This window comes from Thalassospira sp. CH_XMU1458 (assembly GCF_037027205.1).
In the GTDB taxonomy this organism is placed as follows: Bacteria; Pseudomonadota; Alphaproteobacteria; order Rhodospirillales; family Thalassospiraceae; genus Thalassospira; species Thalassospira tepidiphila.
Genome location: NZ_JAYMDW010000003.1, coordinates 518863 through 576533 on the forward strand (window position 1 = coordinate 518863; position 57671 = coordinate 576533).

The following is a 57671-nucleotide window of genomic DNA, read 5'->3' on the forward strand; positions in this document are numbered from 1 at the left end:
TTCCCGGGCCGATCAAAATACCAGATCGTGATCGAGACGATGGAGGTCGCGGGCGAAGGCGCCCTTTTAAAGCTTCTGGAAGAACGCAAAAAGAAACTCGCCGCCGAAGGGCTTTTTGATCCCGAACGCAAAAAGCCGATCCCGTTCCTGCCCGATGTCATTGGCATTGTCACATCACCCACGGGTGCCGTGATCCGCGATATCATGCATCGCCTGCGTGATCGTTTCCCGCGCCGGGTTTTGTTGTGGCCAGTACTCGTGCAGGGGCAGGGGGCGGCTGATCAGGTGGCCGAAGCCGTGCGCGGTTTTAACGATCTTTTGCCCTATGGCCAGATCCCGCGCCCGGATGTGCTGATTGTGGCGCGCGGTGGTGGATCGCTTGAAGATCTTTGGTCGTTTAACGAGGAAGTCGTCGCCCGCGCGGTGGCCGAGTCTGATATTCCGGTAATTTCGGCCGTCGGCCATGAAACCGATACCACCCTGATCGATTTTGTTTCGGACCTGCGTGCACCGACGCCCACCGGGGCGGCGGAAAAGGCTGTGCCGGTCCGCGTCGAACTGATTGGTCAGGTCGAGGAAGATGGCCTGCGTCTGGCGCAAGCCGTGCGGCGTTTGGGCGTTGAAAAGAAAACGGCGCTTGAAAGTCTGGCCCGTGGTTTGGGCGATCCCAAACGCATGCTTGAGGAACGCAGCCAGACCCTTGATAACTGGACTGATCGTTTGCCGCGCGCAGCCGTCAATGTCACGCAACAAGCCCGCGCACGATTGAACGAGGCCAGTGCCCGATTGGTCAGCCCGCGTGAACAGCTTTCGGAAAAGCGCGGGCGTCTGGAAAATGCGGCATTGCGTTTGGATGGCGCGATGAAATCCGCCCTTCAGATGCAGCAATCGCGCCTTGATCGTGCGGTGGCTGGCCTTCGGCCCAGTGACGCCAAACGCGACATTGCCCGTGCCGACAAACAGATCATTGATCTTGGCACGCGTTTGCAGGGGGCGGTTCGCAATACGCTGACCCGCGAGGCAGAGGGACTTGCCCGCTATGACAGGCTTTTGGAAAGTTATTCCTATCGCAATGTGCTGAAACGCGGGTTTGCCGTTGTCCGTGACGGGGGCGGCAACCTTATTGGTAAGTCGTCCGATCTTGTCACAGGTCAGACCTATGATCTTGAGATGGGCGATGGCATTACCCCGGTGACGGCGGGCGAAGGTGTTGCGACGTCAACGCCAACGAAGGGCAGGGATGATAGCGCTACCATCGCAGATCAAAACGCCGCCATATCCGCGCCTGAAAAATCCGCCAAACCCAAACCGGCGAAGAAGAAAAATCCAAGCCCCAAAGACGACGACAGACAAGGGAGCCTTCTGTAATGCGTATGACCATCTCCGGCATGCTGGCCGCAGCGGGCCTTTTGGCGGTTAGTCTTTCTGCACAGGCGGCCGAGCCGACCTATCAGGGGCAGTTTGTTCAGGGCGGGATTGTGTTCGGGCAGACAGATGCCGGGTCCCAAGTGCTGCTGGATGATGAGGCGATTGATACCATCGCGCCCGATGGCCGGTTTGTTCTGGGGTTCCCGCGCGATTACGAAGGCCCGGCACGGGTCAGCATCCGGCATGCCGATGGCAGTGTCGAGGCGTTCAGTTACGAGATCGGTGATCGCGAATTTAATGTTCAACGGATTGACGGACTGGCACCCAAAATGGTGACGCCCGATCCGGACGTCATCAGCCGCATTCAGGATGACTCACGCCAGGCCCGCGAAGCACGCACCGAACGGTTTACCGAGAACTTCCTTGAAAACGGTTTTATCTGGCCCGCCGTTGGTCCGATCAGCGGGGTGTACGGATCACAACGCATTCTGAATGGGGAACCGCGCGCACCGCATTGGGGCGTTGATATTGCCCTTCCGACCGGAAGCCCGGTTGTTGCCCCGGCGGATGGCATTGTGACGCTGGCGCATCCCGATATGTATTTTTCCGGTGCGACACTGTTTATCGATCATGGGCTTGGCGTGGTGTCGGCGTTTTTGCATCTGTCAGAAATTGATGTGCAGGTCGGAGACGTCGTCAAACAGGGCGATTTGATCGGTAAAATCGGTGAATCAGGTCGTGCGACCGGGCCGCATCTGGATTGGCGGGTCAATGTCGGGGCGGCACGGATTGATGCCCAGTTGCTGGTGCCGCCAATGGAAGAAGCACAAAAGACCGCAAACGCCAGTCAGTAACGGGAAACACAAGCCATGAAAACACACGGGGCTGTTGCCGCAGGACATGCCGTTACCGCAGATGCGGCGGCCCGTGTGCTTGACGAGGGTGGCAACGCCTTTGACGCGGTGATTGCCGCGATGTGGGCGGCCTGTGTGGCGGAGCCGGTTCTGGCATCGCTTGGCGGCGGTGGTTTTGTGATGGCCAGGCCAGCCGGGCAAACGCCACGGCTGTATGATTTCTTTGTCGAAACCCCGCTTGAAAAACGATCGCGTGAAAACCTTGAATTTGAAAGCCGCCTTGCGACCTTTGCCGGTGGCGTAACCCAGGAATTCCATGGTGGTTATGGTTCGGTGGCGACACCGGGCGTGGTGGCAGGGCTTTTTGCCGTCCATGACGATCTTGCCAAACTGCCGATGGCAAAACTGGCGGAGCCAGCAATCCGTGCCGCGCTCGATGGCGTCGAACTTGATGCCTTTCAACGCTATGTCATGGGGATTGTCGAGCCACTTTTGGGCTTTTGTGCCGAAAGTCGGAAGGTGTTTGGCAAGGCTGGCAAAACCGGTGCCGATGAGTTTGAGTTGCTTGATGCCGGTGTGCTTCATCGGCAACCCGATCTGGCAGACAGCATCCACTATCTTGTCGAGAACGGGGCAGAGGGATTTTATCAAGGTGACCTTGGTGCCGCCCTTGTGCGGGGATGTGCCGAGCATGGTGGCTATCTCACAGAACAGGATCTGGCGGGCTATCGGGTGCTTCTGCGTGATCCACTTTTGGTCTCCGGACGCAAGGGGCGGTTTGTCCTGAACCCGCCACCGGCATCGGGTGGGGTTCTGGTCGGTTTTGGCCTTAAGCTTGCGAGGGAAATGGCATTGGGCGCCTTTGGCTCGGAACGTCATCTCGAAGCGGTATCGCGGATCATTCATGCCACCGGTTTGGCACGCGGCGAATATGGTGCACGCCCGGCAATCCTGGCTGATGAGCTTTGTGAGCGTTATCGTCTGATGATTGGCGAACGCCCGCTTAGCCAGAATGGCACCACCCATATTTCGGTGGTTGATCAGCATGGCAATCTTGCCGCGGCGACGATTTCAAACGGCTCCACATCGGGGCGGGTGGTGCCGGGCACCGGGATCATGATGAACAACATGCTGGGCGAAGCCGATCTGTCACCGGATGGTTTCCATAACTGGCCGTGTGGTGTTCGTATGACATCGATGATGACCCCGTCGCTTTATCTTGGGCAGGACGGGGAGTCGGTTGCGCTGGGCTCTGGCGGGTCAAACCGGATCCGGTCGACCATGCTCCAGGTGTTGCTTAATATCGATGCGTTTGACATGACCCTGCACGGGGCGATTTCGGCCCCGCGCATGCATGTTGAAGATGAACTGTTATCGGTCGAGCCCGGATTTGATGACGCCTTGCTTGATGGGCTCAGCCTTGGCAATCAACAGCGTTGGGATTGCGAGGACATGTTCTTTGGCGGCGTGCACGCGGCCAAGGTCAATCAGGCGGGCGATATGCTTTCGGCGACCGGGGATGGGCGACGCAATGGTCATCAGATCATCGTTTGAACGGCCCCATAGTGCTGAGGGCCTTATCTGAACCGCTGAATAACGGCGAAGATCAGTGAAAAGATCGCGATCAGAATGATGGCAACCGTTGCGATCAGAAGCGCCTGTTTGGTGCGCAGTTCATAGGCCTGCTTGCGTTCGACAAAGACAATCACATCACGGCGCAACTGGTCCATTTCCGGCGCGACATCAAGACTGTTGAGGTAAAGCCTTGCACCTGCGCGTGCCAGAAGGTCATTGGTTTTGTTCATCTCGCGGGTGAACAGGGCAAACCGTTCTTCGGTATCGGCCAGATCATCAAGAAGGTTTTTATCATCCTTCCCGGCAGAGGCGATTGTGATGGTTGTTCGCGTCAGATGGCGCGCATCTTCTTCGATACATTGCGACAATGATTTTCGGGGTTGATCAGAGGTGCATTCGACTTGCCGACTGCCGAACTCTTCAAGGGCACGCTTCAGATGTTCCTTAAGCTGCTGATCAAGCTCGGAAATTCGCAACCGGATATCACGTGCTGTTTCACGAATGGTCGTGTCGTCCTGATCAAGCGCCATTGTCGGCCAGACGACAAAGATCGACCCGGCCAGAATAAGACAGAAAATGATCAGCAAGCGGCGCAAAAAGGCGGGCTCCGAAGACGCGTTCGACAGCGGACGAAATGCCAGTCTGCGCCAACAGGGTTCCTATTCGGTTAATGCCCGATCAAAACGCCAGTCGGATTTACTTCGGCCAGCGGCGATGCAGCCAAAGCCATTGTTCGGGACGTTCGCGGATCCAGTGTTCCATGGTGGCGTTCACATCGGTCATGATTGCCAGAATGTCGGCGCGGCGATCACCGGTTTTGGTGACTTCAAGTGGCGGATAGAACGTGACGCGGAAATGCGCACCATTGAGACGTTCTGAGCGAACAGGAATGATTGGTGCATCGTATTTAAGGGCAAACTGTGCCAGTGCCGGGGCTGTCATCGCATCCCGGCCAAAGAACGGCACGGCGATACCATCGGTCATCTTTTGATCGACCAGCATGCAGGCATGACCGCCATCTTTCAGATAGCGTGTGAGCTTGCGTGCACCTTCCGGGCCTTTTTTGACCAGTTTCCCCTTAAAGGTTTTGCGCGCCCGCATGAACAGGCCTTCTACCCACGGATTATCCGGTGCGCGATAGACACTCATCATGTCCATATCAAGCACCTCGGCGATGCACATGGTCGCTTCCCAGTTGCCGATGTGACCGGAAAAGAACAGGCCGGGCTTGTCATCGGTCTTGGTGGCGAGGCCATTTTCAATGCCAACGATTTCAATGCGGGGTCCACCCGGGCGCATTTTATGCAGATGGGGAATTTCGGCAGCCGAACGGCCAAGATTGTCCCACATTCCAACAATGATCTGCTCAATCTCATCGGGGGATTTTGCCGGGAACGCCGCAACCAGATTGTTGCGTGCCTTTTTCGTCTGACCAACTTTGGGACCCAGGGTACGCATAAGCCAACCGCCAACCGCCGATGCCATGTCCACGGGCATCAGCGCAAACATCCAGTAGACCAGATACGCCCCGAAACCCTGAAGCGGGTGGGAGATGTATTTCTGGCGCATTTTGTAAAGTTGGCTGTTCTTATCCATCGGCAAGTACTGATGTCACAATCTTTGCGAGCTGATCTGGTGTCTCGAACACCAGACGAATGTCGAGACTGCTTATGCCGTCCCGGTCCGTTAATGGCAAGCGCATCAGATCTTTTTGCGTGGTGACAAGCCTGGCATCAAGCTTTTCTGCCTCGGCACGCAGATCGCCAAGCTCTTGCGCCGTAAAGGGGTGGTGATCTGAAAAATCACGTGTCTGGATGATTTGCGCGCCAGCCTTCCGGAGGCTGTCATAGAACTTCGACGGTTGGCCAATCCCGGCAAAGGCCAGAACACGGGATTGATTGAAATCACCCGCGTTGATCGCCTCAATTGATGCGCGCAACACCGGAACGGAAGCCGGAAGGCGCGTGATAAAGTCGGGTGTCTTGTCGCCGATCAGAATGATGGCGCGCACTTTTTCGAGCCCGCTGATCAGCGGTTCGCGCATGGGGCCTGCGGGCATGACGCGGCCATTGCCAATGCCATAGTTGCTGTCGATCACAGCAAAGCTGCAATCCTTGATCAGGGTTGGATTTTGCAATCCGTCATCAAGAATGATCGCATTGGCACCGGCATCAACCGCCATTTCGGCGCCAAGCGCACGGTTGCGTGAAATCCAAGCCGGGCCATGCTGGGCGAGCAAAAGCGGTTCATCGCCGACTTTGTCGGCCGTATCAACGCCCGGATTGACCCGGTGCGGACCTTCAAGGGATCCACCATAGCCGCGGCTAACGAAATGCGGCGTGCGGCCAAGGCTTGTCAGAAGATTGTAAAGTGCGACAGCCGTTGGGGTTTTCCCGGCCCCCCCGACGGTGAAGTTGCCGACGCAGAAAACCGGGCAGCCGGGATGGCGCGGCGTGGTTGTCAGTTTGCGAAAGCAGGTGCCCGCCCGCCAAGCTGCGGACAGCGGGCTCAGAAGTTTGGGAATGACCCCGTCATGCTGCCAGAATTCCGGATCACGCATCGCGGGCCTCCCTGATGCCCTTTTGCGCTAACAACGGGCGCAAGGCATCAAGCGTTCGACCGAGCACTTCGGCCTTGGAGTTTGCGTAATCAAGTGCGGCTTTGGCGATTTTCCCTGTGGAGTCAGGATCGCGAAGCAGGGCGGCGACCTGTCGTGCGAGGTCATCCGCATCGGTCACCGGGCGGCAGGCGCCGTTTGCCAGCATTTCGGTGCTGATGGCGGCAAAGTTGCTCATATCCGGGCCGTGCAAAATAGCGCAGTTCAATCGTGCAGGTTCCAGCGGGTTCTGTCCGCCACCAGCACACAGGGTTTTGCCCATAAAGACGATTGGCGCGATGCGGTAAAACAGGCCAAGTTCACCCATGGTATCGGCAAGATAAACATCGGTACCCGGTGTGATGTCGTGGCCAAGGCTTCTGCGCGATACCTGCAGGCCCTGTGCGACCAGATCGGATTCAATATCGTCGGCCCGATCCGGGTGGCGCGGCACGATGATGGTCAGCACGCCGCTATGGTCGCGGGCGAGTTTTTTGTGCACGTCGCCGGCAATATGTTCTTCGCCCTTAAACGTGCTTGAGGCGAGCCAGACCGGACGATTACCAATCTGTTCCTGAAGCTTGGCCAGATCAGTTTCATCGGCGGGCAGTGGCGGGGCAGCAAATTTAAGATTGCCAACAGCCTGGACGGATGTCGCACCGAGGCTTTCAAATCGCGTGGTTTCGTCGCGGCTTTGGGTCAGGATCAGATCAAACGCAGAAATAACCGGCCGGATAAAAGACGGATAGCGTGAGTAACCCTTAAAGCTTTTTTCCGAAATGCGCCCATTGAGCAATGCAAGGCTGACACCGGCTTTCTTGGCCTTGGTCAGAAGGTTTGGCCAGAAGTCGCTTTCAAGCCAAAGCGCGACATCAGGTTTCCAGTGATGCAGGAAACGCGCGACACAAACCTGACGGTCAATCGGGACAAACTGGTGAATGACGCCCTTGGGCAGGCGGGCATGCATCATGGTCGCCGATGTGACCGTGCCGGTTGTCACCAGAATGGATGCCGACGGATAAAGACGACGGATTTCATCAATCACCGGCAAAGCCGACAGGGATTCCCCCACACTGGCCCCGTGGATCCACACCAGATGTCCTTTGGGACGGGCCGCACCCGGATGACCAAAGCGTTCCCCAATGCGCCCTGCGTCTTCCTTGCCGCGGTTTTTACGACGGTTCAGATAAAGGTTTAGCGCCGGACCAAGCAGGCGGGTTGCCGCGCGATAGGCGTAAAACAGGCTCATGACCCGGTTTCCCCCGACGCGATGGCAGATCGCTTTTGTTTGGGCAGTTCATCGGGGGCAGCAGGCGGGATCACCGCAAGACCAAGTTCACGATCAGTTTCCTGGGTGAGCCTGGTCAGGGCGTTTTCAAGCTCGATCCGTTTGGCTTCCATGCCTTCGTCATCAAGCTTGCGGTCGACAAAAATCGGATCGCCCCAGTGAAAAACACCGCGTGAAAAGGGCAGGGGCAAAATGAACCGATCCCAGCTTTGAATGACCTTGCGATTGGAAGCCGAATAGGTCAGCGGGAAAATCGGCACACCGGCCATACGGGCGGCCTGAATGATCCCGTCTGATGCCCGCATGCGGGGGCCGCGCGGGCCGTCGGGGGTCATGCCGACAACTTCGCCGGCTTTCAGCGCCTTTAGAATCTGGCGCAGGGCCGCGGCACCGCCTTTGCCCTTGCCGGTCGACCCGGCGATGGTCTTGATATCAAAGCGCGCAATCGTCCGAGAAATGATTTCCCCGTCACGATGCGATGAGATCAGCATGTTAAACGGGCGGTCCCCACCGACAGATCGCCAAGTATAGGGCATCATCAAAAGGCGTTGATGCCAGAAGGCAACGATAAACGGTTTGCCTTCCGTCAGGTAGTGGGCCGGATGGTCTCCACCTTTGGTGCGCCAGCGTCCTGTGGCACGCATCAGGCGCACATAAAACGCCGCCAGCCAGCACAGTGTGCTGCGCATTGTATCGCTTTTTATGATCCGTTTATGCCACTGCACGCCCGATATTCCCGAAGTTGTCCGGATCAGTTTCCGTTTTCTTCCGAGAATTGCAAGTTATAGAGGTGCGCATAAGCCCCTCCCAGTGCTAGCAATTCTTCGTGTTTGCCCTGTTCGGTCACGCGACCATTGCTAACCACGCAAATCTTGTCGGCATCAATGATGGTCGACAGACGGTGCGCAATTACAAGGGTCGTCCGGCCTTTCATCAGTTCGGCCAAAGCCCCCTGAATATGGCGTTCGGATTCCGTATCAAGGGCCGAGGTTGCTTCATCAAGCAACAGGATCGGCGCGTTTTTCAGCATGGCGCGCGCAATCGCAATGCGCTGGCGCTGGCCACCCGACAGCTTCACACCATGTTCGCCGACAATCGTGTCATAGCCATGTTGAAGCTGTCCGATAAAGTCGTGGGCGGCAGCCTGACGTGCGGCCTGTTCGATCTCGGCATCCGATGCGCCGGCGCGGCCATAGGCGATATTGGCCCGAACCGTATCGTCAAACAGGGTGATTTCCTGACTGACAAGCGCGGTCGCCTTGCGCAGGCTTTCAAGCGTCACATTGCGGATATCCTGACCATCAATGGTGATGGCACCCTGATCAATGTCATAGAAACGCGGGATCAGGTTTAGGATGGTCGATTTACCCGCACCCGACGGGCCGACAAGGGCCACGGTTTCACCTGCCTTGATATCAAGATCAATCTCACGCAGTGCCGTGATTTCAGGGGTATAGGCAAAGGCAACGTTTTTGAAGTTGATGTTGCCGCCCGAAACCGCGAGCTCCTTGGCATCCGGTGCGTCCTTGATTTCCGGTTCAATATCGAGAACCGTAAAGACGCGCTGGGATGCGGCAAGGCCTTGCTGCAAGGTGATGTTGATATTGGCCAGACGTTTGACCGGCTCATAGGCCAGAAGCAAGGCGGTGATAAAGGCAAAGAAGCTTCCGGGGTCACTTGCCCCGTCGATCACGCGGTTGCCGCCATAAATGATGATCGCGGTGATTGCTGCACCACCAAGTGTTTCCATGATGGGGGAAGAACGCGCGCTAACCGTCGATGCCTTGAAGCTCAGTTTGAAGACGGTTTCAACCAGCTTGCCCATGCGCGAACATTCATAGGGCTCCATGCCATATGCCTTCACGTGGCGAATGCCCTGGAAGGTTTGTTCAAGCAAGGTGGCGAATTCGCCAATCTGTTGCTGGGTGTTGGCAGACACCTTGCGCATGCGTTTACCCAGTCGCGCAATCGGATAGATCGCAGCGGGAAATACGGTAAAGGCGATGATTGCAAGCAACCAGTCCTTGTAGAACATCACGCCGACAAGGACGGCCGCGGTCAGAAGGTCTTTGCCAAAACCGGTCAGCGAGTTTGAAACTGCTGCGCGCATCGCCGTAATGTCGTTGGTAAAGCGCGTGATCAGCTTGCCGGTATTCGTGCTGTGGAAAAAGCCGATATCAAGGCGAATGACGTGCTCATACAGGCTGTTTTGCAGATCGGCCAGAATACGCCCGCCGACATAGCTCATCAAAACCGTCTGCCCATAGTTGGCAAAGCCTTTGAGGGCAAAGGATCCAAGAACCGCTGCCCCGACGGGCACCAGCATGTTTTCCTTCTTGTTGATGAACACATCATTGATGATCGGATCCATCAAAAGCGCGTAAAGGCCAGTCGCCCCGGCCATCAGAGCCATGCACAGAAGCGCAAGCAGTATTTTGCCAAGATAGGGGGCAACCGCATCTCGCACGATACGCTTGACCAGCGGCCAGGTACCCCAGTGTTCTGCAGTATGATCCAACGAATTCTTTGGCAATGATTTGATCCCGGCCTTCTTCGCCATTTCCAGATTGTATCGAATTGATACTATCGTTATGGATACGGCATCATAAAAGTAAAATACTCGCGCTGTTGCTAGCACGCTCGGACAAGGGCGGCAAGCTGCTGAGACGCTTTAACGGACACAAAAATGGTCTGCATAACAGCAGATTGCCAACTGCGACATATAAGACAAATAAATGAACGAGCAACTCCACGCACTTGTCGAACGCACCGTGGCCCAGGGTGTCGGTGCACGGGTTTTCCCGCTGCGCTGGGATAACCGGCGCATTTGGGTCAAACAGGCAGTTCCGGCCAAACACAAAGTCTGGCACAGCGTTCAGCGCTTTGCGGCCAACATTACCGGCATTCCATTGTTGCGCCCGACCGTATCGCCCGGTGGGCAAAAGGGCCTTGAAAGCGAGGCCGCGACGTTGCGCAAGCTTACATCCCTCGGTGTGTTGGTCCCGGATCTGATTGACGTCGGTGAAAACTGGATTGCCATCGGTGATAATGGCCGCATCCTTAAAACCTGCATCGAAGATGATGTCGACAAGGGCAATGATGATGCCATCCGTCGTCACGTTGTCGACGCCGGTGCGGCCCTGGCAAGATTGCACCGCGAAGGGGTTGCGCACGGTGCGCCGTTGCTTCGCAACATGACACTGCGCGACGATCATCAGATCGGCTTTATCGATTTCGAAGAAGATCCGAACGCCCGCATGCCGGTGATTGATGCCCAGGCGCGCGACATCTTGCTGTTTGTTTTTTCCATCCAGCGTGAATTTAAAAAACGCCCGGAATTGCTGCGTGCCGGATGGCAGGCCTATGTTGAGGCCGCTGGTGCAACCGCACCGCAATTGGTGCCGCTGCGTAAGGTGATCAGGCTTTTGCGCCCGGTCTATCTGATGCTGCGCCCGTTCCGTCGCTGGCTGGGCACGGATGCGCTCAACGGTCTTTGGGCATATCGCACCTTGCGCAAAAGCCTTTATCGCTGATCAGGCGTGTAACCTATTGGGCAGGTTGCCCAACAGGTGCCTTGCCTGCCGCGGTTTCAGGCGCGTGATCCGGTTCAGTGATTTTTGATTTTGCTGCGCTGGTATTTGCCGCGTCATCCAGTGAAATACGGGTTGCCTCAACACCATCAAACCCACCGGAAAACGGTGCCAGATTGTGCAGGAACTGGTTGGCGGAATTGCGCCAGCTATATTGTTCGGCCAAGGCGCGGGCATCTTCACTTTTAAGTTCCAAGGCGGCCAATGCGGCCTCGCGCAAATCAGCATCAATGGCGCCGGCCTTGGTGCCACGCACGATATCGGCCGGTCCCTGAACCGGGAAGACGGCAACCGGGGTGCCCGATGCCAGGGCTTCAAGGATCACAAGGCCAAAAGTATCGGTCTTGCTGGGGAAGACGAAGACGTCGGCGGCGGCAAAGGCCGTTGCCAGTTCTTCACCGATTTTTTTGCCGAGAAACTGCGCGTTGGGATATTTGCCCTTGAGCTCATTTAGCTGCGGGCCATCGCCGACAACGAATTTCGTGCCGGGCAGATCAAGATCAAGGAAATGGCCGATATTCTTTTCCACCGCAACCCGACCGACAAACAGCCAGTGCGGTTTTGGGAAATCGCCAAAACTGGCGTCTGGTCGGGGGCGGAACAGGTCCAGATCGACACCGCGTGACCAGATTTGCAGGTTGTTAAAGCCCCAGTCGGACAGTTCCTGACGCAGGGTTTCGGTCGCGACCATGACGGATTGCGATTTGCCGTGGAAATGCTTCATGCCGCGATAAAGGATCGAAAGCGGCAAGCGCCAGCGGGCATGAATATATTCCGGGAAACGCGTGTGATAGGCGGTCGAAAACGGGATGCCTTTTTTCAGGCAGTAGGTCCGTGCGGCCTGTCCCAGCGGGCCTTCGGTGGAAATGTGGATGGCGACGGGATGAAGGGCTTCGATCATCTTGGCCATTTTGCGTTTGGCAAAAAGCGCCAGCCGGATTTCCGGGTAGGTCGGGCAGGGGATGGTTTTAAACTGATCGGGCGAGATGACATGAACGTCATGTCCCATCTCGCCCAACTCGCCCCGTACGGTTTCAAGGGTACGGACAACACCGTTGACCTGCGGATACCAGGCATCGGTTACGATCAGTATTTTCATGCAGTCTTTCCAATCGGTGCATCATTGCCCTTTTTCGAAGAGCCCGATGCAGAGTTGCCCGCTTCATGGGCGATACGAAACATGGAAATCAATTTGCCAAGGCCAAGCGACGGGGCGCTTGCCGCATCGTGACCGGGGCTTGAATGGCTCATCGCCATCTGGCGCATTTCGGCCCAGTGCAGCAGTTCAAGCTTGCCTTCCTTGTCTTCGACAAGGGCAGTACAGCTTTCAACCCAGTCACCATCATTGCAATAGAGCACATCGCCGATCTTGCGTTTTTCGGCGTGATGGATATGGCCGCAGACCACGCCATCCACCTTGCGTTTGGCGGCTTCGTGGGCGACGGCATTTTCAAAGTTGCAGATGAACTGAACCGCGTTCTTCACCCGGTTCTTAAGATAGGCCGAAAGCGACCAGTATCCGTAACCAAGGCGGCGTCGAACGCCGTTGAAATAGCGGTTGAGTGTAATGGCGAGGTTGTAGGCGGTGTCACCCAGATAGGCCAGCCACTTGGCGTATTTGACGACGCCGTCAAATTCGTCGCCATGGATGACCAAAAGGCGCTTGCCATCGGCGGTGACGTGGATATCGTTCAATTTAACATCGACATGGCCAAAAGTCATATCGACAAACTCGCGGGCGAATTCATCATGGTTCCCGGGGACGAAGATGACTTTGGCGCCATTCTTTGCCTTTTCCATGATTGTCGTGATCACGGCATGATGACTTTCCGGCCAGTACCAGCTTTTCTTGAGGCGCCAGCCGTCAATAATGTCACCCACCAGATAATAGGTGTCTGCCGTCACTTCATTGAGGAAATCCAATAGAAGGTCTGCCTGACATCCACGTGTCCCCAGATGGACGTCTGAAATCCAGACCGTGCGGTAATGCGGTTGCAGCGTCATCGCTGTCATTGCCGCTCCTCCGTATCCTGCCAAAAGGATGGCTGGAATTCGACAGTTTGTCTTGCCGAATACTGTTCCCAACCAGTATCGGTTTAAAACAAATCGTTCGATTATATAACCCGTTCACAGAAATTTCGCAGTTCTGTAAAGCAACTGTTACATGTTTTATTTCATATGGTAGGTGGTGTGAAAAATTTATTTCATTTTTATTTCGGAAGTGGGTCCAAATGACCGATGCGGATGTGACTGTCATCTTCAATCCACGGGCCGGTGGCAATAAACAGCGGTTTTTATCCCAGATATTGCAACATGCCGGCATCAAGGTGGAGTTGTTGCAAACCACCCATCCCGGTCACGCCCGCGAACTGGCCCGCAAGGTCCGTGCCCATCAACGTTTGTTTGTTGCCGGCGGCGACGGGTCGCTTAACGAGGCATTAAACGGATTGCTTGATGCCCAGATTGACGGGCACGAGGTCCCGCCACTTGGCATCATCCCGCTTGGAACGGCCAATGTGCTTGCGGTCGAGGTCGGGCTTGAAATCCGCGCACGCGCGATTGCCGACTATATCAATAACCCCGGCATGGTCTGGGTGCGTCCGGGACTGGTTAATGGCCGGGCGTTCTTTTTGATGGTCGGCATGGGGGCCGATGCCGATACGGTCGCCAATGTTTCGCTTCGCCTCAAACGCCTGATTGGTAAGGGGGCCTATGTTTTGGAAGGCCTTCGCAACATCTTTTTCCCGCGTCATCGTGATTTTGAAGTCAGTATTGGCCGGGAAAATTATCGAGTGTCGGGTGTGGTTGTAACCCATGCGCAACATTACGGCGGGGCATTTGTCATATCGCCCGATGCCAGCCTGACGGCCAATAGCCTTGATGTTGTGCTGATGCCGGGCAACGGGATCGGGGCCTTGTCGCGTTATGGTCTGGCACTGACACTTAATCGGTTGCATGCCCAAAGTGACGTTTCGGTGGTCCGGGCGGAGCGCATCACGATCACCAGTCATTGCGGACCAGCCCCGCTTCAGATTGACGGCGAAAGTGCCGGGAAACTGCCGTGTGAAATCAGCTTGTCCCCCTATCCTGTGCGATTGATGGTGCCGCCGGCCTATGCCGCATTGTCTTCAATGACCGATCACCCGTCACCTGATCTGCTTCGGATCGCTGCGGATTAAAAGAAATCGCTTCCAAACTTCATTCCTCTGGCTGTCGGGTTGTCTTGGTCAAACGCCTGGATTTCTGCGCTTTATTACGCATCTGTGATGGAATGCTAGTGGGTTCTTGAAGTTGAACTTCTTTTTTCCAATTTAATTATAAGGGGATAAGTGCGTGCCCCCTCTCCGTTTGAGGATATTGGGCACCGAGACAATTCCGCTAGATCGCATCGGTGAGCGTAGATGGTTGTCTTCGCCTTACAAGGAGTTTGACGATGGTTTCGGGGTCCTCTGCTTTGGTTCTCAACTCAGGTGTGTTGGCTGACATGCAGATAAAAACAAAAATTCTGGCTGGTTTTGCCGTGGTACTGGCAATTCTCATTTCGGCACTTGCCTTTGCGTATTTCACCTTTGTTGCTGTTTCACATGATGTGGATGAATATGCCCATTATGTCGAAGAAGCCGCGCTGATCAGCGAGATTGAGACGCAGTTCCTGCGCTTTAACAGTCACGCGCGTGAATTTGCCAATACGGCTGATCCGGCAGATGCCGAAGCCGTGTTTACCTATGCCAAGCAGCTTGAGCTGATGCTTAAAGACGCGCAGTCGCAATTCATGGTCGAAGAACATCGCAATCGCATTGAACACATCGCCGAAGAGCTTGATGCCTATCTGGCAAGCTTCGCCTCGGCCAAAAACCTGAGCGACGAATACCATTCCCTGATCCTGGATCGCCTTGAACCCGACGGGATCAAGATCGTTGCCGATCTCGACAAGCTTGTTGCCCATGCGCAGAACACCGGCGATCTTGAACTCCTCAAACGTTCAGTCGCGGCACGTGAACATGCGCTTCTGGCAAGGTTGTATGCCAATATCCTGATTGGCCGTCAGGATGACAGCTTTGGCGCGAAGTCCGCCGATGAATTTGCCAAGCTTGAGACCGCACTGGGCAGCATTGGTGATCAACCATTGCCTGGCGAACTTTCCAGTGTTCTGAAGGAAGCCAAGGAACTGTTTGCCGATTATCGTCAGGTCTTTGACAAGGTGCGTGCCGACGAACTGGAAATTGTCGCAACAGTCCACGGGACCATGCGCGAAGCATCCGAGGGCATTATTGCCGATGCCGAGGCCCTGAAACAGGAACTCGCGGTGGCAGAGCACAACATCTTTGAAAAGGTCGTCGCCGAAATCATTCTGGCAGAAAAGGAAATCCTGATCGCATCGATTGGCGGTGCCGTTCTTGGGATGGTTCTGGCCTGGGTCATGGGGGATCGCTTATCGCGTCCGATCACTGCGATTACGACCATCATGCGCAGGCTGGCCAATCATGATCTGGGTGTCGAAATTCCCGGACAGACCCGCAAGGACGAAATCGGCCAGATGGCACAGGCGGTTCAGGTGTTTAAAACCAATGCCATTCGCAATGACGAACTCGAAGCCGAAGCCCGCGCGCAGGAAGAACGATCCAAAGAAGAGCAGCGGCGGTTCATGAACCAGACGGCGGACAGCTTTACGACAAGTGTCGGGACCATTATCGAAGCGGTTGCTGCCGCGGCCGTCGAGTTGCAGGCAACGGCCACTGGCATGTCCCAGATCGCAAATTCGGCGTCAGAGCAAACGACGGCTGTTGCATCGGCCAGTGAAGAGGCAAGTGGCAATGTGGATTCCGTTGCTTCGGCCACTGAGGAGCTCAACAGTTCGATTGAGGAGATCAATCGTCAGGTTGTCTTTTCAAATGAAATCGCCAAGAAGGCGGTTGATCAGGCCCGCGAAACCATGCGCGGTATCAAGGAACTGGTCGAGGCATCCAACAATATCGATCATGTTCTTAAACTGATTACCGATATTTCCGACCAGACCAATATGCTTGCGCTCAATGCAACGATTGAAGCTTCGCGGGCAGGTGATGCGGGCAAGGGATTTGCGGTTGTCGCCAATGAAGTCAAAACCCTTTCGGCGCAAACGGCCAAGGCAACAGAAGAAATCCGCGCCCAGGTCGACAGTGTTCAAAGCCGCACCGGCTTTGCCGCCAACCAGATCGAACTGATAAGCCAAACGATCAGCGAAATGGAAGGCATTGTTGCGACCATTTCCTCGGCGGTGGAGGAACAATCTGCGGCAACCCGTGAAATCGCCTTTAACATAGAACAGGCCGCGACCGGGACAACGGTTGTCAGTTCCAACATTGTTACGGTTTCACAGGCTGTAAACGATGCAGGCACAGCATCAAGCGACGTTTTAACCGCGGTCAGCACTTTGTCCGAAAACTTTGCCACCCTGAAAGGTGCGACGGACAATTTCGTCAATGCCATCCGGTCGGCCTAGACGCACCGGATTTTCAGATACACAAACGCAAAACGCCCGGCCAAAATGGACCGGGCGTTCTTTTTTAATTGGGCAACAGCGAAGGTCGGTTACTGCCCGGCCAGCGTCATGCCGTCAATGCGAAGGGTCGGGGCATTGGTGCCGTATTTGAATGTCAGGTCATTGGCCGGGACAACGGTCTTGAACATGTCTTTGAGGTTGCCCGCCACCGTGATTTCGGACACCGGATAGGCCAGTTCGCCATTTTCAATCCAATACCCCGACGCCCCGCGCGAATAATCGCCCGTCACACCATTCACGCTGCTGCCGATCATCTCGGTGATGTAAAGGCCCGACTTGATGTCCTTGATCATGTCTTCGGGCGAAATGGTGCCCGGTTCCATATAAAGGTTGGTGGTCGACGGCCCAGGCAGGCTTCCGGCCCCGCGCGATGCGTTGCCGGTTGATTTCAGGCCAAGCTGACGGGCCGAACGCAGATCCATGATCCAGGTTTTCAGGACACCGTTTTCGATCAGATGGCGTTTCTGGTTTGCCACACCTTCTGCGTCAAACGGTTTGGACCGCAGGCCGCGTTTGCGATGCGGATCATCAATGATGTTGATATGCGGCGCGAAGATTTCGTTGCCCATGGCATCAAGCAGGAAGCTGGTGCCACGTGCAATGCCGGAACCATTAATCGCCGATGACAGGTGCCCAACGATAGAGGCGGAAACGCGCGGATCAAGGATGACCGGCACCTGCGCGCTTTTGACCTTGCGCGGGTTCAGACGACGCAGGGTTTTCTCGGCGGCCTTCTTGCCGATATCGACCGGATCGCGCAGATCGGTGGAAAACACTGCGCTGTCATAATCATAATCGCGTTCCATGCCTGTGCCGGTGCCCGCCAATACGGAAACCGAGATATGGCTGCCGGACCCGGCATAAGAATTGGCAAAGCCGTTGGTCGCGGCAAGCGTGATCTGATGGCGGCCCCAACCGGCTTCTGATCCTTCGGAATTGGTGATGCCGTCGACCGAACGCGCGGCCTCTTCGCAGGCACTGGCCCATTCGATCAGTTTGTCCTGATCAACTTCGCCCGGCTCGCACAGTTCAAGTGCTTCGACATTGAAGGTTTCGGCAAGTTCACTTGGGTCGGCAATGCCGCAATAGGGATCTTCCGGGGCATTTTTGGCCATCGCAACCGCACGTTCGACCAGCTCGGCAAGGGCCGCGTCGCTGGTATCAGATGACGATACAACTGCCTGTTGCTTGCCAATCAGAACCCGCAGGCCCAGATCAGCCCCCTCGGAACGTTCAAGCTTTTCCATCTTGCCCAGACGTTGGGCAACCGAAAGCGATGTGCCTTCGACATAAACGGCATCGGCATCGTCTGCACCGGCCTTTTTTGCCTGTGCCAAAAGGTCATTGATGCGATCAAGTGTCATGTCGGTCTTGGGCATGGAGGCTCCCTTGTATCGGAATGTGTTTCTTACGTTATAGGGGGCACGAACGTTTTCGCATAGACCCGAAACAAAAAGCTGGTTTTGGTCTAAAATTCCTGCCTTGTTTCAGAGGTGGCAGGACGAGGGCCGAATGGCAAGGCCCGGTCAATGACAGATTTCAAACGGCTTTCTGTTATAGTCAGACAAACAAGTGCTACTGGCGCCAGATAAACGGGAACGCGATGAACAAGCAGAAAATTCTTTCCGGGCTTAGTGTGGCTTGCCTGATCGGATTGGTCAGCCCTGCATTCGCAGATGACAGCAAGACTGTGATGAAAGGCTGGGATGAAAATGGTGTATGGGAGCTGAATGCGAATGGCGAAACCGATCCGGTTTCAAGCGCACAGTTTTATTACGAAATGCGCTGGCAGGGCGGGAAATATGCCCGAAATTATCGTCATCAGATGCTGACCGGTGATTTTACCTGTGACGGCGTGCTCGATCGCATCGCCGGTTGGGTTGACCTTGATAACCCTGACGGTCCGTTTTTCGCACTGTTGTTTGTGACCAACCATGGTGCCAAAAATCACAGTGAAATCCGTTATATTCCGTTCAAACAGTCCGAGCAGTTTGCGCTCTGTGTCTTTGATGAAACGGCACCACCGGTGCTGAGCTGGCAGGAAAACAGCACTGAATACATGGCCGAAGTTATGGGGGATGCGGATATGTGCAATTTCGCCATCCGCGTTGATGATTTCATGTGTGATGCGCCGCAGTTTTTCTATTCCGAGAAGCCGGATGAAAATGGCGATCACTGGATGTTCTTCAGAAATTGAGCTTCGCTTCGTTTGCTGATAAAGTATGCGCATAAATATGCACATGGAACTTGCGTAAATGACCGCAGATGTCAAAGCCAAGCAGCGCAAGCCGACAAATGTCAGTCTTGATGCTGAATTGTTGCAAGAGGCCAAAAAACTCGGGATCAACATTTCGCGCTCGGCTGAGTCGGGTTTGCGCGATGCGATTTCGATGAAACGGGCTGAACTCTGGAAAGAGCAAAACAAGGCAGCCCTTGAAGCCAGCAACAGCTATGTCGCGAAGAACGGCATACCATTGGCCAAACATCGGAAATTCTGATGGCCAAGGGGGATATTTGCCGTTTCGAGGATGGCTATGTCGTCGATGTGCAGTCGGATCTGCTTTCTGATTTGCAGACACGGGTCGTCGTGCCCCTGAAACCAATCGCCGAATATACCATGCCCGCCGACCGGCTTAATCCCGTCATCCAGATTAATGGCGACGAATGGGTTTTGTTGCCGCAGTTTATCGCGACAGTTGGGCTGGCGGAAATTGGTGAGAAAGTTGGTGAGTTCGAAGATAGTTTCGGCCTCACCAACGCTCTCGACATGGTCTTTCACGGCTTTTAGCGATCAGTCCCGCCAAATCTTCTTGCCCGTTCCGGGCAGGCCATAGCGTTCCCATTTCTGATCGACACGGTCGATTATGTCATCATCCATATAGATCTTTTCGCCCCATTCGCGGTTGGTTTCGCCGGGCAGCTTGTTGGTGGCATCAAGGCCAAGCTTGCCACCAAGACCCGAAACCGGGGACGCGAAATCAAGGTAATCAATCGGGGTGTCGGTGACGGTTGTGATATCACGCACCGGGTCCATCCGGGTCGAGATCGCCCACATGACATCTTTCCAGTCGCGGACATCAATATCGTCATCCACGACAATGACGAATTTGGTGTACATGAACTGCCGCAGGAACGACCAGACGCCCATCATCACGCGCTTGGCATGACCGGCATAGGCCTTCTTCATCGAGACAACCGCGATGCGATAGCTGCATCCCTCTGGCGGCAACCAGAAATCTACGATTTCCGGGAATTGCTGCTGCAAAAGCGGCACGAAGACGTCATTCAATGCTTCGCCCAGAACCGATGGTTCATCTGGCGGACGGCCGGTGAAGGTCGACAGATAAATCGGCTTTTTGCGCATGGTGATGGCGGTCACGGTAAAGACCGGGAAATCTTCGACCGAGTTATAATAACCGGTGTGATCGCCATACGGCCCCTCGGGCGCATATTCATCAAGCGATACGTAACCTTCAAGAATGATCTCGGCCGTGGCCGGGACCTTGAGCGGGACGGTTTTGCAATCGACCAGTTCAACCTTTTCACCGCGCAGAAGGCCAGCAAACTGATATTCCGACAGGGTATCGGGGACCGGGGTGACAGCCGCAAGGATCGTACCAGGATCTGCGCCCAGAACGATGGCGGCTGGCAGCGGTTCACGCTTTTCCTGTTTCCAGCGCGCATGATGCTGTGCGCCACCGCGATGTTTCAGCCAGCGCATGATGGTTTTGTTTTTACCCAACACCTGCATGCGATAGATGCCAAGGTTAAACACATCGCGCTTGTCACCGCCCTTGGCGCCAGCACTTGGCCCCTGGGTCACGACCAGCGGCCAGGTGATCAGCGGGCCGGGTTCGCCGGGCCAGCAGGATTGCACCGGAATTTTCGAAAGATCGATATCATCGCCCTGAAGGACCACTTCCTGACACGGGGCTTTCGAAACCGTTTTGGGTTTCATCGCCATCACGGTCTTGGCAAGCGGCAGCAGCGAAAAAGCTTCGCGGATGCTGGCCGGTGGTTCGGGCTGTTTCAGGAACGCCAGCGTTTCGCCGACTTCGCGCAGTTCTTCGGGTTTGCGGTTCATGCCCGCCGCCACACGGTCCACGGTGCCAAACAGGTTGACCAGAACCGGCATGTCGTATTTTTTGCCGTCATCACCGACAACATTTTCAAACAGAACAGCCGGGCCACCTTCGGCGAGAAGGCGGGTCTGGATTTCCGTCATTTCAAGATTGGGGGAGACCGGTTCAGTGACACGGACAAGACGGCCGGTTTTTTCCAGCGCATCCATGAAGTCACGAAGGGATTGATAGGGCATGGCACCTGTCATCTGCAAAGCTTTGAAACCTGATTGTCTTCATACGCCGCGGAGCGAAACGGGACAACCTTGCTGTTGTCAAATACGTCATTTGTAACCGCATCGATCCATCCCTACATGATCTGACAATGCTGCGTTGCACGGCGATGCATAATTTTGCGGTTTTGGTCAGCGCATCATTTGGTTATACATGGGCAAGGAAAAGAGTCGCGTGACCCACAGCACGCGACCTGGCAACTCACCAAAAGCATGAAGGACGCACAGATGGCCAAGTACTGGGTTATCGGGGGCACCTATCAGGATACCGGTTTTGATGCGCCAATTGGCGAAGAAACCAAAGTTGGTCCGTTTGGCAGCTTCGAAGACGCCGAAAAGGAATGGTCGAAAATGGCCTGGCAGTCGGTTGATGACGCGAATTCGCGGTATCGGATCGAACGCCTTGAAGAATACTGGGTTGTCGGTGGCGAATATGAAAGCACCGATTTCGAAACCCCGGTTGGCGGTGAAGAAGAACGTCATGGCCCGTATGCCACGTTTGGCGATGCCGAAAAAGCATGGTCGAAACTGGCATGGCAGCATGTTGATGACTGCAACTATCGCTATCGCGTCGTCGAAGGCTAAGCCGGACGACGAATATGTTTTCGATATCTGATGCGCATATGATCACGGATCCCGTGTTGCGCGACCAGATCGAACAGCATCCACGCGCGCAGGACCTCCTGCGCGCGTTTTTGTATCCCTATCCTGCGCCGGATCATGATTTTCTGTTTCGCGGTGGTGACGTGGTTGCGATGGAGCCATCAGACGTTGTGGTCGCGACAAAGGGCAGGACGCCGGTTCTGGCCGTTGGGTCCAATCGTGCGCCGGTACAACTGACCCGAAAATTCACCCATCAAAACCTTTCAGATGAAATTCCGGTGACCCATGGCTGGCTGGCGCATCATGATATTGTCTATTCAACGCACATAACCGGATACGGCGCGGTTCCGGCAACCCTGGCGTCCTCACCGGGCACGCGCGTGCGTGTTTCGATAACCTGGCTCACCCCGACACAACTTGCACATATGCATGTCACGGAATCGGTGCCAGCCCATTACAGCTATGTTCAATTTCCGGGTCGCGATCTTGATCTCGATTGCGGGGTCACTTCCGATCACATCGGCATGTACCAATCTGCACGCGGACATGTTTTTGATCAGGGATCGGTGTTTGCCTTGTCTGCGATTGAGGCCAGAGATCGCCGGTTCACATCCCTTGACCAATGGGAAATGATGGCACTTTTCGCCAAGCGTGCCGGCCAGGTCTTTAGCCCCGCATTCGTCCTGCGTGTCATTGATGATCCGGCATTTCGCCGTCTTGTTGTTGAACAGGATTAATCGCGGTCCGGCAAAAGCTGCCAGATACGGGTGAATTTGGTGTCGGTATCTTCGACCGCGACATCGACAGGTACGTCATAGGTTTCAAGTTCATCAATGTTATGCGTCGGCGCATAGGTTCGGCCCGGGTCGGCCAGGATGACCTTGGTGCCAAGGCGGGCCTCGGCCATCAGCCACTGCAAAACGGCATTGGCCATGTCTTGCTGATAGCAGACGTCGCCGGCAAAGATCACATCCCAGCGCTTTTGCAGGGCCGATGTGCCAACCAGATTTTCGGTCGTCGTCGGGATTTCAACACCATTGTGCTTGGCATTCAGCCTAGTGGCGGTGATCGCCACCGGGTCGATGTCATTGGCAAGGATTTCTGCGGCATCAGAACGGACGCAGGCAATCGCCTGCATGCCACCACCACAGGCAAAATCAAGCACCCGCTTGCCGCGCACCAGTTCCGGGTGATCAAGGATATAGCGCGTGATTGCCTGCCCACCTGGCCAGGCAAAGGCCCAATAAGGTGGCGGGATATCAAGCACACCCAGAATATCCTCTGTCGCCTGCCAAAGCGGGGTGATGTGGGTCGCAAGATACATCTCGATTTCCGGCGCCAAAGGCACGCGGGCAGGTACGGTGAATGTTTCGATCAGATCGGCAAATTGCGGATCGTCGACATCGGGCACCAGTGCATCGGCGAAGACATTTTCGCTCATTGGCGGTTTACCTTGAAAAGGGGTATCGGGTTATGCGTTCGCAATCAGATGCGAAAGCACGATGGCAGCAAGTACCAGTAATCCGTAATCGCGGTTGGATTTAAACCGCTTCAGACAATTGGCCGCATCATCAAGCTTGACGGTGGCAACCTGCCAGCCAAGGTGAATGCCCGCCAACCCCAGCAAGACAAAATAGGACCAGTGCAAACCAGCCAGCATGCCCGAAACGCCCAGCAAAAGCGTGGTCATGGTATAGAACCCCTTGGCCCATTTCGGCGTCGCATCGCCCAAACGCAGTGCGAGGGATTTCAGGCCGATCTTTGCATCATCATCCTTGTCCTGATGGGCATAGATGGTGTCATAGCCAAGCGTCCAGAAAAAGCCCGCCGCATACATGGCAATGGCGGCTGGCTCCACCGTGCCGGTCACAGCCGCCCACCCGACCAGCGCGCCCCAGTTAAAGGCAAGGCCAAGGCAGGCCTGCGGCCAATAGGTGATCCGCTTCATGAAAGGATAGGTGATGATGATCGGGATCGAACAGATGCCGACAATGATCGCCTCGATGCGAAATTGCACCAGAATGCCAAGTCCCAGCAACATCATGAAGCCAAGGAACAGCAAAGCCTGCCATACCTTGACCTGACCGCTGGGAAGCGGGCGGGTGGTGGTGCGTTCGACCTTGCCATCAAAATTGCGGTCGGCCAGATCATTGATCACGCAACCGGCCCCGCGCATGATCACGGCCCCCACCCCGAACAGGGCCATCATGATGACGATCTGTTTGGTGGTGACGGCATCGGTTAACCCGCCTGCCATGGCGGTGGACCACCAGCAGGGCAAAAGCAAAAGCCATGTGCCAATCGGACGATCAAGGCGCAGAAGTTTCAGATAGGGCCGCACAGCTTCGGGCATGAAACGATCGATCCAGCCATCCTGTGGCATATCGTTCTTGCTGGTCTGTATTGGCTGGTTGACCTGTGTCATAATTGGCCTATCTGATAAAAAACCATTTCAAGATGCCGTAAAACGGCTTTGGGGACCTTTATGACTGCTGATGCCACGCGCGCCCGCCAACGCCTTTTCGTTCGGGATCCTATCACGGCTGATAGTGAAATCGAACTTGCTCCCGAACAGTCTCATTACCTCGAACATGTCATGCGCCTCAAGCCCGGAACGCCGGTAAAAATTTTTAATGGCCTTGACGGGGAGTGGCTGGGCACGATCAGCGAACTTCGCAAAAAGAAGGGCAGCGTCACCGCGGAACGCCAATTACGTGCGCAGGGCAATGAAGTTGGTCCGACTCTTGTTTTTGCACCGATCAAAAAGCAACGGCTTGATTTCCTGATTGAAAAGGCGGTTGAGTTGGGCGTTCAAAGTTTGCAACCGGTCATCACCCAACATGGCATCACCGACAAGGTCCGCCTTGATCGTTTGCAGGCACAGGTTGTTGAGGCGGCCGAACAGTGTGAACGCCTGACTGTGCCTGAGGTTTGCGAACCTGTGCGTCTTTTGGACTGGGTCGCAAATCTACCGGAAAATCACCATCTGCTATTTTGTGATGAAACAGGATCGGGGTCACCAATTGGTGAAGTGCTAAGTCAGCTATTGGCAAAGGGCGCTGGCTCGTTTATCGACAATACCAATGTTGTTAACCATGCAATCGTGATTGGACCCGAGGGCGGCTTTAGCGCCGACGAACTTGAACGTATCCGCAAACAGCCTTTTGCAACGCCTGTAAGCCTCGGTCCGCGTATTCTGCGTGCCGAAACGGCCGCAATTGCAGCTTTGACCGTATTTCAGGATCGTATCGGCGATTGGTCGCACCGACCCGTTGCGAGAGATTAGGGGAAGCCCTTATGACTGTCAGCGCCTCCACTGGTGACAGCCCGGTAATTGAAAGCCGGCGCCAGCTTGTCGAATGGTTTGAGTCCGGCTGTACGCCAAAAAAAGACTGGGCCATCGGCACCGAACACGAAAAATTCGCCTTCACCCGCGATGATCTTCGCCCCATCCCCTATGAAGGGGAACGCGGGGTCAAAATGCTGCTTAATGCCTTGGCCGAACATTATGACTGGGAACCGATCATTGAGAACGGCAATGTCATTGCACTGACCAAGGACAAATGTTCCGTCTCGCTCGAGCCGGGCGGGCAGATCGAACTTTCCGGTGCGCCGCTTAAAAACATTCACCAGACCTGTGGTGAAGTGCACACCCACCTGCACGAAGTCCGCGAGATTTGCGACGGGCTTGGCATTGATATGCTTGGTGTCGGCCATAATCCGAAATGGAAACGTGAAGACATCCCGTGGATGCCCAAGGGCCGCTACGAGATCATGAAAAATTACATGCCCAAGGTCGGAAACCTTGGTCTGGACATGATGCTTCGGACCTCGACCATTCAGGTCAATCTGGATTTCAGTTCCGAAGCCGACATGGTCAAGAAATTCAGAACCTCTTTGGCACTTCAGCCGGTGGCAACCGCCCTGTTTGCGGCGTCGCCGTTTGTTGATGGCAAGCCAAGCGGCTTCTTGTCGGCACGATCAAACGTCTGGACCGATACCGATCCGGATCGTTGTGGCATGTTGCCGTTCGTGTTCGACGACGGTTTTGGCTTTGAACGCTATGTCGACTACATGCTTGATGTGCCAATGTATTTCGTCTATCGCGACGGCAAATACATTGATGCAGCAGGCAAGTCGTTCCGTGATTTCATGGATGGCAAACTTGATGTTTTGCCGGGCGAACGCCCGACCATGAATGACTGGTCTGATCATATGACCACGGCCTTCCCGGAAGTGCGTCTTAAGAAGTTCCTTGAAATGCGCGGTGCTGATGGTGGCCCGTGGAAACGCATCTGTGCGCTGCCGGCCCTTTGGGTTGGTTTGCTGTATGATGACGCCGCCCTTGATGCCGCATGGGATCTGGTCAAGGGCCTGTCGGTTGCCGAACGTGAAGCGCTTCGCAACGATGTTCCGCGCACCGCCCTTGCCACCCCGTTCAAAAACGGCACGGTTCAGGATCTGTCGAAAGACGTTCTGGCGATTTCCCGTCAGGGTCTTAAGAACCGTGGTCGCATGGATGGCTATGGCGATGATGAAAGCCACTTCCTTGACAGCCTTGATGACGTTGCGCAAAGCGGCCGTACCCTGGCTGAGGAATTCCTTGATAAGTACGAAACCGAATGGAACGGCTCGGTCGATCCGTTGTTCAAGGAATACGCCTACTAAGGCCAACGAATACGCAATAAAAAAGGGCAGTGAAATCGCTGCCCTTTTTTGATGTTTGCAGGTTGCTCTTTTTGAGGGTTACTGCGCAGCCCGATCAAGCCGGGTTTGGGCGGCAAACCATTTTTCGATGGCATCGACCTGATCAGGCTGCATCCCGAGGCCAAGTTTGGTTCGGCGCCACAGAACATCATCTGCGCGACACGCCCATTCACTGGCCATCAGGTAGTGGAGTTCTGCCTCGTAAAGGTTTGGCGCGACTTCCGGGCCCAAATCGCCAAGCGACGTCGCCGTGCCAACGATCTTGCTGATTGCCGTACCGTAGCATCGCACCAGCCGATACAGCAATCCGCTTGGCAACCAGTCATAGGTTGCCTTGGTCTTGGCAAGGAACGCATCGAAATCGCCGCCGGGCATGTCGCCACCGGGCAGAACCGAGTTGGCCGTCCAGTCTTTGGCATCGTTGCCCAGAACCGGGGCCAGTTTCTGCATCGCATGTTCGGCAAGCTTGCGATAAGTGGTGATCTTGCCGCCATAGATCGACAGGATCGGGGCGGAGCTTCCGGTGTCGCCGGTATCAAGATCAAACACGTAGTCGCGGGTTACCGCCGACGCATTGTCGTTCTTGTCGTCATAAAGCGGTCGCACACCGGAATAGTCCCAAACCACGTCCTTGCGGGTAAGCGGTTTGGCGAGGTAGCCATTCACCAGATCCAGCAGATAGTCGATTTCCTGATCGCTGATTTTGACCTGTGCCGGGTCGCCATAATAGGCAACATCGGTGGTGCCGATCAGGGTGTAGTCCTGCTGATAGGGGATGGCAAAGGCAATGCGCCCGTCGCCATTCTGGAAGATATAGCAATGATCATGGTCATGAATGCGCGGAACCACAATGTGGCTGCCCTTTACCAGTCGAAGACCGGCGGCCTTTTTGCCAAGCCCGGCATTTTCAACCATCTCGGTGACCCACGGCCCTGCGGCATTGACCACCGCTTTCGCTTGAACCGATTGCCGGGAACCATCGGGCCCGATCAACTCGGCATTCCAGTGATCGTGATGACGCACCAGTGAGGCACATCTGGTACGCGTTCGGATATCAGCCCCACGTGCCTGTGCGTCCTGTGCATTGAGGACCACAAGCCTGGCATCATCCACCCAGCAATCGGAATAAGAAAAACCGCCGGCGTAATCAGATTTCAACGGTTGGCCTTCTGGCGTGCCGTTAAACGAAACGGCACGTGATCCGGGCAGGCGTTTGCGTTTTGCCAGATGGTCATAAAGAAACAATCCGGCACGCAGCATCCATTTCGGACGCAAGCCCCTGTGATGGGGCAAAACGAATGTCAAAGGCCAGATGATATGTGGGGCAGCAGCCAACAGAACTTCGCGTTCCTGAAGTGCTTCGCGCACCAGACGGAACTCGTAATGTTCAAGATATCGAAGACCGCCATGGATGAGTTTGGTCGAGGAAGAAGAGGTGGCCGAGGCAAGGTCGCGCTGTTCGACCAAAAGAACAGAAAGCCCGCGACCGGCGGCATCACGGGCAATACCAGCCCCGTTGATGCCGCCGCCAACGACCAGAAGGTCGTAAGTTCCGGTCACGTTAGATCACCTTTTTACGCAGGTAAGCTGAAATGGCTTCGCCAATAATGACCAGACCAATGATTGCCAGAAGGATCGTGGCAACCGTTTGCCATGCAAAGGTATCAATCGCCCCCTGAAGGATGATGCCGATCCCGCCAGCACCGACCAGACCCAGAACCGTACTTTCACGCAGGTTGATGTCCCAGCGCAGGATGGATACGGCAAAGAAGGTCGGCATGACTTGCGGAATGACGCCATAGACCAGAATCTTGAAGCGCGATGCACCAACAGATTCCAGTGCCTCGATCGGGGCACGGTCGATTTCCTCGATCGCTTCGCCCAGCAATTTGCCAAGGAAGCCAAGCGACCGGAAAATGATCGCCAGAATACCGGCCAAGACACCCGGTCCGAACACAGCCACAAACAGCAGCGCCCAGATGATGGTGTTGACCGAACGCGACGACACCAGAATGAACCGGCCAAGCCAAAGCGTGAAACGGTTCGGCGTCGTGTTCTGGGCTGCGATCAACGCAATCGGCAGGGACAGGAACACGGCAAAGAAGGTCGCAATGGTTGCGATATTGACGGTTTCCAGAAGCGTCCAGCCGATTTCCTGCCAGCCTTCAAGCGATGGCGGGAACATGCGGGCAAACAGATCGCCCATCTGTTCCGGGGCATCCCAAAGCCACGGCCAGATGATGTTGATGGTCGATAAGGACCAGACGACAGCCAGTGCGACCAGCGCGGTCAGGCCATAACGCCGCCAGCGTTCCTTGGTGGTATAGCGGGACCATTCGCGGTTGGCGATTGCTTCCGGTCCGGTAGGTTGGGTGGTGGCTACCATAGGTTCCTCCTGATCCGGCCGCTGATGGCCTCGCTGACAAGGATCACACCGATGATGCAAAGGGTAATCGCCAGCGCAAAGTCGTAGTCATAACGCCCGAAGGCATTAAGAAGGGTCGATCCGATACCGCCCGCACCAACGATGCCAACAATGGCAGAGGCGCGCAGGTTGCTATCAAGCTGATAGATCGAAAGACCGATCTGACGGGGCATGATTTGCGGGATCACGGCATACAGAAGAGTGACAAATGTCGCCCCGCCAGCAGCACGGATCGCCTCGACCTGACCCCAGTCAGTTTCCTCGATCCGTTCGGCCAGCATTTTGGCAACGAAACCGATGGAATAGACCGTAAGCGTCAGAATGCCCGCCAGCGGGCCAAAGCCGACAGCTTTGACAAACAGGATGGCGACAATGACCGGGTGGAAGGAACGGGCAACGATGATCACGCCACGCCCGATGGTGTAAAGCCATTTCGGGGCGATGTTTGACGCCGATGCAAAGGCAATCGGAACGCTGAGTGCCAGCCCCAGCAGGGTCGAGACAATGGCAATCTTGATGCTTTCCATAAAGCCGTCAAACAGCAACTCGCCACGGATGAAGCTTGGCGGGAAGGCGCCCTTGAAGATGCGGATCGCACGCGGGACACCGTCCTGGATGCGCTCCCAGTCGAATGGCAGGGTTGTGATGGCCCACCAGACATAGGCAACAACAGCAATCAGAAGTCCCCAGCGCAACATCGGGTTGGCAATAAAGGGGGGCTTCTTCCATGTGCGGCCCGTTTTTTGAACGGTGCTGCTCATCGTGCGGCGACCTCACGCAGGTGGGTGCTGCTTTCGGCGTCGCCGCGTTCTTCGGCGGGCACACCGGCATAGATATCGTCCATGGCGTCATTGGTCAGGTCGACCGGCTCGCCATCGAAAATAATGCGACCAAAGCGCATGCCAACGATCCGCTGGGTATATTCCTTGGCTTCATTGACGTTATGGATGTTGATCAGAACCGGCAGGTGCAGCTCGGATGCGAGCGCGCGCAGCAGTTCCATGATCTGACGCGATGTTTTCGGATCAAGCGATGCGGTCGGTTCATCGGCCAACAGGATTTCAGGTTCCTGCATCAGGGCGCGGACCACACCGACACGCTGGCGTTCACCGCCGGAAAGTTCATCGGCACGTTTGTCGGCATAATGGGCGATCCCGACGCGTTCCATCAGATGAAAGGCGCGATCAATGTCTTCCTGCGGGTATTTGCGGGCTACCGCACGCCATGCCGGAAGATAGCCCAGACGACCGGACTGGACGTTTTCCATCACTGTCAAACGGTCGATCAGGTTGAAGCCCTGAAACACCATGCCGATGCGGCGGCGTGCCAGACGCAGCGCCTTGCCTTCAAGCTTGGTCAGTTCCGTGCCATTGAGTTCGATGGAGCCCGAAGACGGTTCGACAAGGCGGTTGATACAACGCAGCAGGGTACTTTTGCCCGCACCTGATGCGCCAATGATGGAAACAACACTTTCGCCCGGCACTTCAAGGTTCAGGTTCTTCAACACTGCCTTTTCTTCGCCATAGCGTTTTACAAGTTCTTTGATACGCAGCATTGCGTTACCCCGAATGAAATGGGTGGCACAGGGCCTGCCAAGGCAGGCCCTGCAAAGTTCGGATCGATTGGAAAATCAGGAATTACTTCAGGTTGTCCGGGGTGTATTTCACACCGTTGGCAGCCTGAATTTCGCGGATAACCGCCCAGTCTTCCTGATAGGTGATCGGCAGGAACTTCGACACACCCTTGAATTCTTCACCAAGGGCGGTGCCCTTCATGTCAAAGGTAAAGAAGGCTTCCTTGATCTTTTCGACCAGTTCCGGCTTCAAGTTGTAGGCATAGTTGAACGAAGTGGTCGGGAAAGGCTTGCTTTCATAGATGATTTTGACTTCGTTCGGATCATAGAGATCGCGCTGGGCCATACGTTCGACAACTTCGGACGCGACCGGGGCGGCATCATAGTCACCGGCGACAACGCCCAGGATCGACTGGTCATGCGAACCGGAATAGACAACTTCGTAATCCTGTTCCGGAACGATGCCCTGACCCGGAAGCAGTGCACGCGGTGCAAGGTTGCCCGAGTTCGAGGTCGGCGAGGTATGTGCAACGCGTTTGCCCTTAAGATCAGCCGGGGTATCAATGCCGCTGTCTACACGGGTGTAGAGCTGAAGCGTGTAACCAAAGCGACCATCATCCGCACCCATCAGGGCAAACGGAACCGCACCGGCAAGGTTGACGGCAAACGGGGTCGGGCCGGTCGAGAAGCCGGCAACGTGCAGGCGGCCTGAACGCATGGCTTCGACTTCTGCCGAGTTCGACTGAACGGCAAAGAAGTGAACGTCCTTGCCAGTTACTTCTTCAAGATGCTGCAGGAATGGGTCCCAGATATCGGCATAAACGGCCGGGTCTTCGACCGGGGTATATGCAAAGACAAGGGTGTCCGGATCGACCTGCTGGTCTGCGGGCGGGGCATCGGCAACAAGGTCGCCGTCCATGTCGCAATACATCGGGTCAAGATCGCCGCGTGCGATGCAGTCATCTGCCGCCGCGGCCGGGGTGGATGCCATGCCGACCATGCCGATTGCGGCAAGGAGGGTGGTGAGCTTTAAACTGTCGGTTTTTTTCGGAATTGAAAACACTGTTTTCGAACCTTTCTTCCCTGTGAATGACGGCTTTCCGCCGTTTTTGAATGTGGTTTTGTTGTTTTTATTGTTGCTTTAATCAACATTATGAATTTGAAAAAGTTGGAAAATCAACACAAAACTGTAACAAAAGGTTTCGCTCAGGATTGCTAAGATGCCTGCTATTGGCACAAAACCGGCCATAATTGAGGGGGATGTGGCTTTGCGTTTGGGAAAAAAAGAGCGGCAGCGTCGTATTTTACAAGAGTTACAGGTTCACCCTCATGTGAGAGTTGCCACACTTGCAGAGCGATTCGATGTTGCAACCGAAACCATCCGTCGTGATCTTGATGCGCTGAGCCGTGATGGATTGATCAAACGCGAGTTCGGTGGCGCATCGGCCCGGCCCATGGGCCATCAGCCCGATCTGGCAGAACGCCAGTTATCGGCGGTGGCCGGGTTTGAACGGATTGGCATGCTGGCGGCCGACATGGTGCGGTCCGGCGATGTGGCAATGATTGATGCCGGCTCAACCGTGGCCCAGATTGCGCCGTTTCTGGCGGCCCGCACAACAAAACTGCCACGCACGTTTCTAACCAATTGCTATGCGGTGGTGCATGGCATGGCCGAACTTGCCGATCATGATGATGTTTTGATGTGTCCGGGCCAGTTTGATCGTCGTGAAAACGCGGTCTATGGCAACGATACCGTCGAATATCTGCGCCGTTTCCATGCCAATATTGCCTTTATCGGGGCATCGGGCATTTCGCGGCAGGGCTTTAGTGACGTTAACCGCCGGGCGGTGGCCGTTAAACGGGCAATGATGGAACGATCAGACGAAACCTGGCTGATGGTTGATCATACGAAGTTTGATCAACGTTATCTGGAAAATGTCGCCCCGCTTGAAGCGCTTACCGGCATCATCACGGATCGCAGACCCGAACCGGAATTCGCGTCCCAGCTTGAACGGGCGGGAATACGGCTTTTGGCATGGTGTGATGAAAAACATGGTCCGGCCTGAACCGACAAACAGATCGGTCAAACTACAATTTGGTCACGGTTGAGTTTGCGTTCGTCCTGATTCCAAACCATATTTCCCGGCACAGCGCGTTATTGTGTTGAATGCCGGGTTCCCGCCCCGGTCAGTTTGTTTCTGACACGGAGGATTATGATCGTGACCAATCCAGTGACCACCCGTACCGAACAGGACACCATGGGCGAAATTGATGTGCCTTCTGATCGGTATTGGGGGGCGCAAACCCAGCGATCCAGACAGAATTTCCGCATTGGCGGTGAACGCATGCCAGATGCCCTGATCAAGGCGTTCGGGGTTCAAAAACTGGCGGCTGCGCGCGCCAATGCCGCCCTTGATAACCTTGATCCGGAACTGGCCAAGGCGATTGAGGCCGCCGCATCCGAAGTGGCCGAAGGCAAGCTTTTGGATCACTTCCCGCTGGTTGTCTGGCAGACCGGATCGGGTACCCAGACCAACATGAACACCAATGAAGTCATCGCCAACCGGGCGTGCGAGATTTTGGGCAAGCCGATGGGCAAGCGCGAACCGGTCCACCCCAATGACCACGTCAATCGCGGCCAGTCATCGAATGACAGCTTCCCGGCGGCCATGCATATCGCCGCCGTGGTCGAGATCGAGGAAAAGCTGAAACCCGCCCTTAAACACCTGCGCACGACCCTTGACGCCAAGGTCGATGCATTTGGCGATATCGTCAAAATCGGTCGCACCCACATGCAGGACGCGGTGCCCCTGACCCTGGGGCAGGAATTTTCCGGCTATGCCGCGCAAATCGCACTCGGCCTTGATCGAATTGACGATGCGCTTAAACGTCTGCGTAAACTGGCACAGGGGGGCACCGCCCTTGGTACGGGGCTGAATGCGCCGGATGGCTTTGACGTTGAATTTGCCAAACAGGTGTCAAAAATCACCGGGCTTGAGTTTAGAACGGCGGAAAACAAGTTCGAAGCACTGGCCGCCCATGATGCCTGTGTTGAGATGTCGGGTGTCATGAATGTGCTGGCGACGTCGCTGATGAAAATCGGCAACGATATTCGTCTGCTTGGGTCCGGGCCGCGTTGTGGTTTTGGTGAGCTTGTCCTGCCCGCCAATGAACCCGGATCCTCGATCATGCCTGGCAAGGTCAATCCGACCCAGGCCGAGGCATTGACCATGGTCTGCGCGCAGGTGATGGGCAATCATGTTGCGGTCACGGTGGGTGGTTCGAACGGTCATCTGGACCTTAACGTGTTCAAGCCGGTGATTATTTATAACCTGCTGCAATCGATCCGCTTGATTGCCGATGCATCGGTCAGCTTTGCTGATAACTGCATTGCCGGGCTTGAGGCCGATCAGGAAAAGATCGCGCACTATGTCGAACAAAGCCTGATGCTGGTGACCGCCTTGGCACCGCATATTGGCTATGACAATGCGGCGGCCGTGGCCAAGAAGGCCCACAAGGAACGCAGCAGCCTGAAGGAAGCCTGCATCGCGCTTGGTTTCCTTGATGGCGATCGCTTTGATGAGCTGGTTCAGGCCCGCGACATGATCTGATGTGATGTTTTAAAGCATCGAAAAGCAAGGCCGGGCATCGCACCCGGCCTTATGTTTCCGCATGATGAAAAGTATGAAGACGACTGGACAAAACAGACCCCCTGCAATGATCAATGTCATTGCAGGTGTGGTTTAAATCGGGCATATCCAACCCATGATAACGTGCAAACGCCATAACCGCCGTTCGGGCGGAATTTCCCTGCGCCGTGTCGTTCAGACATGGCTGGTGGCGTTTGTTGTCTTGTTTGCGGGTGTCACCCAGTCCGGGCTGGTCCCAGCATTTCTCAGCGGGCAGGCCACCGGCATTGCGACTGCATCCGCGGCGGAAATCGCACCGGGTGGTGATTACGTTCTGATTTGCACCCCGGCTGGCATCAAGCTTGTATCTGCTGATACGCTTGAAGGTGTCGTGGCATCAAATGCGTCCGGTCAAACCGACGAAATGCCGGCCCATGCGTTTTGCCCGCTTTGTGCAAACCATCACGGGGCGATGGCGGCAATTGATTTGCCCTATGTCGCGCCGGTGCCGGTCATTCATGATGTCAGCTATGCCAAGGCGATTGCCTTTGTCGCGGTCAATGACATCCCGCGCGGTCGCCATTCCCGGGCACCCCCGGTTTCCATCTGATTTCAAAGACTGATCAAAACACGATTACTGAAATCGCAGACCTGCGGATGCAGGCTGCTAATTGGATGGAATATCATGAAAAAGCTTTTTGCAATTGTTGCGACCGTGGCGTCGCTGTTTATCGTTACCAACGCCTTTGCCGCCGATATCGAAGTCAAGGATGCCTGGGCCAAGGCATCCAAGGGCATGGTGCGCAATGGTGCGGCCTTCTTTGATGTTGTGAATACCGGGGCTGCCGACCGCATTGTTAGCGTGCGCAGTGATCTTGCGGAACGCACCGAACTTCACACCCACATCATGGAAAACAATGTCATGAAGATGCGCCAAGTTCAGGGTGGTGTTGAGGTGCCAATGCATGGCTCTGTGCAGTTCAAACCGGGCAGCTATCACGTCATGTTCATTGGCCTGAACAAGCCGCTTGAAGAAGGCGAGAAAATCGACATCACACTGGAATTCGAGAAGGCCGGTGATGTGCCTGTGACTATTGATGTTCTCAACACCATGGCGATGGGGCCGAACGGTGGTGCCGGCATGGGGCATGGTCATGGCAAGATGAAAATGAACAGCAACTAAGGTTGCACGGCAGCCGAATATTCAAAGGGGGAAGGTTTGCGCCGACCCCCTTTTTTCGTCATGATGGGGCAACCAAAACGGTCGGTTACAGGGAGCCCACCATGTCTGACGACATCACTATTGACGATCTGATCGCCAAGCTTGGCCTGCAACCCCATCCGGAGGGTGGCTATTACGCCGAGACCTTCAGGGCGTTTGAAACCTGTAATCCCGGCAATCGGTATCTGGGGGTGCGCAGCACGGGAACGGCGATCTATTACCTTCTGACGCGTGATACTTTTTCAGGCATGCATATCCTGACCAGTGACGAGATTTTCCATCACTATATCGGGGATGCCGTCGAACAGCTTCAGCTGTTTGAGGACGGCACGCACAAGCGGGTCGAGATCGGCAAGGATTTGCTGGCCGGGCAGAAACCGCAAATGGTGGTGCCGAAAAATGTCTGGCAGGGGGCGCGGCTTAAGCCCGGCGGCAAGTTTGCGCTTTTGGGCTGCACCGTTGCGCCGGGCTTTGATTTTGCCGATTTCTCTATGGGCAAACGCGCGGCACTGACAGCGAAATGGCCTGCCGCGTCCGAGCTGATTGCGGCATTGACGCGCGACTGATTTTCAGGCGAAAGTACGACGTCACCAACTTGGGGTTGTTTGGCGTGGCCGCCAGCCCCGAAATACAGGAATAGCCCCATGCAGCTCGACACCTGGCTTCTTTTTGCCGGGGCGGCAATCGCGTTGGCGATGGCGCCCGGTCCTAATAATCTTCTCGCGATGTTTAATGGCGCGCGGTATGGCGTATCGTCTGCTGCAGTGGGCGGAATTGGCCGTATTGTTACCTTTGCCCTGATGATTGTGGTGACTGCGGCCGGGCTTGGTGTGGTGCTTGCTGCGAGTGAAACAGCCTTCCTTGTGATCAAATGGGGTGGCGCGGTTTATCTGGTCTGGCTTGGTCTTAAAAGCTGGTTTGCCAAGGTCAATGACAGTGATGAAACGACTGGCCCGGCCGAGCTTATGGTCAATCCGGGGCCGTTTAATCTGGCAAAGACCGAGTTCCTGACCGCGATTGGCAATCCCAAGGCGATCCTGATCTTTACGGCCTTCTTCCCGCAATTCCTTGATCCGGCTGTGGCATACGGGCCGCAATTCACGGTCATGGGCGTGACATTCATTGCCATGGAAACCAGCGTTTTGCTGGCCTATGGATTGTTGGGCGGGCAGGTCAAGGGCCTGATCAAGTCAGCCCGACATATGCGGATGCTCAACCGTGTTTCGGGCACGCTTCTGGTCGGGGCGGGTGTTTTGCTGGCACTCACCGACCGGTCACGCACGACGGCCTAATTCAGGCAAGATATCCTCAGAAATGCGCAGGGGCGCAGCTTTGTTAAAAGCGCGCCCCCTTGCTCCCTTGTCTACCTGGATAGCTGTTAGGCTTTCCGGGCGATCGCCTGTTGTCAGGCGATTTCTTCGACCCGATGACACGCCACTTCGCGGCCCTCGAAATTGCGCAGTTCCGGGCGAACTTTTGCGCATTCCTCGGTCGCAAACGGGCAGCGTTTATGAAACGCACAGCCCGATGGCGGGTTGATCGGTGATGGCAACTCGCCAGTCAGCGGTTCTGCCTTCACACGTTGTGTCGGATCGATCTTTGGTGCCGACGCCAGAAGCGCCCGTGTATAGGGGTGCAGCGGCTTGGCAAAGATCTCGTCAGTTGGTCCCTTTTCAGCGACGCGACCGAGATACATCACCATGACGTCATCTGCAATATGTCTGACGACAGAAAGATCATGCGAGATGAAAACATAGGCGACATTCATCTCTTCCTGCAGGTCCATCATCAGGTTCAGAACCTGTGCCTGTACCGATACATCAAGGGCCGATACCGGCTCGTCCGCGACGATGACTTTCGGCTCAAGGATCAGGGCACGGGCAATCGCGATACGCTGACGCTGACCACCGGAAAACATATGCGGATAACGCTGATAGAATTCCGGACGCAGGCCAACCTTTGCCATGGTGGCATGAACGCGTTCTTCACGTTCCTTGCGGCCAAGATTATCCATGTTCAAAAGAACCGGCTCGGCCAGGATCTGGCCAACCTTTTTGCGCGGGTTCAGCGATCCATAGGGGTTCTGGAAGATCATCTGAACGGTGCGGCGGAACTGCTTGGCTTCCTTGTCAGACAGATTGCCAACAGCATTACCGTTCAGTTTCAGCGCGCCCGAGGTCGGCTTTTCGATCAGGGTTAGCTGACGGCCAAGGGTCGATTTGCCACAGCCAGATTCACCGACAACTGCAAGGGTCTTTTGCGATTCAAGTGTAAAGGAAACACCATCAAGCGCCTTGACCATGGCACTGGGTTTGCCAAAGCCACGATTGACCTCGTAGTGACGGACAAGATCATCGGATTCCAGAAGCGGAACACCGGGTTTGGTATCCAGAAAACTCATTACACAGTCTCCCCGGTGGTCGTATCAGCGGTCAGGCCGGTCGGCTGGCCCTGATCATTTAGCGGATAGAAGCAACGCACATCGCGGCCATTGAAGTCGGTGACCTCCGGGCGCGATTTCACGCAGCGTTCATTGGCATAACGGCAACGCGGTGCCAGAAGGCAGCCCTGCGGGCGGTCATACTGACCGGGAACCACGCCAGGGATGGTCCGAAGACGGTCATGGCCTTCGGATCGTTCCGGCAGCGCTTCGAGCAGCGCCTGCGTATAGGGATGGCGCGGGGCTGCAAAGATGCTGTCAGCCGGGCCACTTTCAAACAGCTGACCGGCATACATCACCTGAATGCGGTTGGCGGCCTCCGACACCAGTGCCAGATCGTGGGTGATCAGGATCAGGCCCATGTCGCTGTCTTCTTGCAGTTTCAGCAACAGATCAATGATTTGGGCCTGAATGGTCACATCAAGGGCCGTGGTCGGCTCGTCGGCAATCAAAAGGCGCGGGTTACACGCAATCGCCATGGCTATGACGATACGCTGGCTCATGCCGCCTGACAGCTGATGCGGGTAGGCGGTCATGCGCGACTTCGGATCGGGAATGCCGACCTGGTTTAAAAGATCAAGCGTGCGTTCACGACGTTGCTTCTTGTTGCCGCCCTCATGGACCTTAAGGGCCTCCATGATCTGGGCTTCGACCGTGAAGCACGGATTAAGGGCCGACATCGGATCCTGAAAGATCATGGCAATGTCTTTGCCGGTGATCTCGCGACGGCGTTTTGCAGGCATGGTGATCAGATCCTGACCATCAAAGGTCAGGGCATCCGCGGTCACGCGGCCGGGAAAATCAATCAGACCCATCACGGCAAGCGATGAAACCGATTTACCCGAACCGGATTCCCCGACGATGCCAAGGACTTCGCCGCGATCAACAGAGTAGCTTACGGAATCAACAGCGCGAAACGGCTTGTCTTCGGAGCCGAACTCGACTGTCAGGTTTTTTACTTCGAGAAGAGCCATGACTTACCGTTTCATCTTGGGATCAAGGGCATCGCGCAGGCCATCACCCATCAGGTTGAAGGCAAGCACGGTGACAAGGATGCATAGGCCGGGGAAGGTGATTACCCACCAAGCGGAGCCCACAAATTCACGGGCCTCGGACAGCATGGTGCCCCATTCCGGCAGCGGCGGCTGCGCGCCAAGGCCAAGGAAGCCAAGGGCAGCAGCGTCAAGGATCGCACTTGAAATACCAAGCGTGCCCTGCACGATCAGCGGTGCCATGCAGTTCGGCAGGATGTTGACGAACATCTGGCGGACATGACCGGCACCGGCAATCTGCGATGCGATGACATATTCCTTGTTAAGTTCCGATACGACCGACGCACGGGTCAGGCGCACATAGTGCGGCAACTGGACGATGGCGATGGCCAGCATCGCGTTTTCAAGCCCCGGGCCGAGGATGGCAACAATCGCCAGCGCCATGATCAGGCTGGGCAGGGCCAGCATGATGTCCATCAGGCGCATGACGCCGACTTCGATCCAGCCGCGGAAGTAACCGGCAACCATACCAAGCACGATACCGGCAATCATCGACAGGATCACGACGACGACACCGATCGAAACCGACAACTGAGCGCCGTGGATCAGGCGCGACAGGATGTCACGACCAACCGCATCAGTGCCAAGGATGTAACGGGGATCGGCACCTTCCATCCAGATCGGCGGTTTCAGAAACGCGGTACGGTCCTGTGCGACCGGATCGAACGGTGCGATCCATTGTGCGGTCACGGCCAGAAACAGAATGATCGCAATCACGATCAAACCGGCAAAGGCACCGCGGTTCTTTTTGAAATAGTCCCAAGTTTCGCGCATCGGGCTCGGCGGTGCGCCGACGGGCTCAACGGCTGCTTCGGCAACGTTTGAGGCCTGTGCTGCGGACGGGGTGGTGTTATCGCTCATCTCACAGCTCTCCTTAGCGCTTGTAACGGATACGGGGGTTAATAATCCCGTACAGAACGTCAACGATCAGGTTCACGGCCATCACGAGGAAGGCAATCATCAGAATGCCACCCTGAATGGTCGGATAGTCGCGACGGTTCATGGCTTCGATGATCCATTTGCCGATACCCGGCCAAGAGAAAATCGTCTCCGTCAGGATTGCACCAGCCAGCAGCACGCCGACCTGAAGGCCGATCACCGTGATTACCGGGATCAAGGCATTACGCAGCGCATGAACCATGATTACCCGCATCGGTGCCAGACCTTTGGCGCGTGCAACGCGGATATATTCCTCGCCCAGGACTTCCAGCATCGAGGAGCGCGTCATACGCGCAATCACCGCCATCGGAATAGTGCCGAGTGCAACTGTGGGCAGGATCATATGGCTGAGTGCACTGGTGAAAGCGCCTTTCTCACCGCTCAGGAGGCTGTCGATCAGCATGAAACCGGTCACCGGCTCAAAGAAATACATGACCGATATTCGACCCGAGACCGGCGTCCAGCCCAAGGTGGTCGAGAAGAACATGATCAGAAGCAGCGCCCACCAGAAAATCGGCATCGAATAGCCTGTAAGGGATACAGACATTGTCAGGTGGTCGAGCCACTTCCCGCGATTAATGGCGGCAAGCACCCCCAGCGGAATGCCAAGGATCACGGCAAACAGGATACCCATGACTGCAAGTTCGACCGTCGCCGGGAACAGGGTCAGGAATTCGTCCAGAACAGGTTTCTTGGTTACAAAGGATTTGCCAAGATCCCCTTGGAATACGCCCATCAGATAATCGAAATACTGAACGATCAGTGGCTGGTCGAAACCATACTGAGCCTGAAGCTCTGCATATCGCTCAGCATCGACACCACGTTCACCAGCCATCATCAGGATGGGATCACTGGGAATGAGGCGGATCAGGAAGAATACCAAAAGGGTGACACCGAAGAAGGTCGGGATGATGTCCCCCAAACGGCGAAACAGGAATCCTAGCATGCCATCGGGCCTTTATTGTGTCCGCACACATTAAGGATGCAGGCGGACGTCTCTCTCTTTTGCGAAATTGCAAAGAGGCCCGGAAAACCGGGCCTCTCTGATCAGGTTTTGATACGCTTATTCAGCGAGATCTACACCATAGAAGATGTGACCACCGAACGGATCGATTTTGTAGTCAACAACTTCGCTGCGGATCGGTTCGAACACGATCGAGTGTGCGATGGTTGCCCACGGTGCTTCGCGTTTGAAGACCAGCTGAGCTTCTTCGTACAGACGGGTACGCTCGAGAACGTCTGCAGTGGTTTTTGCCTGCTGAATCAGGTTATCGAACTCTTCGTTGCACCACTGTGCACGGTTCGCACTACCAACTGCGTCACAGCCAAGAAGAACTGCGAGGAAGTTGTCGGGGTCACCGTTATCACCGGTCCAACCGAGCATGAAGGTACCCTGTTCACCTTTTTTGGTGCGATCAAGGTATTCACCCCATTCGTAGGATACGATCTCGGCGTTCACACCAATTGCAGCCCAGTCAGCCTGAACGAGTTCAGCCATACGGCGTGCGTTCGGGTTGTAAGGACGCTGAACCGGCATCGCCCAGATGTCGGTGGTGAAGCCGTCCGGATAACCAGCTTCTGCCAGCATCGCTTTGGCTGCTTCCGGATCATACGGGTCATCAACGGTGTCGTTGTTGTAAGACCAGATGGTCGGCGGGAGCGGGTTTTTCGCAGCCGAACCGGCACCCTGATAAACACCTTCGATGATGGCGTCTTTGTTGATCGCCATGTTCAGTGCTTTACGGACTTTCGGGTCGGTGAACGGTTCTTTCTGGGTGTTGTAGCCCAGATAGCCAACGTTCAGACCTTCTTGGCTCATCAGGTTGATGTCGGCATCTGCTTCCATCTCTTCCAGATCGGCCGGGTTCGGGAACGGCATGACATGACATTCGCCAGCTTTCAGCTTCTGGTAGCGAACGGTGCTGTCCGGGGTGATTGCGAAGATCAGGTTATCGATTGCTGCTTTGCCTTCCCAGTATTCCGGGAATGCTTTGTAACGGATAACCGCATCTTTCTGATAGGCAACGAGCTGGAACGGACCGGTGCCGACCGGGTTCAGGTCAACATTTTCCGGGGTGCCTGCTTCCATCATCTTGTCAGCATATTCAGCCGACAGAACAGATGCGAAGTCCATGGCCATGTTGGCGATGAACGGTGCTTCCGGACGGTTCAGAACGAATTTAACGGTTTGATCGTCAACCTTGACGATGTCCTTGACCAGATCGCCCATCGACATCGAGTTGAAGTACTCGTAACCGCCGCCCGATACACCATGATACGGGTGCTCGGTGTCAAACTGACGCATGAAGGTGAAGATCACGTCATCAGCATTGAAATCACGGGTCGGGGTGAAGTCTTCGGTGGTGTGGAATTTCACGCCTTCACGCAGGTTGAAGGTATATTCCAGACCATCAGCCGAAACGTCCCAGCTGGTCGCAAGACCCGGAACGATGGTGGTGGTACCGCGCTTGAACTGTACGAGGCGGTTGAAGACCTGACGCGAAGACGCATCGAAGGTCGTACCTGCAGTGTAAAGCTGCGGGTTGAAGCCTTCCGGGCTACCTTCCGAGCAGTATACCAGGGTTTTTGCCGAAGCGGCAGTCGGAGCAGCAAGTGCGGTGGCTGCAAGCAGGCCTGCACCAAGTGCCACTTTGACGAAATTCGCTTTCATTAAATGCCTCCCTCAAGGCTGGTCCGAGCAAATCAATGCTGTCCGCGTGACATTTGATCCGGTCACGTTTGACAGCATATTTTGCAACGGACGAGGTTTACCCGATCCAACAGGTATGAATGTTGGCAATCGACGAGGGAAAGTAATCAGGGTTTCTGCGTATCGTCAACGGTTCCTGCGGGATTTTACGTAGTGCGACCGCAGGTTCGAATGATGAATTTAAGTCAAGTATTTGTTATTTTTATGAAATTCACTGTCCGGTTTCATCATTGCAGCAGTGCATTTTTTTCAAGGCTCGGCGGGTGAAATCGGTAAATCACGTGTTTAAAATGTGCTTTTGAACGATTCATATCTTATTGAATCATAATGATTCGTTTGATTTCACCCGGCCTTTTTGCCTCAATTTCTACCCTAGAGTGGTATTGAGTTTGGTGATTTGCACGATATCCGCGTTCCACGCCGCAACAAATCGATAAACATCGGCGCCAAGCGACGGCCAGCCGTGAAACATAAGACCGGCATCACGCAATTTTCCGGCAAGCTCCGGGGACATTTTGACAAACAGCTCATTGCCCTCTGCCGCATGCGTAAGTGTTGCGCCCTGTTTGATCAGGACGTCGGCAAGGGCCTGCGCTGCTGCGTTGGCATGGGCGGCATTTTTCAGCCAGACATCATCCTTGGTATAGGCCAGAAGTTGGGTCGCCAGATAGCGGTGCTTGGAATGCAGATGGCCACTGCGTTTGCGCGCCTGCTCGATCCGGGGTTTCAAGCTGGTGTCAAAAAGAACAATGGCATCAACCGCCATCGCACCATTTTTGGTCGCGCCAAAGCTGAGGGCATCGACGCCGGCTTTCCAGGTGACATCGGCCGGATGGCATTTGAGATGTGCCATCGCATTGGCAAACCGCGCCCCGTCCATAAACAGGCGCAGGTCATGCTTGCGGCAGACCTCGCCAATCGCCTTGACGTCATCAACCGTGTAAACCGCACCAAGTTCGGTGGCCTGTGTGATCGCCACACATTCAGGCGACACCGAATGCACACCGCGATCAACCAGACCGCTGACAAAGCCATCAAGGCCATCTGCTTCAAGCTTTGCCGCCGGGCCATCCATCGGCAAAAGCTTCGCGCCGCCCGTGAAGAAGGCAACGCCCGTGCTTTCATCCTCGTTGATGTGGGCTTCATGGTGGCAAACCACCCCGCCATAAGGCGAAACAAGCGCAGATAAGCTGATACAGTTTGCCGCAGTGCCGGTTGCAACCGGGATGACGGCAACTTCCTTGTCAAACAGCTCGGAAAAGGCAGCATCGAGTTGCTGGCTGAGATCGTCACCGCCATAGGCCGGCGCATTGACAGACGCGTCCTTTGTCAGGGCTTCCAGAATTTCCGGGCAAAAGGGCGATACATTGTCCGAGGCAAAATTCATCTTAAATCTCGTCGTTTTTTGGTGGCATTGGGGCGGTGATATCACATGCAACCGGGCGGCATGGCAAGGCTGTGCTATTGACCAACGGTTTCCGGCAAGGCTTCGATCATCTCGATCGGACTATTCCAGGCACAGACAAACCGATAGGCATCCGGACCAAGTGACGGCCAGGGGCGGAATACAATACCTGCATCGCGGAGCTTTTCGGCCAACACATTGGTCATGAGAATAAACAGCTCGTTCCCCTGGGGAACAAAGGCCGGCTTTGCCCCCATGCTTGAAAGGGATTTGGCGAGTGCCTGTGCGGCTGCGTTGGCGTGACGGGCATTGCGCAGCCACAAATCATCTTCAAGATAAGCCAGAAGCTGTGTGGCAAGATAGCGGTGCTTGGAAAACAGATGGCCTCCGCGCTTGCGGTTCTGTTCCGTTTTGCGCCGGAGTTTCGGATCAAACAGTACGATCGCATCAACAGCCAACGCACCGTTCTTGGTCGCGCCAAAGCTCAGGACGTCAACACCGGCTTTCCAAGTGATTTCAGATGGGGGGCAATCAAGGGCGGCAACCGCATTGGCAAAACGCGCCCCATCCATGAAAAGCCGCATATTGTGTTTTTGGCAAACCGATCCAATCGCCTGAATTTCATCAACGCCATAGACGGTACCGAATTCCGTGCTTTGCGTGATCGCAACACATTCCGGATCAACCGAATGCATGCCGTTTGAAACATGGTTGGTCAAATAGGCATCCAGTGCGTCTGCTTCGATCTTTGCCGAAGGCCCGTCAATCCCCAGCAGCTTCGCCCCGCCGCCGTAAAAGGCGACACCTGTGGATTCCGTGACATTGATATGGGCGTGGTGATGACAGACCACGCCGCCAAACGGCGACACCAGCCCAGAAAGCCCAATGACGTTGGCCGCCGTTCCGGTTGCAACCGGCACGACGGATACATCACGCCCGAACAATTCTGAAAAAGCAGCATCAAGCTTTTGGCTTTTGTCATCCGCGCCATAGGGCAGGGCGCTGGCATCACTTTCGGCGGCGATAGCCGCAAGGATTTCCGGACAGATCGGGGTGACATTGTCAGATGAAAAGTTCATTGGGGCCTCAAAGGGATGACGTAAAAAGGCGCGCAGTTTGGCAAGGCAATGCTGTTTGGTGGTTGGCCAAGATTGTTTGGATTTTGCGTGCTTGGCAAGTAAGCTATTTGCTGGTGGCGATGAATACGCCATCCCAATCGGCTGGTGGGGGCGTTTCTTTGAACAAAGCGATGCGGCTGGCGTAAAGATCATAAAGGTCGCCAAGCTTCGCAAAATCGCTTGATGCCTGCTGGCATTCTGCGATCAAATTTTCGGCCTCATCCCAGTTTCGGGCGCGATAGGCCGAAAGCATGGCCGCGTGCAAATCGGCGAAGTTTTTGAACTGCGCTGATGCCGCCATGTCCTTATCGCCCAGCAGGGCAAAGACATGCAGTGCTTCGCTTTTGCCCTTAACGGTGATCAAATCGAGTTCGATCAGTGCGAAATCATTACCAATCCGTTTGGCAACATCCTCGCCCAGAACGACATCGACGCCATAGTTCTTTGATTGTCCCTCAAGCCGGGATGCAAGGTTAACCGCATCGCCCAGCACCGAATAATCAAAGCGCTGATCCGATCCCATATTGCCGACAAGACAATCGCCGCAATTGATCCCGATGCCGACATTGAGCGGCAGGAAGGGCTCATTGGCCTGTTCTGCTTCCTGTTTGCGCTCGTCATTAAGCTTTTCAAGCGCATGTCGCATCGCAAGCGCGCTGTCACAGGCATTATGGGCATGGTTTTTAACATCCAGTGGCGCGTTCCAGAACGCCATGATGCAGTCGCCCATATATTTATCAATCGTGCCCTCACGGTTCAGGATGCAGTCGCTCAGCGGTGTCAGAAGCCTGTTGATCAGGCGTGTCAGGCCTTGTGGATTGGATTTGAAACCTTCCGAGATGGCGGTAAATCCGCGGACATCACAGAACATCAGGGTCATGTCACGGGTTTCCCCGCCCAGTTTCAGACGCTCGGGATGTTCGGCCAGTTGCGCCACCAATGCCGGTGACAGATAGTTGGCAAAGGCGGCGCGCACCTGACGGCGTTCACCTTCGGTGCGCATGAAACCAAGCGAACTGGTCGCAAGATAGACGGCTGCCAAACCGACAATCGGATAGAGCGGATCGATGAGTACGAGTTTATCTGAGTAGGCCCACCAGGAAATGCCGATCGCGCTGGTGGCAATCGCCAGACCAATCACCGCCGGCCAGACCGCACCAAGCCGTGGGACTGCCAGAATAAAAAACATGCCGACGATCAGAAGGACCAGCATTTCGACCTCCGCCGCCCAATAGGGACGGGTAAGGAAATGCTCAAGCAGCATCTGTTCAAGCATCTCGGCATGTACTTCGACCCCGGGGATCACGCGATCAAGCGGGGTGGAGCGCAAATCAAGCAACCCGGCCGCACTCGTCCCCAGCAGGACCATTTTATTTTGAAGGATGTCGGTTCCGACTGATCCGTTAAGGATATCTGTCGCCGACAGGTACCGGTCCTTCTGATGGCCGGTAAAATGCACCCACATATACCCGGCACGATCCGTCGGGATGGTCAGGGCACCAACGCGAACGGACGCGATGCCTTCCGAGTTGGTCCAGCGTGTGCTGCCGCTCGCCCCGGACATCCGCACCAGCATGGTCTTGGGGGCATTTTGTAAAACGCGCAGCATCTCAAGGCTGAGTGTCGGATAGACCGGCTTGCCAATCCCTGGCTGTTCATGATCGATGGCAGCCATCAACGGTACACGGCGTACAATCCCGTCCTGACCTGGCGAGACGTTCACCAGCGCATTGCCAGTTGCAGCCGCCTCGATAACATCAAGGTTTTTGGCTGCACTTGGCAAGACCGGAACGAAATCCGAAAGCGTGCGACCTGCTTCGCCGGCTGCACTGAAATTCCCGACCTGGCGGGGAAGGGCATCAAACTCACCATTGCGGAGCTGAACCGCGGTGACCACGTTGCCAGTACCCTTGATGAATTGGGCAAATAGCTGGTCGTGGTCGGGCAAGGCCTTTGCCATTTCCGCAATACGGTCACGTTCGGTGCTTTGCGGCCAATCGTCGATCACGCGTGATGGTGATGTACGATCAGGCTCGGCAAAAACCATATCAAAGCCAACAACAATCGCCCCATTGGCGCGCAGGCGATAAAGCAATTCCGAAAGCTTGGTACGCGGCCAAGGCCATTGGCCCTCACTTGCCAAGCTGCGCTCATCAATATCGACAATCCGCACGCCGACATCTTCATAAGCGCGCGGTGCAATTTGTTGATAAAGATCGAAAACCGTTAAACGCAGCTGATCAATCACCGGCACATTCTGCCAGCGCAAAATGATGCAGGTGAAGAGTATGGCCAGCGGAACGATATATTGCAGTCCGGTCATAAGACCGAATTTTCTCAGACCCATGATTGTGCCTTTGATCGAAGGATCAAGAGGATCAATTCAATGTCCCGGATGATGCATTTCCGTTCGGAACGTTCGTGGTCTTCACATTGAAATCGACATGTGTCGCATCCGTAAATGTCGCAGACGGATTACAGTTCATCGTATTGCAGGCGGCGTTATAGCTAAAAGCGCTGTTGTCGAAGGCGACATTTCCGGAACTTGCTGAGTAGTCGAAACCGGAAAAGGATGCCGATCCTCCTGTCCCTACGCCATCATTGATGCTGGTAAATGAAACATCGATCTTTCTGTTTGCGTAATCGACCGTTGTCGAGAAACTGTAAGAAATTCCGCCGCCACTGACATTCAAGGTGCCTGTTGTGGCGCTACCACTCATTACCTGACGAAGTCCGTCATAGTTAAATGGGTCAGATGAGCCGCCTGAACTGCTTGTATTGTTGACCAGATTATTATTCAGGATCGACGTGGTTTCAGCGACATTTTGGGCGCTGTTGACTGTTCCAATTTGCGCCATGGCGACGTCAACGGCCTGCGCGCTGGTTGCGCCGGTCTGGTTTTGCGCCTGTCCGGTTTGCTGGCTCGTGACAACAGGCTGCTGCGTGGTGGATGAGGTCGAGTTTGCACCTGCACCGGAATCCGAGCCACCACCAAGTGATGCGGTGCGGACAACATTTGCTGAAAAATCAAACGTTGCGGCACTGGTCGGGAAACGTGTGGGCGTGGTGACATTGTTGTCTGAAACAAAGACGCCAAAATTTTCGCCAGTCACGCGTTGTGAGCCGCCATTCTGGTTAAAGGCGGCAAAGGCGCCGGGCCGTGATGTCGTGTCATTACGCGAAAGACCGGGTCCTTGGTTCACCGCCATGAAAACCAGCTGGTTTGCGGTGTTTGCGTCGGTGGTATCAAAACTGCCCGGCACGATTTCGTTTGCTTGTTCGGCGGTCATGGAGCGGATCAGGCCAATGGTGCCGCGAATACCGATGGAGCCGACCGGCAGGTTCACATCCATGCTCGATGGATTGTTGAGCGGGATTTTGCCGGTGACAAAGCGCATCACACCTTTGGCCATATCGGCGACAATGCGTCCGTCGCCGGTGGCCGGGTCATAGACGAACTCGTCAATCGCAACGTCGCTGTTCGGGCCGATGGTAAAGACCGTTTCGTCAAGCAACAGGACCTGCATGCCCGAGTTGGCCGATGTAACGATCCGATCCCCCAGATAGACCGGCATGCCACTTTCAACCAGAATGCCGACTTCGCCGGTGACTTTGGAAAGTGTGATTTCGCCGGTTACAGCGGCCGAGACGCCCGCCATTTCGGCTTCAAGTTCTGCACTGGCGGGTTTTGGCGCCATCAAGATTGTTGCGGCAATCAAAGGTGCGCAAAGCAGCGTTTTGCCGGCAAATCGACGGATTGTCGCATTCGATTTCAGGGGCGAATATTTGGCCTTATGCATCACTAGAACTCCCAGCGGCGTGTCAGAAATACCTGTGCACGTGCGTTATGGTATTCGTAGTTGGGAATGTTTGATTTTGTGTTCAGATACTCACCGGTGACCGACCAGTTGATCGGTGCCAGAAAGCCAAGTATCTGATTTGCCGTTTCGCTATCCCCAAACAAGTCGGTCGGCAATATCGTCGCAAGCGGTGCACCGTATGTCAGGCGGATCCGAGTGCTGCGATCCGTGCGATGTTGCGGCGAATTGCCGGTCGTCAGAAAATCCGGATCCCGGTACTGGTCCATGCCATAGCGAATACTTCCGCTGATGTAACTTCCCCCGCCAAACAGATAAGCATGGATCAGCTCGCCGCTCAAGCTATTGTAACTATAATAGTTTCTGGCGGCATCCTTCATCCCGGCCGCAAAATTCAGCGTCGTACGATGATTTGGCGACCAATTGTAGTTGCCCCCGATCCGTGCGCCATAGCGCTGACCGGAATGCAAGCGAAGCGCACTGGATTCAGATGTGTTCTGATATCGCTCGTCAGAATAGGTGATATCGCCGTTGAGGTTAAAGAACGGGCGCACGTTCCAGTCCAGCCGCAGGCGGCCGGTTCTGGCGGTCAGGTACTTCTCGCGCGAAAGCGACTGCGCGGTCTGGCTGAGTGTCGGGGTCAGCATCCAGTATCCGCCGCGAATACGTGTGCCGATTTCTGCCGAAAAGGATCCAAGGTCCAGCGCGTCGAGCTGAACCTGGTCACTGCCATAGCCGGTTAAACTTGCAAAAACCTCGTGACCTTCCTGATAGCCAAGATCATAGCTGACGTCATAGCGAAGCGCCCCGATATAGGCGATGTCGTTGTTGGGTTTGTCTTCGCTTGCGGTGATGGTCGTCGGTGTGCCGGTCAGAAGCTGGACCTTGTCGTTCGGGGCCGCGTTGCGGTTGCTGTCAATCTGGCTTCCCAGTGTCAGGGTCAGGCTTTGGGACAAGCGCTTGCGGCGGCGCTCGATGGCGCTGACATACTGACGGATATTGGCTTCGACATCTGGCGAGATATCCATTTGCAACAGGCGATCAAACTGGCTGCGGGCCTCGTCCAGGCTATCAAGGCGATAAAGAACAATCGCGTAATAAAGGCGTACCGGTGCCAGATCCGGGTCCAGAACAAGAATGCGTTCAAGGGTTGCCGATGCCCCGCGGACGTCGCCACGCGCCAGCTGGGCCTTGGCCCAGCGGAAGTTGAGGACGATGTCATCGGGATTTGCAAGGATGTCGGCATAGGTGATGTCGCCGCCATCATCGGTACTCAGCAGAAAGTTAGCCCGTGCGGTTACGTCGGTGAGTCGCTCGAAATCTTCGGAAAACTGGCGTGCTTCGTCTGTGCGCACATCAATGCTTTGCTGTGCGCTTACCCCGGTTGTTCCGATTGCAAGCGACGTTAGACCCGCTGCAATCAGCGCGGTAACGTACTGCCATCTGCCTGTCGTCAAACTGCTTTCCTACCATTGGCAGGTCAGGACCGTCATCGGGTACACGTAATGTCAGCAGAAAGTTTGGCGACGAAACCCGAATGGCGACCATAACCTGTTTGGAAACGATCAAATCAGATTATGGTCTTTGAAAAGACAGGGATAGCCATTCGGCAGGTTGGTGTTGCCATGTGTGGGTGGATAGTATTTCGCACCTTGCGTATAGTGAATTTATCGAAAGGTGGTTTTGCTCCTATCCATAGGTCACCCAGGGTTATACTGCGGTCCCGCCGACGGTCAGACCATCAATGCGGAGCGTCGGTTGCCCGACACCAACAGGAACACCTTGCCCGTCCTTGCCACAGGTACCGATACCATCATCAAGCGCCATGTCATTGCCGATCATGGAAACCTTGGTCAGGCTGTCTGGCCCGTTGCCGATCAGGGTCGCGCCCTTGACCGGTGCGCCAAGCTTGCCATCCTCGATCAGATAGGCTTCGGAGGCCGAGAACACGAATTTGCCAGATGTAATATCGACCTGACCACCGCCAAAGTTGACGGCATAGATGCCCTTTTTGACCGAGGCCAGAATTTCTTCCGGCTCCTTGTCGCCACCGAGCATATAAGTGTTGGTCATGCGTGGCATCGGGGCGTGGGCGTATGATTGGCGACGTCCGTTACCGGTGGATTTGACACCGGTCAGGCGCGCGTTCAGGCGATCCTGCATAAAGCCCTTGAGGATGCCATCCTCGATCAGGACGGTTTTCTGGGTTGGCGTGCCTTCATCATCAATGGACAGCGACCCGCGACGGTCATGGATGGTGCCATCATCAACCACCGTCACACCCGGCGATGCTATCCGCTGGCCCAGAAGCCCGGCAAAGGCAGAGGTGCCCTTGCGATTGAAATCACCTTCAAGGCCGTGACCGATGGCTTCGTGCAGCAAAATGCCCGGCCAACCCGGGCCAAGCACCACGGTCATTTCACCCGCCGGTGCGGCGACTGAATCAAGGTTCACAACCGCCTGACGGAGCGACTCATCAACCGCCTTTTTCCAGGTTTTCTCATCAAAGAACCCGTCATAACCAATCCGGCCACCTTCGCCGTGTGATCCGGTTTCCATGCGATCGCCCTGTTTGACAACGACCGAGACGTTAAAACGCACAAGCGGGCGAATATCGCCAATACGCTGTCCGCCGGAACGCCAGATTTGCACGGCCTGCCAGTTGCCTGAGATTGAGGCGGAAACCTGTACCACACGCGGGTCACGCGAACGCGCATAGGCATCAATCTGGGCCAAAAGGTCGACCTTGGCCTCAAATGTGGCCTCACCCAGCGGGTTCACGTCGGAATAAAGCGATACGTTCGTACCGATTGATCCCAGATCAACCTTGCCCGAGCGGCCCGAGCCAACCGCCTTGACGGTTTCGGCGGCACGCGCAACCGCGTCATTGGAGAGTTCGTTGGAATGCGAAAAGGCGGTCGCCTCGTCGGCAACAGCGCGCAGGCCAAAGCCCTGTGCGGTATCAAAGTTCGCACTGCGCAGGCGGCCATCATCCCAGACAAGGCTTTCGGATTGGCGATATTCAAGGAACAGTTCCCCGTCTTCGGCAGCGCTGAGTGCATCATTGACCTGTGTTTCAAGCCGGTCGCGATCAAGATCACCCTTGGCGAAAAACAGATTGTCGGTGGTGCGAAGATCGGTCATGGAACCTCCTTGGGGCCGCGATAACACGGCCAGAGAAAATGTCTTTCCCTGTACGATAATTCAGTTGAGGCAGTATTATCCCTTACTCAATTTAGGGTTTCTGATGCCTTCGACTTTCATCTATACAGGTACTTGTTCGGGCAGAGGACAAAGCAATGGCCCGAGTGGTTTATATAGACTGCAATAACCAATTATGAAAGCCCGTGGCAATGTTTGTCGAACATCCCCAGCGCGTCGCCCTTCATAATGAAATCCATGCCCGACCGTTTGGTGGTGTGACTAGCCCGGCGCGGTGTTCCTGCCTTGCCTTTCAAACGGGCGAAGACCTTGATGACGCGGTGCGCGACCACTTCACCGCCTTTTGCCACCGCTACAGCCTGACGCCACCAGCTGCAGATCAAAAATATTTCGAAGCCGCCTGTGATGGATTTTCCGTCATCTGGGAACGGCACGCGGAATTCACGGTCTATGTCTTCAAACGCACCGAGCCATTCGATAACCCGTTCGAAGACCCGGTGATCAATCTTGTGCCGCGCGACTGGCTTGATGAAACACCGGGACAATTGCTGGTGGGGTTGCATATCGTCGTCGACAAGGCTGAGCGGAGTGAGGATGAGCTTTCCCGGCTGTTTGATCACAATGGCCTGACCGGCAGCCGCATATTGGGGGGCACGGCACAGGTCTGGACGGATTTTCGCCTGCATGGCGATGGATTTGGGCGCATCCTGATCAAGGATTGCGGCCTCGAACACCTTCAGGCCGGGCGTCTGGTGCAGCGGCTTAAGGAAATTGAGGTCTATCGCATGATGGCGCTGCTGGCCTTTCCGTTGGCACATACGGCGACACCCAAGGTATCGGAAATCGATACCCGCCTGTCGGAAATCACCGCTGAAATGGCGAGTAAAACCCAGACCAATGACGAAGAAACACTCGCCAAACTGACCGACCTTGCCGCCCAGACCGAGGAAATGGCAGCCTCGCTCAATTACCGGTTCAGTGCAGCGCGGGCCTATTACCGCATCGTACAGGCGCGCCTTGGCGAACTGCGCGAAGAACGCATCGAAGGCATGCAAACCATTGCCGAATTCCTTGAACGCCGCTTGGCGCCAGCAATGCGGACCTGCCAGAATATCGGCGATCGGCTGGAAGTTCTGTCAAAGCGTGTCGCGCGAGCCAACAACCTGCTGCGCACCCGTGTTGATATCCTGCTTGAGGCGCAAAACCGCGACCTTCTGGCCAGCATGGACCGGCGTGTGAAACTGCAACTGCGCCTGCAACAAACCGTCGAAGGTTTGTCGGTGGCCGCCATCACCTATTATGCGGTCGGGCTTCTGGGTTACCTGTTCAAGGCGATCAAGGATACCGGCGTTCCGATCAACGACCGGGTTGCCACCGGTGTTGCCGTGCCACTGGTGCTGGGCGCGATCTGGTTTTCGATGCACCGCATCCGCAAGGCGCTGCATCGTGCCGATGACTAACTAACGATACGTCCGCGACTTAGGCCGTATCGCGCAGTTTGTAGGCGGCATAGGTTGTAGTCCCAACCAGAACAACCGCACCGGCCTGATGGGCGACACCCAGCGGTAGCCACACGACGCTCAGAAGCGTTGTGATGCCAAGCGTGACCTGCAGGCAGGCCGCAAGCAGAACCAGATGGGTGGCAAAGCGTTGGTTGGGGTTAAGGTCCCATTTGCCAGCACGCCACCAGAACACCAGCACCATCACGAATGTCAGTTTCGCCAGCCAGCGATGATCCCACTGCACTGTCATGTGGTCCTCAAATGGCGCGAGCCAGGCCGGATCAAACACGAACAGGCCATCGGGGATCAGTTGCCCGTCCATCAGCGGGAAGGTGTTGTATATGTGCCCGGCATTAAGACCGGCGACAAAGCCGCCGGACAGGGCGGTAAGCACAATCAGACACAGCAACTGCAAGGCGCGCGTTGACGCGGCTGTGGTTGTCACACGCGGGCTCAACTGTTGCAGGGCAACCCACAGCAGGGCGATGAAAATAACCAGTGCCAGACCGAAGTGCGCGGTCAGGCGATACTGGCTGACATCGGGGCGATCAACCAGACCGCTCATCACCATGTACCAGCCCATCAGGCCCTGCAGACCACCAAGGATGAACAGCCCCCAGAGCTTCCACTTGGTTGCGCGATCAATCGATTTCTTGGCCAGGAACCAGACAAACGGGATGAAGAACACGATCCCGATCAACCGTCCCCACAGGCGGTGGATGAATTCCAGCCAGAAGATCGATTTGAAATCCTCCACCGACATCCATGCGTTGATCTTCTGGAACTCGGGATACTGGCTGTATTTTTGATAAAGCGTTTGCCAGTCGGCCTCATTCATCGGCGGAATGATGCCGGTAAAGGGCCGCCATTCCACAATCGAAAGCCCGGATTCAGTCAGGCGCGTCAAGCCGCCGATCACCACCATGATGAACACCATCGCCGCACATGAAAACAGCCAGATGGCGACGTTTTTGTTGGCTTGTGGGTGCGCAAGGCTGACTTCGGACAGGGCAGGGGAGGCACTGCTGGACATCTGGACGCTCTCTTGACGATATCTTCTGGCGGACGGGTTTTGAAATTTGGCCCAATATAGGGCGATTTTGCAAGAATTGCAGGAAAAGCTTTACGGAAAAATCGGGTCTGATGGATCAGTCAGTTCGCAACTATTAAATACCAATATTTAGTGTTATTTATATATAAAACACATAAAAAATGTATTGAATAATTTGCTATCCACACTCATAGTCATGGGCAATAGAGAGAAACCCGCATTAGAGGATCGACGATGTTTCCCATCAATCTGGACCTGACGCGACTTTCGGTCGCTTTGGTCGGCAACGGTCAGGCCACCCTGAACCGGTTGCGCCAGTTTGACGGTGATGGGGCAAAATACGTTACCGTCTATTCTGAAGACCCGATACCCGAACTGACCGAACAGGCCGGTGATCGGTTGCAGCGCTATTTGCCAAATTCGGCGGATGTCAACGCGGCCTCCATCATGTTTATCATCGACCTTGATCTTAAAAAGGCAGCCGAGCTGGCCTCCATTGCCAAGGCCGTTGGCACGATTGCGAATGTCGAGGACGTCAAACAATATTGTGATTTTTCATCGCCCGCGCGCATTCAGCGCGGTGATCTGATGATCACGGTTTCGACCAATGGGAAGAGTCCAAGACTTGCAGGACGCATTCGTCGTGCTATAGAGAACTGGCTTGATCCGAAATGGTCCGAACGTCTATCCATTCTTGCCGACCAGCGAGAGAAGTGGAAGGCCGACGGTGCTGATATGAAGCAGTTACTTGAGAAAACCGACGATTTTATTGATCGTCGTGGATGGTTGCCATGAATGTATTGCGCGAAGAAGATATTGTGACCGGCGGTTCGATGTCTACCGAAGAGGCAACAGACCGTGCTGCGGCTTTGCTAAGCCGTTATGGAGATCTGCAAGGTGTCGCTCTAATTGAACCGATGGTGCATGAAGAATTCAACGGCCGCATCACCATGACCTCATCCTTCGGGACAGAGGCCGCCGCCCTTCTGGCGCTGGTGGCCGAGGTCGACCGTGATCTGCCGGTGATCTTCCTTGATACCCGCAAGCTGTTTGGCGAAACGCATACCTATCGCGAAAAGCTGGTCGACCATTTGGGCCTGACCAATATCAAGATCATGCGCCCGGACGAGGAAAAGCTTAAGGCCGAGGATCCCAACGGCATGCTGTTTGCCTCGGACGTGGCGAAATGCTGCTATCTGCGCAAGGTGGAGCCGCTTCAGCGTGCGCTTGAGGGCTATGACGCCTGGTTGACCGGGCGCAAACGCTTCCACGGTGGCGAACGTGATGCGCTTCCGGTGATCGAGCCGGCGGGTTCGCGGATCAAGATCAATCCGCTGGCGGGGTACAAGCGCGAAGATATCGAAGACATCTTTGAGCATCGCGCGTTGCCGCGTCATCCGCTTGAGGCTGAAGGCTTCCTGTCCATCGGGTGCATGCCTTGCACCGAACGTGTTGATCCCAACACAACCGATGTCCGTGCCGGACGCTGGGCCGGGCAGGACAAGACCGAGTGCGGCATTCACTACATCATCTAGGCCCAATCAGCCTTTTATGAAAAACCCGGCCATCTGGCCGGGTTTTTTGTTAGATGGTGATGCCCTGAAGCTTCCTGAACAGTGTCACCGCATAACGATCCGTCATGCCGGAAATGTAATCCATCACCCGCATCAGGCGGCTATAGAGGTCGGGGGCTGCCATCAGCTTGCCCGACAGAAGCTTGTCGATGCGATCCGCCTGCGGCGGCAGGCGCTTGCCGTGGTTTTTATGCTCATCAATGTCGATGGCGGCCCGGACAAAACTGTCAAGCAGGCCATTGATGACTTCAAACCCGGCCATTTCAATCGGCAGGACATGCGGCGCGTTATAGATCTTTTGCACAGCCAGCTTCTTGCACGCCTTGGCATAGGGGCCAAGCGGGGTGTTGGCCAAAAGATCACCTTCGATGGTGCCGGCAAGCAATGCGTCTTCATATTCGATGAAGGCATCAACCGCCGCCTTGACCAGATTGCCAATCGCCTTGCCGCGCAGGAAGCCGATCCGGTCATCTTCGGATTTTTCGGCATACCAGCCTTCCGAACGCAGGTCTTTCCATCGTTGTTCGGCATCGCCGTCATATTTTTCCGGATGGCGGGCAATCGGGGCAAGGGCACGTTCGACTTCCTCGAAACTGACACAGCCCAGTTCCCAGCCATCTTCAAGATCGACCACGGAATAACAAATGTCATCGGCCGCCTCGACCAGATAGACCAGCGGATGACGCCGCCATGCGCCATCAAATCCTTCAAGCGGGGACAGGCCGCAAACCCTGGCAATCGCCTGCGCAATGTCGCGTTCGGCCTGATAATAGCCAGGCTTTTTAAGGCCGGTATATTCCTTGCGGCGGGCATCAGGGACCGACGTGCTGCGCGGATATTTGATGAAACTGCCCAGCGTGCCGTAAGTCAGGTTAAGCCCACCGTCAAAGCGCTTCATTTCAAGCTGGCTGATGATGCGCAACCCTTGGGCGTTGCCTTCGAAATGGCGCAGGTCTTCAAGTTCTGGCCCGGAAAGGCGCGATGTCAGCTCGTCCTTGGCAAGGCGCGATGTGGTGAACCATTCATTGATGGCGTCTTCGCCAGAATGCCCGAATGGCGGGTTGCCGATATCGTGGGCCAGGCACGCGGCCTGCACCATATACCCGATATCGGCCACGGTGGTCTCCGATCCCTTGGGCAGATTTTTGACGATATGCGCGCCCGCCATCAGGCCAAGCGATTGCCCGACCGAGCCGACCTCGATCGTGTGGGTCAGGCGGGTATGGACATGATCGTTTTCGGATAAGGGGTGAACCTGCGTCTTGTTTTGCAAACGCCGGAACGAGGATGAGAAGATTACCCGATCAACATCGATCTGAAACGGGCTTCGGCCATCGGGTGTCGGATAAGGGGCACCTTCGGGCAGGCGAATTTTGCCATCCTTGAATTCAAGCCGATGAGAAGAAAGAAGATCTTCCCAGCGCATTTTATCGCCGGAACCCTGTACAGACGACGCCACTTTTTACCCCTGTCCAAATCAAATGTTATTATCGGGCAACTTTAACGGGCCGGGGAGTCCGGTGCAATCGGACAAACAGTCTTTGACCCGATTGCACCGCGTTTATGGGCGATCA

General features: G+C 55.4%; 53 protein-coding genes (2 of these 53 only partly in view). 22 read left to right on the plus strand and 31 right to left on the minus strand.

Features of this window, described 5'->3' with window-relative positions; genetic code table 11:
• The 3 genes in view from xseA to WBY09_RS16410 are tightly spaced (at most 15 nt apart) and all read left to right on the plus strand, a layout consistent with a single transcriptional unit that may run on beyond the window.
• Positions 1-1368: the 3' portion of an exodeoxyribonuclease VII large subunit gene (gene xseA / locus WBY09_RS16400; protein ID WP_336233312.1), read on the plus strand. It extends 309 nt beyond the left edge of the window; 1368 of the gene's 1677 nt are visible here — the last part of the coding sequence; the start codon falls outside the window, past its left edge; its stop codon occupies positions 1366-1368.
• Positions 1368-2222: a M23 family metallopeptidase gene (locus WBY09_RS16405; RefSeq protein ID WP_336233314.1), complete on the plus strand. Its 855-nt coding sequence runs from the start codon at positions 1368-1370 to the stop codon at positions 2220-2222. Before xseA ends, WBY09_RS16405 begins: the two co-directional genes overlap by 1 nt.
• 15 nt (positions 2223-2237) lie before the next feature.
• Positions 2238-3776: a gamma-glutamyltransferase family protein gene (locus tag WBY09_RS16410; RefSeq protein WP_336233315.1), complete on the plus strand. Its 1539-nt coding sequence runs from the start codon at positions 2238-2240 to the stop codon at positions 3774-3776.
• Between the two features lie 23 nt (positions 3777-3799).
• On the opposite strand, the gene WBY09_RS16415 is transcribed toward WBY09_RS16410, so the two are convergent.
• From WBY09_RS16415 to WBY09_RS16440, 6 genes are all read right to left on the minus strand, one after another.
• Complete coding sequence (locus WBY09_RS16415) at positions 3800-4393, minus strand: hypothetical protein (RefSeq protein WP_336233316.1); 594 nt, start codon at positions 4391-4393, stop codon at positions 3800-3802.
• 100 nt (positions 4394-4493) lie between these two features.
• Positions 4494-5393, minus strand: coding sequence for an LpxL/LpxP family acyltransferase (locus WBY09_RS16420; RefSeq protein WP_336233317.1), 900 nt, complete (start codon positions 5391-5393; stop codon positions 4494-4496).
• The gene (gene lpxK / locus WBY09_RS16425; protein WP_336233318.1) at positions 5386-6357 is read right to left on the minus strand and encodes a tetraacyldisaccharide 4'-kinase; all 972 of its coding nucleotides are present in this window, start codon (positions 6355-6357) and stop codon (positions 5386-5388) included. The genes WBY09_RS16420 and lpxK overlap by 8 nt, the downstream gene beginning before the upstream one ends.
• A complete protein-coding gene (locus WBY09_RS16430; protein ID WP_336233319.1) occupies positions 6350-7642 on the minus strand; it encodes a 3-deoxy-D-manno-octulosonic acid transferase in 1293 nt (430 codons plus the stop codon). Before WBY09_RS16430 ends, lpxK begins: the two co-directional genes overlap by 8 nt.
• Complete coding sequence (locus tag WBY09_RS16435) at positions 7639-8370, minus strand: lysophospholipid acyltransferase family protein (RefSeq protein WP_336233320.1); 732 nt, start codon at positions 8368-8370, stop codon at positions 7639-7641. Before WBY09_RS16435 ends, WBY09_RS16430 begins: the two co-directional genes overlap by 4 nt.
• A 62-nt stretch (positions 8371-8432) precedes the next feature.
• The gene (locus WBY09_RS16440; protein WP_064782157.1) at positions 8433-10241 is read right to left on the minus strand and encodes an ABC transporter ATP-binding protein; all 1809 of its coding nucleotides are present in this window, start codon (positions 10239-10241) and stop codon (positions 8433-8435) included.
• Positions 10242-10416: 175 nt separating this feature from the next.
• On the opposite strand from WBY09_RS16440, the gene WBY09_RS16445 reads away from it, so the two are divergent.
• Positions 10417-11214, plus strand: coding sequence for a hypothetical protein (locus WBY09_RS16445; protein WP_336233321.1), 798 nt, complete (start codon positions 10417-10419; stop codon positions 11212-11214).
• A gap of 13 nt (positions 11215-11227) precedes the next feature.
• Here the strand turns inward: WBY09_RS16445 and WBY09_RS16450 are convergent, their stop codons facing one another.
• The gene (locus WBY09_RS16450) at positions 11228-12370 is read right to left on the minus strand and encodes a glycosyltransferase family 4 protein (RefSeq protein WP_336233322.1); all 1143 of its coding nucleotides are present in this window, start codon (positions 12368-12370) and stop codon (positions 11228-11230) included.
• Entirely contained in the window at positions 12367-13284 is a 918-nt protein-coding gene (locus WBY09_RS16455; RefSeq protein WP_336233323.1) for a UDP-2,3-diacylglucosamine diphosphatase, read from the minus strand. The genes WBY09_RS16450 and WBY09_RS16455 overlap by 4 nt, the downstream gene beginning before the upstream one ends.
• 218 nt (positions 13285-13502) lie before the next feature.
• Between WBY09_RS16455 and WBY09_RS16460 the strand changes: the two genes are divergently transcribed.
• Positions 13503-14450: a diacylglycerol/lipid kinase family protein gene (locus WBY09_RS16460; RefSeq protein ID WP_286791581.1), complete on the plus strand. Its 948-nt coding sequence runs from the start codon at positions 13503-13505 to the stop codon at positions 14448-14450.
• A 305-nt stretch (positions 14451-14755) separates the two neighbouring features.
• A complete protein-coding gene (locus WBY09_RS16465) occupies positions 14756-16753 on the plus strand; it encodes a methyl-accepting chemotaxis protein (RefSeq protein WP_286791580.1) in 1998 nt (665 codons plus the stop codon).
• 89 nt (positions 16754-16842) lie between these two features.
• Here WBY09_RS16465 and WBY09_RS16470 read toward each other — a convergent pair whose 3' ends face one another.
• Positions 16843-18192, minus strand: a complete 1350-nt coding sequence (locus WBY09_RS16470) for a TldD/PmbA family protein (RefSeq protein ID WP_197146807.1) — start codon at positions 18190-18192, stop codon at positions 16843-16845.
• 224 nt (positions 18193-18416) lie between these two features.
• Between WBY09_RS16470 and WBY09_RS16475 the strand changes: the two genes are divergently transcribed.
• Genes WBY09_RS16475 through WBY09_RS16485 form a run of 3 tightly spaced genes read left to right on the plus strand, consistent with a single transcriptional unit; the run spans position 18417 to position 19601 of the window.
• Positions 18417-19010, plus strand: a complete 594-nt coding sequence (locus tag WBY09_RS16475) for a hypothetical protein (protein ID WP_336233324.1) — start codon at positions 18417-18419, stop codon at positions 19008-19010.
• Positions 19011-19068: 58 nt separating this feature from the next.
• Positions 19069-19311 carry a type II toxin-antitoxin system CcdA family antitoxin gene (locus tag WBY09_RS16480; RefSeq protein ID WP_064782149.1) on the plus strand — a complete coding sequence of 81 codons (243 nt, stop codon included), beginning with the start codon at positions 19069-19071 and terminating at the stop codon, positions 19309-19311.
• Positions 19311-19601, plus strand: coding sequence for a CcdB family protein (locus WBY09_RS16485; protein ID WP_197146809.1), 291 nt, complete (start codon positions 19311-19313; stop codon positions 19599-19601). Before WBY09_RS16480 ends, WBY09_RS16485 begins: the two co-directional genes overlap by 1 nt.
• A gap of 3 nt (positions 19602-19604) precedes the next feature.
• On the opposite strand, the gene WBY09_RS16490 is transcribed toward WBY09_RS16485, so the two are convergent.
• Positions 19605-21131, minus strand: a complete 1527-nt coding sequence (locus WBY09_RS16490) for a UbiD family decarboxylase (protein WP_197146810.1) — start codon at positions 21129-21131, stop codon at positions 19605-19607.
• Between the two features lie 264 nt (positions 21132-21395).
• On the opposite strand from WBY09_RS16490, the gene WBY09_RS16495 reads away from it, so the two are divergent.
• Together WBY09_RS16495 and WBY09_RS16500 are read left to right on the plus strand one after the other, a co-directional pair.
• Positions 21396-21752: a DUF4170 domain-containing protein gene (locus tag WBY09_RS16495; protein ID WP_336233325.1), complete on the plus strand. Its 357-nt coding sequence runs from the start codon at positions 21396-21398 to the stop codon at positions 21750-21752.
• 38 nt (positions 21753-21790) lie between these two features.
• Positions 21791-22507: a hypothetical protein gene (locus tag WBY09_RS16500; RefSeq protein WP_336233326.1), complete on the plus strand. Its 717-nt coding sequence runs from the start codon at positions 21791-21793 to the stop codon at positions 22505-22507.
• Here WBY09_RS16500 and WBY09_RS16505 read toward each other — a convergent pair.
• Positions 22504-23211, minus strand: coding sequence for a class I SAM-dependent methyltransferase (locus WBY09_RS16505; protein ID WP_197146812.1), 708 nt, complete (start codon positions 23209-23211; stop codon positions 22504-22506). The genes WBY09_RS16500 and WBY09_RS16505 overlap by 4 nt on opposite strands.
• A 30-nt stretch (positions 23212-23241) precedes the next feature.
• On the minus strand, positions 23242-24195 hold the full coding sequence (ubiA, locus tag WBY09_RS16510; protein WP_197146813.1) for a 4-hydroxybenzoate octaprenyltransferase: 954 nt from the start codon (positions 24193-24195) through the stop codon (positions 23242-23244).
• A 60-nt stretch (positions 24196-24255) separates the two neighbouring features.
• Between ubiA and WBY09_RS16515 the strand changes: the two genes are divergently transcribed.
• Both WBY09_RS16515 and WBY09_RS16520 read left to right on the plus strand, forming a co-directional pair.
• Positions 24256-25056 (plus strand): 16S rRNA (uracil(1498)-N(3))-methyltransferase, encoded by an 801-nt coding sequence (locus tag WBY09_RS16515; RefSeq protein WP_063087326.1) that lies wholly within the window; start codon positions 24256-24258, stop codon positions 25054-25056.
• 11 nt (positions 25057-25067) lie between these two features.
• A complete protein-coding gene (locus WBY09_RS16520; RefSeq protein WP_336233328.1) occupies positions 25068-26438 on the plus strand; it encodes a glutamate--cysteine ligase in 1371 nt (456 codons plus the stop codon).
• 78 nt (positions 26439-26516) lie between these two features.
• Here the strand turns inward: WBY09_RS16520 and glpD are convergent, their stop codons facing one another.
• The 5 genes from glpD to phnD all read right to left on the minus strand — a co-directional run bounded on the left by glpD (position 26517) and on the right by phnD (position 31538).
• Complete coding sequence (gene glpD, locus WBY09_RS16525) at positions 26517-28037, minus strand: glycerol-3-phosphate dehydrogenase (protein ID WP_336233329.1); 1521 nt, start codon at positions 28035-28037, stop codon at positions 26517-26519.
• A 1-nt stretch (position 28038) separates the two neighbouring features.
• Positions 28039-28863 (minus strand): phosphonate ABC transporter, permease protein PhnE, encoded by an 825-nt coding sequence (phnE, locus tag WBY09_RS16530; protein ID WP_008891549.1) that lies wholly within the window; start codon positions 28861-28863, stop codon positions 28039-28041.
• On the minus strand, positions 28857-29663 hold the full coding sequence (phnE, locus tag WBY09_RS16535) for a phosphonate ABC transporter, permease protein PhnE (protein ID WP_336233330.1): 807 nt from the start codon (positions 29661-29663) through the stop codon (positions 28857-28859). The genes phnE (WBY09_RS16530) and phnE (WBY09_RS16535) overlap by 7 nt, the downstream gene beginning before the upstream one ends.
• Positions 29660-30457: a phosphonate ABC transporter ATP-binding protein gene (gene phnC / locus WBY09_RS16540; RefSeq protein ID WP_336233331.1), complete on the minus strand. Its 798-nt coding sequence runs from the start codon at positions 30455-30457 to the stop codon at positions 29660-29662. Before phnC ends, phnE (WBY09_RS16535) begins: the two co-directional genes overlap by 4 nt.
• Before the next feature lie 82 nt (positions 30458-30539).
• Positions 30540-31538, minus strand: coding sequence for a phosphate/phosphite/phosphonate ABC transporter substrate-binding protein (gene phnD / locus WBY09_RS16545; protein ID WP_082923482.1), 999 nt, complete (start codon positions 31536-31538; stop codon positions 30540-30542).
• A gap of 157 nt (positions 31539-31695) precedes the next feature.
• Between phnD and WBY09_RS16550 the strand changes: the two genes are divergently transcribed.
• From WBY09_RS16550 to WBY09_RS16575, 6 genes are all read left to right on the plus strand, one after another.
• Positions 31696-32541 carry a DeoR/GlpR family DNA-binding transcription regulator gene (locus tag WBY09_RS16550; protein ID WP_336233332.1) on the plus strand — a complete coding sequence of 282 codons (846 nt, stop codon included), beginning with the start codon at positions 31696-31698 and terminating at the stop codon, positions 32539-32541.
• Positions 32542-32688: 147 nt separating this feature from the next.
• Positions 32689-34086 carry a class II fumarate hydratase gene (gene fumC / locus WBY09_RS16555; protein WP_336233333.1) on the plus strand — a complete coding sequence of 466 codons (1398 nt, stop codon included), beginning with the start codon at positions 32689-32691 and terminating at the stop codon, positions 34084-34086.
• A 154-nt stretch (positions 34087-34240) separates the two neighbouring features.
• A complete protein-coding gene (locus tag WBY09_RS16560; protein ID WP_197146819.1) occupies positions 34241-34714 on the plus strand; it encodes a DUF2946 family protein in 474 nt (157 codons plus the stop codon).
• A 75-nt stretch (positions 34715-34789) separates the two neighbouring features.
• Positions 34790-35287, plus strand: coding sequence for a copper chaperone PCu(A)C (locus WBY09_RS16565; protein ID WP_197146820.1), 498 nt, complete (start codon positions 34790-34792; stop codon positions 35285-35287).
• A 101-nt stretch (positions 35288-35388) separates the two neighbouring features.
• A complete protein-coding gene (locus tag WBY09_RS16570; RefSeq protein ID WP_197146821.1) occupies positions 35389-35892 on the plus strand; it encodes a cupin domain-containing protein in 504 nt (167 codons plus the stop codon).
• A gap of 78 nt (positions 35893-35970) precedes the next feature.
• Complete coding sequence (locus tag WBY09_RS16575; protein ID WP_336233334.1) at positions 35971-36618, plus strand: LysE family translocator; 648 nt, start codon at positions 35971-35973, stop codon at positions 36616-36618.
• Between the two features lie 113 nt (positions 36619-36731).
• Here the strand turns inward: WBY09_RS16575 and WBY09_RS16580 are convergent, their stop codons facing one another.
• The 11 genes from WBY09_RS16580 to tldD all read right to left on the minus strand — a co-directional run bounded on the left by WBY09_RS16580 (position 36732) and on the right by tldD (position 51952).
• Positions 36732-37727 (minus strand): peptide ABC transporter ATP-binding protein, encoded by a 996-nt coding sequence (locus WBY09_RS16580; RefSeq protein WP_008891559.1) that lies wholly within the window; start codon positions 37725-37727, stop codon positions 36732-36734.
• Complete coding sequence (dppD, locus tag WBY09_RS16585; RefSeq protein ID WP_336233335.1) at positions 37727-38740, minus strand: dipeptide ABC transporter ATP-binding protein; 1014 nt, start codon at positions 38738-38740, stop codon at positions 37727-37729. Before dppD ends, WBY09_RS16580 begins: the two co-directional genes overlap by 1 nt.
• Before the next feature lie 3 nt (positions 38741-38743).
• Positions 38744-39679 (minus strand): ABC transporter permease subunit, encoded by a 936-nt coding sequence (locus tag WBY09_RS16590; RefSeq protein ID WP_336233336.1) that lies wholly within the window; start codon positions 39677-39679, stop codon positions 38744-38746.
• A 13-nt stretch (positions 39680-39692) separates the two neighbouring features.
• A complete protein-coding gene (locus tag WBY09_RS16595; protein ID WP_063087349.1) occupies positions 39693-40703 on the minus strand; it encodes an ABC transporter permease subunit in 1011 nt (336 codons plus the stop codon).
• A 117-nt stretch (positions 40704-40820) separates the two neighbouring features.
• Complete coding sequence (locus tag WBY09_RS16600) at positions 40821-42428, minus strand: ABC transporter substrate-binding protein (protein ID WP_287444456.1); 1608 nt, start codon at positions 42426-42428, stop codon at positions 40821-40823.
• A gap of 406 nt (positions 42429-42834) precedes the next feature.
• Positions 42835-43854 carry a threonine aldolase family protein gene (locus WBY09_RS16605; RefSeq protein WP_336233338.1) on the minus strand — a complete coding sequence of 340 codons (1020 nt, stop codon included), beginning with the start codon at positions 43852-43854 and terminating at the stop codon, positions 42835-42837.
• A gap of 74 nt (positions 43855-43928) precedes the next feature.
• Entirely contained in the window at positions 43929-44951 is a 1023-nt protein-coding gene (locus WBY09_RS16610; RefSeq protein WP_197146823.1) for a threonine aldolase family protein, read from the minus strand.
• A gap of 103 nt (positions 44952-45054) precedes the next feature.
• Positions 45055-47313: a CHASE2 domain-containing protein gene (locus tag WBY09_RS16615; protein ID WP_336233339.1), complete on the minus strand. Its 2259-nt coding sequence runs from the start codon at positions 47311-47313 to the stop codon at positions 45055-45057.
• Positions 47314-47368: 55 nt separating this feature from the next.
• The gene (locus WBY09_RS16620) at positions 47369-48790 is read right to left on the minus strand and encodes a FecR family protein (RefSeq protein WP_197146825.1); all 1422 of its coding nucleotides are present in this window, start codon (positions 48788-48790) and stop codon (positions 47369-47371) included.
• A 2-nt stretch (positions 48791-48792) separates the two neighbouring features.
• Positions 48793-50265: a tetratricopeptide repeat protein gene (locus WBY09_RS16625; RefSeq protein ID WP_336233340.1), complete on the minus strand. Its 1473-nt coding sequence runs from the start codon at positions 50263-50265 to the stop codon at positions 48793-48795.
• A gap of 253 nt (positions 50266-50518) precedes the next feature.
• The gene (gene tldD, locus WBY09_RS16630; protein ID WP_008891569.1) at positions 50519-51952 is read right to left on the minus strand and encodes a metalloprotease TldD; all 1434 of its coding nucleotides are present in this window, start codon (positions 51950-51952) and stop codon (positions 50519-50521) included.
• A 209-nt stretch (positions 51953-52161) separates the two neighbouring features.
• Between tldD and WBY09_RS16635 the strand changes: the two genes are divergently transcribed.
• The gene (locus WBY09_RS16635) at positions 52162-53430 is read left to right on the plus strand and encodes a DUF3422 family protein (protein ID WP_063087365.1); all 1269 of its coding nucleotides are present in this window, start codon (positions 52162-52164) and stop codon (positions 53428-53430) included.
• Between the two features lie 19 nt (positions 53431-53449).
• Here the strand turns inward: WBY09_RS16635 and WBY09_RS16640 are convergent, their stop codons facing one another.
• Positions 53450-54505: a COX15/CtaA family protein gene (locus WBY09_RS16640; RefSeq protein WP_064782127.1), complete on the minus strand. Its 1056-nt coding sequence runs from the start codon at positions 54503-54505 to the stop codon at positions 53450-53452.
• A gap of 252 nt (positions 54506-54757) precedes the next feature.
• On the opposite strand from WBY09_RS16640, the gene WBY09_RS16645 reads away from it, so the two are divergent.
• Complete coding sequence (locus WBY09_RS16645; RefSeq protein WP_197146827.1) at positions 54758-55318, plus strand: precorrin-2 dehydrogenase/sirohydrochlorin ferrochelatase family protein; 561 nt, start codon at positions 54758-54760, stop codon at positions 55316-55318.
• The gene (locus WBY09_RS16650; protein WP_197146828.1) at positions 55315-56058 is read left to right on the plus strand and encodes a phosphoadenylyl-sulfate reductase; all 744 of its coding nucleotides are present in this window, start codon (positions 55315-55317) and stop codon (positions 56056-56058) included. The genes WBY09_RS16645 and WBY09_RS16650 overlap by 4 nt, the downstream gene beginning before the upstream one ends.
• Before the next feature lie 49 nt (positions 56059-56107).
• On the opposite strand, the gene WBY09_RS16655 is transcribed toward WBY09_RS16650, so the two are convergent.
• On the minus strand, positions 56108-57556 hold the full coding sequence (locus WBY09_RS16655; RefSeq protein ID WP_336233341.1) for a deoxyguanosinetriphosphate triphosphohydrolase: 1449 nt from the start codon (positions 57554-57556) through the stop codon (positions 56108-56110).
• A gap of 112 nt (positions 57557-57668) precedes the next feature.
• Positions 57669-57671, minus strand: the 3' portion of a protein-coding gene (locus WBY09_RS16660; protein ID WP_063087371.1) for a DUF4870 family protein. The gene runs 417 nt beyond the window's last position; only the last 3 of its 420 coding nucleotides appear in the window; its start codon lies beyond the right edge, outside the window; its stop codon occupies positions 57669-57671.

Bases quoted from the DNA above. Each gene is read 5' to 3' on its own strand.
- WBY09_RS16640 (WP_064782127.1), bottom strand. From the start codon at position 54,505: ATGTCCAGCAGTGCCTCCCCTGCCCTGTCCGAAGTCAGCCTTGCGCAC.
- WBY09_RS16460 (WP_286791581.1), top strand. From the start codon at position 13,503: ATGACCGATGCGGATGTGACTGTCATCTTCAATCCACGGGCCGGTGGC.
- WBY09_RS16435 (WP_336233320.1), bottom strand. From the start codon at position 8,370: ATGCGCAGCACACTGTGCTGGCTGGCGGCGTTTTATGTGCGCCTGATG.
- WBY09_RS16445 (WP_336233321.1), top strand. From the start codon at position 10,417: ATGAACGAGCAACTCCACGCACTTGTCGAACGCACCGTGGCCCAGGGT.
- WBY09_RS16440 (WP_064782157.1), bottom strand. From the start codon at position 10,241: ATGGCGAAGAAGGCCGGGATCAAATCATTGCCAAAGAATTCGTTGGAT.
- WBY09_RS16595 (WP_063087349.1), bottom strand. From the start codon at position 40,703: ATGCTAGGATTCCTGTTTCGCCGTTTGGGGGACATCATCCCGACCTTC.
- WBY09_RS16455 (WP_336233323.1), bottom strand. From the start codon at position 13,284: ATGACAGCGATGACGCTGCAACCGCATTACCGCACGGTCTGGATTTCA.
- phnE (WP_008891549.1), bottom strand. From the start codon at position 28,863: ATGGTAGCCACCACCCAACCTACCGGACCGGAAGCAATCGCCAACCGC.
- WBY09_RS16490 (WP_197146810.1), bottom strand. From the start codon at position 21,131: ATGCCCTATCAATCCCTTCGTGACTTCATGGATGCGCTGGAAAAAACC.
- WBY09_RS16465 (WP_286791580.1), top strand. From the start codon at position 14,756: ATGCAGATAAAAACAAAAATTCTGGCTGGTTTTGCCGTGGTACTGGCA.
- WBY09_RS16515 (WP_063087326.1), top strand. From the start codon at position 24,256: ATGACTGCTGATGCCACGCGCGCCCGCCAACGCCTTTTCGTTCGGGAT.
- phnE (WP_336233330.1), bottom strand. From the start codon at position 29,663: ATGAGCAGCACCGTTCAAAAAACGGGCCGCACATGGAAGAAGCCCCCC.
- WBY09_RS16635 (WP_063087365.1), top strand. From the start codon at position 52,162: ATGTTTGTCGAACATCCCCAGCGCGTCGCCCTTCATAATGAAATCCAT.
- WBY09_RS16485 (WP_197146809.1), top strand. From the start codon at position 19,311: ATGGCCAAGGGGGATATTTGCCGTTTCGAGGATGGCTATGTCGTCGAT.
- WBY09_RS16605 (WP_336233338.1), bottom strand. From the start codon at position 43,854: ATGAATTTTGCCTCGGACAATGTATCGCCCTTTTGCCCGGAAATTCTG.
- WBY09_RS16505 (WP_197146812.1), bottom strand. From the start codon at position 23,211: ATGAGCGAAAATGTCTTCGCCGATGCACTGGTGCCCGATGTCGACGAT.
- WBY09_RS16550 (WP_336233332.1), top strand. From the start codon at position 31,696: ATGCCTGCTATTGGCACAAAACCGGCCATAATTGAGGGGGATGTGGCT.
- phnC (WP_336233331.1), bottom strand. From the start codon at position 30,457: ATGCTGCGTATCAAAGAACTTGTAAAACGCTATGGCGAAGAAAAGGCA.
- WBY09_RS16430 (WP_336233319.1), bottom strand. From the start codon at position 7,642: ATGAGCCTGTTTTACGCCTATCGCGCGGCAACCCGCCTGCTTGGTCCG.
- WBY09_RS16420 (WP_336233317.1), bottom strand. From the start codon at position 5,393: ATGGATAAGAACAGCCAACTTTACAAAATGCGCCAGAAATACATCTCC.
- dppD (WP_336233335.1), bottom strand. From the start codon at position 38,740: ATGGCTCTTCTCGAAGTAAAAAACCTGACAGTCGAGTTCGGCTCCGAA.
- WBY09_RS16575 (WP_336233334.1), top strand. From the start codon at position 35,971: ATGCAGCTCGACACCTGGCTTCTTTTTGCCGGGGCGGCAATCGCGTTG.
- WBY09_RS16645 (WP_197146827.1), top strand. From the start codon at position 54,758: ATGTTTCCCATCAATCTGGACCTGACGCGACTTTCGGTCGCTTTGGTC.
- lpxK (WP_336233318.1), bottom strand. From the start codon at position 6,357: ATGCGTGATCCGGAATTCTGGCAGCATGACGGGGTCATTCCCAAACTT.
- WBY09_RS16520 (WP_336233328.1), top strand. From the start codon at position 25,068: ATGACTGTCAGCGCCTCCACTGGTGACAGCCCGGTAATTGAAAGCCGG.
- WBY09_RS16620 (WP_197146825.1), bottom strand. From the start codon at position 48,790: ATGCATAAGGCCAAATATTCGCCCCTGAAATCGAATGCGACAATCCGT.
- fumC (WP_336233333.1), top strand. From the start codon at position 32,689: ATGATCGTGACCAATCCAGTGACCACCCGTACCGAACAGGACACCATG.
- WBY09_RS16475 (WP_336233324.1), top strand. From the start codon at position 18,417: ATGAACAAGCAGAAAATTCTTTCCGGGCTTAGTGTGGCTTGCCTGATC.
- WBY09_RS16450 (WP_336233322.1), bottom strand. From the start codon at position 12,370: ATGAAAATACTGATCGTAACCGATGCCTGGTATCCGCAGGTCAACGGT.
- WBY09_RS16470 (WP_197146807.1), bottom strand. From the start codon at position 18,192: ATGCCCAAGACCGACATGACACTTGATCGCATCAATGACCTTTTGGCA.
- WBY09_RS16570 (WP_197146821.1), top strand. From the start codon at position 35,389: ATGTCTGACGACATCACTATTGACGATCTGATCGCCAAGCTTGGCCTG.
- WBY09_RS16600 (WP_287444456.1), bottom strand. From the start codon at position 42,428: ATGAAAGCGAATTTCGTCAAAGTGGCACTTGGTGCAGGCCTGCTTGCA.
- WBY09_RS16480 (WP_064782149.1), top strand. From the start codon at position 19,069: ATGACCGCAGATGTCAAAGCCAAGCAGCGCAAGCCGACAAATGTCAGT.
- WBY09_RS16405 (WP_336233314.1), top strand. From the start codon at position 1,368: ATGCGTATGACCATCTCCGGCATGCTGGCCGCAGCGGGCCTTTTGGCG.
- WBY09_RS16580 (WP_008891559.1), bottom strand. From the start codon at position 37,727: ATGAGTTTTCTGGATACCAAACCCGGTGTTCCGCTTCTGGAATCCGAT.
- ubiA (WP_197146813.1), bottom strand. From the start codon at position 24,195: ATGACACAGGTCAACCAGCCAATACAGACCAGCAAGAACGATATGCCA.
- WBY09_RS16410 (WP_336233315.1), top strand. From the start codon at position 2,238: ATGAAAACACACGGGGCTGTTGCCGCAGGACATGCCGTTACCGCAGAT.
- tldD (WP_008891569.1), bottom strand. From the start codon at position 51,952: ATGACCGATCTTCGCACCACCGACAATCTGTTTTTCGCCAAGGGTGAT.
- WBY09_RS16565 (WP_197146820.1), top strand. From the start codon at position 34,790: ATGAAAAAGCTTTTTGCAATTGTTGCGACCGTGGCGTCGCTGTTTATC.
- WBY09_RS16560 (WP_197146819.1), top strand. From the start codon at position 34,241: ATGATAACGTGCAAACGCCATAACCGCCGTTCGGGCGGAATTTCCCTG.
- WBY09_RS16495 (WP_336233325.1), top strand. From the start codon at position 21,396: ATGGCCAAGTACTGGGTTATCGGGGGCACCTATCAGGATACCGGTTTT.
- WBY09_RS16500 (WP_336233326.1), top strand. From the start codon at position 21,791: ATGATCACGGATCCCGTGTTGCGCGACCAGATCGAACAGCATCCACGC.
- WBY09_RS16610 (WP_197146823.1), bottom strand. From the start codon at position 44,951: ATGAACTTTTCATCTGACAATGTCACCCCGATCTGTCCGGAAATCCTT.
- WBY09_RS16615 (WP_336233339.1), bottom strand. From the start codon at position 47,313: ATGACCGGACTGCAATATATCGTTCCGCTGGCCATACTCTTCACCTGC.
- WBY09_RS16590 (WP_336233336.1), bottom strand. From the start codon at position 39,679: ATGAGCGATAACACCACCCCGTCCGCAGCACAGGCCTCAAACGTTGCC.
- WBY09_RS16650 (WP_197146828.1), top strand. From the start codon at position 55,315: ATGAATGTATTGCGCGAAGAAGATATTGTGACCGGCGGTTCGATGTCT.